At 69.8% G+C, this 52,612-nt stretch carries 47 protein-coding genes, 2 tRNA genes and 1 riboswitch; of the genes, 10 read left to right on the forward strand and 39 right to left on the reverse strand.

Going from position 1 to position 52,612, the window contains the following annotated elements; genetic code table 11:
• Window positions 1-486: 486 nt before the first annotated feature.
• Window positions 487-1,464, reverse strand: a complete 978-nt coding sequence (holA, locus tag WBA97_RS32605; protein WP_424234820.1) for a DNA polymerase III subunit delta — start codon at window positions 1,462-1,464, stop codon at window positions 487-489.
• A gap of 147 nt (window positions 1,465-1,611) precedes the next feature.
• Window positions 1,612-1,742: riboswitch (SAM riboswitch) on the forward strand.
• Window positions 1,743-1,752: 10 nt separating this feature from the next.
• On the opposite strand from holA, the gene thrC reads away from it, so the two are divergent.
• Window positions 1,753-3,012, forward strand: coding sequence for a threonine synthase (thrC, locus tag WBA97_RS32610; protein WP_424234821.1), 1,260 nt, complete (start codon window positions 1,753-1,755; stop codon window positions 3,010-3,012).
• Between the two features lie 161 nt (window positions 3,013-3,173).
• On the opposite strand, the gene WBA97_RS32615 is transcribed toward thrC, so the two are convergent.
• The 7 genes from WBA97_RS32615 to nadD form a co-directional block, all read right to left on the reverse strand.
• Window positions 3,174-5,591 (reverse strand): ComEC/Rec2 family competence protein, encoded by a 2,418-nt coding sequence (locus WBA97_RS32615; protein WP_424234822.1) that lies wholly within the window; start codon window positions 5,589-5,591, stop codon window positions 3,174-3,176.
• Window positions 5,588-6,406 (reverse strand): ComEA family DNA-binding protein, encoded by an 819-nt coding sequence (locus WBA97_RS32620; RefSeq protein WP_424234823.1) that lies wholly within the window; start codon window positions 6,404-6,406, stop codon window positions 5,588-5,590. Before WBA97_RS32620 ends, WBA97_RS32615 begins: the two co-directional genes overlap by 4 nt.
• A gap of 141 nt (window positions 6,407-6,547) precedes the next feature.
• Window positions 6,548-7,405, reverse strand: coding sequence for a DegV family protein (locus WBA97_RS32625; protein ID WP_424234824.1), 858 nt, complete (start codon window positions 7,403-7,405; stop codon window positions 6,548-6,550).
• Window positions 7,406-7,442: 37 nt separating this feature from the next.
• Entirely contained in the window at window positions 7,443-8,162 is a 720-nt protein-coding gene (octT, locus tag WBA97_RS32630) for a diglucosylglycerate octanoyltransferase (protein ID WP_424234825.1), read from the reverse strand.
• 7 nt (window positions 8,163-8,169) lie between these two features.
• On the reverse strand, window positions 8,170-8,784 hold the full coding sequence (locus WBA97_RS32635; RefSeq protein WP_424234826.1) for a histidine phosphatase family protein: 615 nt from the start codon (window positions 8,782-8,784) through the stop codon (window positions 8,170-8,172).
• Window positions 8,781-9,182, reverse strand: a complete 402-nt coding sequence (rsfS, locus tag WBA97_RS32640) for a ribosome silencing factor (RefSeq protein WP_424234827.1) — start codon at window positions 9,180-9,182, stop codon at window positions 8,781-8,783. The genes WBA97_RS32635 and rsfS overlap by 4 nt, the downstream gene beginning before the upstream one ends.
• Window positions 9,183-9,259: 77 nt before the next feature.
• On the reverse strand, window positions 9,260-9,850 hold the full coding sequence (gene nadD / locus WBA97_RS32645) for a nicotinate-nucleotide adenylyltransferase (RefSeq protein WP_424234828.1): 591 nt from the start codon (window positions 9,848-9,850) through the stop codon (window positions 9,260-9,262).
• A gap of 124 nt (window positions 9,851-9,974) precedes the next feature.
• Here nadD and WBA97_RS32650 point away from each other — a divergent pair, with 124 nt between their 5' ends.
• Window positions 9,975-12,077, forward strand: coding sequence for a RecQ family ATP-dependent DNA helicase (locus WBA97_RS32650; protein WP_424234829.1), 2,103 nt, complete (start codon window positions 9,975-9,977; stop codon window positions 12,075-12,077).
• A gap of 283 nt (window positions 12,078-12,360) precedes the next feature.
• Here WBA97_RS32650 and proB read toward each other — a convergent pair whose 3' ends face one another.
• From proB to WBA97_RS32680, 6 genes are all read right to left on the reverse strand, one after another.
• On the reverse strand, window positions 12,361-13,473 hold the full coding sequence (proB, locus tag WBA97_RS32655; protein WP_424234864.1) for a glutamate 5-kinase: 1,113 nt from the start codon (window positions 13,471-13,473) through the stop codon (window positions 12,361-12,363).
• Between the two features lie 8 nt (window positions 13,474-13,481).
• Window positions 13,482-14,975 carry a GTPase ObgE gene (gene obgE, locus WBA97_RS32660; protein WP_424234830.1) on the reverse strand — a complete coding sequence of 498 codons (1,494 nt, stop codon included), beginning with the start codon at window positions 14,973-14,975 and terminating at the stop codon, window positions 13,482-13,484.
• 86 nt (window positions 14,976-15,061) lie between these two features.
• Window positions 15,062-15,319, reverse strand: coding sequence for a 50S ribosomal protein L27 (gene rpmA, locus WBA97_RS32665; protein ID WP_424234831.1), 258 nt, complete (start codon window positions 15,317-15,319; stop codon window positions 15,062-15,064).
• 12 nt (window positions 15,320-15,331) lie between these two features.
• Complete coding sequence (rplU, locus tag WBA97_RS32670) at window positions 15,332-15,643, reverse strand: 50S ribosomal protein L21 (protein ID WP_424234832.1); 312 nt, start codon at window positions 15,641-15,643, stop codon at window positions 15,332-15,334.
• A 156-nt stretch (window positions 15,644-15,799) separates the two neighbouring features.
• Entirely contained in the window at window positions 15,800-19,027 is a 3,228-nt protein-coding gene (locus WBA97_RS32675) for a translation initiation factor IF-2 N-terminal domain-containing protein (protein ID WP_424234833.1), read from the reverse strand.
• Window positions 19,028-19,249: 222 nt separating this feature from the next.
• Window positions 19,250-19,999: a TIGR03936 family radical SAM-associated protein gene (locus WBA97_RS32680; RefSeq protein ID WP_424234865.1), complete on the reverse strand. Its 750-nt coding sequence runs from the start codon at window positions 19,997-19,999 to the stop codon at window positions 19,250-19,252.
• A gap of 217 nt (window positions 20,000-20,216) precedes the next feature.
• On the opposite strand from WBA97_RS32680, the gene WBA97_RS32685 reads away from it, so the two are divergent.
• Window positions 20,217-21,719: a S8 family peptidase gene (locus WBA97_RS32685; RefSeq protein WP_424234834.1), complete on the forward strand. Its 1,503-nt coding sequence runs from the start codon at window positions 20,217-20,219 to the stop codon at window positions 21,717-21,719.
• Window positions 21,720-21,732: 13 nt separating this feature from the next.
• Here the strand turns inward: WBA97_RS32685 and WBA97_RS32690 are convergent, their stop codons facing one another.
• The gene (locus tag WBA97_RS32690) at window positions 21,733-23,655 is read right to left on the reverse strand and encodes a TIGR03960 family B12-binding radical SAM protein (protein ID WP_424234835.1); all 1,923 of its coding nucleotides are present in this window, start codon (window positions 23,653-23,655) and stop codon (window positions 21,733-21,735) included.
• A gap of 115 nt (window positions 23,656-23,770) precedes the next feature.
• Window positions 23,771-23,911: a hypothetical protein gene (locus WBA97_RS32695; protein WP_424234836.1), complete on the reverse strand. Its 141-nt coding sequence runs from the start codon at window positions 23,909-23,911 to the stop codon at window positions 23,771-23,773.
• A gap of 195 nt (window positions 23,912-24,106) precedes the next feature.
• Between WBA97_RS32695 and WBA97_RS32700 the strand changes: the two genes are divergently transcribed.
• The 3 genes from WBA97_RS32700 (at window position 24,107) to WBA97_RS32710 (ending at window position 28,542) form a co-directional block, all read left to right on the forward strand.
• Complete coding sequence (locus WBA97_RS32700) at window positions 24,107-24,829, forward strand: hypothetical protein (RefSeq protein ID WP_424234837.1); 723 nt, start codon at window positions 24,107-24,109, stop codon at window positions 24,827-24,829.
• A gap of 189 nt (window positions 24,830-25,018) precedes the next feature.
• The gene (locus WBA97_RS32705; RefSeq protein ID WP_424234838.1) at window positions 25,019-26,977 is read left to right on the forward strand and encodes a hypothetical protein; all 1,959 of its coding nucleotides are present in this window, start codon (window positions 25,019-25,021) and stop codon (window positions 26,975-26,977) included.
• 14 nt (window positions 26,978-26,991) lie between these two features.
• The gene (locus WBA97_RS32710) at window positions 26,992-28,542 is read left to right on the forward strand and encodes a hypothetical protein (RefSeq protein WP_424234839.1); all 1,551 of its coding nucleotides are present in this window, start codon (window positions 26,992-26,994) and stop codon (window positions 28,540-28,542) included.
• 160 nt (window positions 28,543-28,702) lie between these two features.
• Here the strand turns inward: WBA97_RS32710 and ndk are convergent, their stop codons facing one another.
• The 4 genes from ndk to WBA97_RS32730 all read right to left on the reverse strand — a co-directional run bounded on the left by ndk (window position 28,703) and on the right by WBA97_RS32730 (window position 33,528).
• Entirely contained in the window at window positions 28,703-29,110 is a 408-nt protein-coding gene (ndk, locus tag WBA97_RS32715) for a nucleoside-diphosphate kinase (protein ID WP_424234840.1), read from the reverse strand.
• Window positions 29,111-29,172: 62 nt separating this feature from the next.
• Window positions 29,173-29,556 carry a DUF4233 domain-containing protein gene (locus WBA97_RS32720; RefSeq protein WP_424234841.1) on the reverse strand — a complete coding sequence of 128 codons (384 nt, stop codon included), beginning with the start codon at window positions 29,554-29,556 and terminating at the stop codon, window positions 29,173-29,175.
• Window positions 29,553-30,908 (reverse strand): bifunctional tetrahydrofolate synthase/dihydrofolate synthase, encoded by a 1,356-nt coding sequence (gene folC, locus WBA97_RS32725; protein ID WP_424234842.1) that lies wholly within the window; start codon window positions 30,906-30,908, stop codon window positions 29,553-29,555. The genes WBA97_RS32720 and folC overlap by 4 nt, the downstream gene beginning before the upstream one ends.
• Window positions 30,901-33,528 (reverse strand): valine--tRNA ligase, encoded by a 2,628-nt coding sequence (locus WBA97_RS32730; RefSeq protein ID WP_424234843.1) that lies wholly within the window; start codon window positions 33,526-33,528, stop codon window positions 30,901-30,903. The genes folC and WBA97_RS32730 overlap by 8 nt, the downstream gene beginning before the upstream one ends.
• Before the next feature lie 142 nt (window positions 33,529-33,670).
• Between WBA97_RS32730 and WBA97_RS32735 the strand changes: the two genes are divergently transcribed.
• Together WBA97_RS32735 and WBA97_RS32740 are read left to right on the forward strand one after the other, a co-directional pair.
• Window positions 33,671-34,636 (forward strand): hypothetical protein, encoded by a 966-nt coding sequence (locus tag WBA97_RS32735; protein WP_424234844.1) that lies wholly within the window; start codon window positions 33,671-33,673, stop codon window positions 34,634-34,636.
• A gap of 114 nt (window positions 34,637-34,750) precedes the next feature.
• Entirely contained in the window at window positions 34,751-35,014 is a 264-nt protein-coding gene (locus WBA97_RS32740; protein ID WP_424234845.1) for a mycoredoxin, read from the forward strand.
• On the opposite strand, the gene WBA97_RS32745 is transcribed toward WBA97_RS32740, so the two are convergent.
• From WBA97_RS32745 to WBA97_RS32755, 3 genes are all read right to left on the reverse strand, one after another.
• Window positions 34,980-36,536: a phytoene desaturase family protein gene (locus tag WBA97_RS32745; protein WP_424234846.1), complete on the reverse strand. Its 1,557-nt coding sequence runs from the start codon at window positions 36,534-36,536 to the stop codon at window positions 34,980-34,982. The genes WBA97_RS32740 and WBA97_RS32745 overlap by 35 nt on opposite strands.
• A 9-nt stretch (window positions 36,537-36,545) precedes the next feature.
• Window positions 36,546-36,719: a hypothetical protein gene (locus WBA97_RS32750; protein WP_424234847.1), complete on the reverse strand. Its 174-nt coding sequence runs from the start codon at window positions 36,717-36,719 to the stop codon at window positions 36,546-36,548.
• Between the two features lie 67 nt (window positions 36,720-36,786).
• Window positions 36,787-37,359 carry an ArsR/SmtB family transcription factor gene (locus tag WBA97_RS32755; protein ID WP_424234848.1) on the reverse strand — a complete coding sequence of 191 codons (573 nt, stop codon included), beginning with the start codon at window positions 37,357-37,359 and terminating at the stop codon, window positions 36,787-36,789.
• Window positions 37,360-37,443: 84 nt separating this feature from the next.
• On the opposite strand from WBA97_RS32755, the gene fdhD reads away from it, so the two are divergent.
• Complete coding sequence (gene fdhD, locus WBA97_RS32760) at window positions 37,444-38,271, forward strand: formate dehydrogenase accessory sulfurtransferase FdhD (RefSeq protein ID WP_424234849.1); 828 nt, start codon at window positions 37,444-37,446, stop codon at window positions 38,269-38,271.
• Here fdhD and WBA97_RS32765 read toward each other — a convergent pair.
• From WBA97_RS32765 to WBA97_RS32790, 6 genes are all read right to left on the reverse strand, one after another.
• Window positions 38,258-38,848, reverse strand: a complete 591-nt coding sequence (locus WBA97_RS32765) for an RBBP9/YdeN family alpha/beta hydrolase (protein WP_424234850.1) — start codon at window positions 38,846-38,848, stop codon at window positions 38,258-38,260. The genes fdhD and WBA97_RS32765 overlap by 14 nt on opposite strands.
• A gap of 74 nt (window positions 38,849-38,922) precedes the next feature.
• Window positions 38,923-40,224, reverse strand: coding sequence for an ATP-dependent Clp protease ATP-binding subunit ClpX (clpX, locus tag WBA97_RS32770; protein WP_424234851.1), 1,302 nt, complete (start codon window positions 40,222-40,224; stop codon window positions 38,923-38,925).
• Between the two features lie 237 nt (window positions 40,225-40,461).
• Complete coding sequence (locus WBA97_RS32775; protein WP_424234852.1) at window positions 40,462-41,094, reverse strand: ATP-dependent Clp protease proteolytic subunit; 633 nt, start codon at window positions 41,092-41,094, stop codon at window positions 40,462-40,464.
• A gap of 30 nt (window positions 41,095-41,124) precedes the next feature.
• Window positions 41,125-41,745: an ATP-dependent Clp protease proteolytic subunit gene (locus tag WBA97_RS32780; RefSeq protein WP_424234853.1), complete on the reverse strand. Its 621-nt coding sequence runs from the start codon at window positions 41,743-41,745 to the stop codon at window positions 41,125-41,127.
• Between the two features lie 110 nt (window positions 41,746-41,855).
• The gene (gene tig / locus WBA97_RS32785; RefSeq protein ID WP_424234854.1) at window positions 41,856-43,244 is read right to left on the reverse strand and encodes a trigger factor; all 1,389 of its coding nucleotides are present in this window, start codon (window positions 43,242-43,244) and stop codon (window positions 41,856-41,858) included.
• A 128-nt stretch (window positions 43,245-43,372) separates the two neighbouring features.
• Window positions 43,373-43,446: transfer RNA gene (locus WBA97_RS32790), tRNA-Pro, on the reverse strand.
• A gap of 81 nt (window positions 43,447-43,527) precedes the next feature.
• Between WBA97_RS32790 and WBA97_RS32795 the strand changes: the two genes are divergently transcribed.
• Window positions 43,528-43,601: transfer RNA gene (locus tag WBA97_RS32795), tRNA-Gly, on the forward strand.
• 116 nt (window positions 43,602-43,717) lie between these two features.
• Here the strand turns inward: WBA97_RS32795 and WBA97_RS32800 are convergent.
• The 10 genes from WBA97_RS32800 to WBA97_RS32845 all read right to left on the reverse strand — a co-directional run.
• Window positions 43,718-44,800 carry a tyrosine-type recombinase/integrase gene (locus WBA97_RS32800; RefSeq protein ID WP_424234866.1) on the reverse strand — a complete coding sequence of 361 codons (1,083 nt, stop codon included), beginning with the start codon at window positions 44,798-44,800 and terminating at the stop codon, window positions 43,718-43,720.
• A 158-nt stretch (window positions 44,801-44,958) separates the two neighbouring features.
• Entirely contained in the window at window positions 44,959-45,165 is a 207-nt protein-coding gene (locus WBA97_RS32805) for a helix-turn-helix domain-containing protein (RefSeq protein ID WP_424234855.1), read from the reverse strand.
• Window positions 45,153-46,313, reverse strand: coding sequence for a DUF3631 domain-containing protein (locus WBA97_RS32810; protein WP_424234856.1), 1,161 nt, complete (start codon window positions 46,311-46,313; stop codon window positions 45,153-45,155). Before WBA97_RS32810 ends, WBA97_RS32805 begins: the two co-directional genes overlap by 13 nt.
• Entirely contained in the window at window positions 46,310-46,528 is a 219-nt protein-coding gene (locus WBA97_RS32815; protein ID WP_424234857.1) for a hypothetical protein, read from the reverse strand. Before WBA97_RS32815 ends, WBA97_RS32810 begins: the two co-directional genes overlap by 4 nt.
• Window positions 46,525-47,457, reverse strand: a complete 933-nt coding sequence (locus WBA97_RS32820; RefSeq protein ID WP_424234858.1) for a hypothetical protein — start codon at window positions 47,455-47,457, stop codon at window positions 46,525-46,527. Before WBA97_RS32820 ends, WBA97_RS32815 begins: the two co-directional genes overlap by 4 nt.
• Complete coding sequence (locus WBA97_RS32825; protein ID WP_424234859.1) at window positions 47,454-48,401, reverse strand: bifunctional DNA primase/polymerase; 948 nt, start codon at window positions 48,399-48,401, stop codon at window positions 47,454-47,456. Before WBA97_RS32825 ends, WBA97_RS32820 begins: the two co-directional genes overlap by 4 nt.
• 20 nt (window positions 48,402-48,421) lie before the next feature.
• Entirely contained in the window at window positions 48,422-48,682 is a 261-nt protein-coding gene (locus WBA97_RS32830; protein ID WP_424234860.1) for a hypothetical protein, read from the reverse strand.
• A 188-nt stretch (window positions 48,683-48,870) separates the two neighbouring features.
• A complete protein-coding gene (locus tag WBA97_RS32835; RefSeq protein ID WP_424234861.1) occupies window positions 48,871-51,147 on the reverse strand; it encodes a hypothetical protein in 2,277 nt (758 codons plus the stop codon).
• Window positions 51,147-52,160, reverse strand: coding sequence for a hypothetical protein (locus WBA97_RS32840; RefSeq protein ID WP_424234862.1), 1,014 nt, complete (start codon window positions 52,158-52,160; stop codon window positions 51,147-51,149). The genes WBA97_RS32835 and WBA97_RS32840 overlap by 1 nt, the downstream gene beginning before the upstream one ends.
• A partial coding sequence (locus WBA97_RS32845) for an NUDIX domain-containing protein (RefSeq protein ID WP_424234863.1) occupies window positions 52,157-52,612 on the reverse strand: 456 nt, incomplete at its 5' end. The genes WBA97_RS32840 and WBA97_RS32845, both read right to left, overlap by 4 nt.

The following is a 52,612-nucleotide window of genomic DNA, read 5'->3' on the forward strand; positions in this document are numbered from 1 at the left end:
GGCACAGCCGGCGCGCCCTCGTCATGTCCGCGCACTTGTCCACAGCCACCCCAGTTATCCACAGTCAAGATCGACAACGCAGAAATGTCACCCCGACCCGGTAGACTGGCAAGGCGGGACGCCCCCGGGAACGGGTGGGGGTTGCGTACCGGCCGATTTGCGGCTGACCTGCATAAATGGGTGGCCACCGACCTGTGTTGACTCGCCGCACCGCGCAGCAGCGACACACGGATCCAGCCGACCTCAAGTCGGCGACGCATCTCCGTCAGCTGGGACCGAGCCCGGCGACGCACCTCCCGAGACCATCGCGGTGCCGTGCCTCCGTCGGCCGGGCCAACTCGGTGACACGCAGCCCGGTACAAACCCGGCGACGCGCCTCCAGCCAAGCACAAGCCCCGCGACGTGCCTCCCGTCAGCGGAGGCCAAGCCCCGCGACACGCCTCCGTCGGTTGAACAACCCAGCGGCACGCCTCCCGCCAGGCCGGGTCACGCCCGGCGGCGCGCCTCCGCCAGTTTCAGCACCGCACGCTCCAGCGCGTAGCCCGCGTCCACCGCGACACCCTTCACGTCCGCGTTGACGTCGGCCACCACCTGCATCGCCATCACCAGGCCCGCCGGGTGCCAGCCGCGCGACTGGGCCAGCGCCTTGCGTACCTTCCACGCGGGCATGCCCAGCTCACTCGACAGCCGGAACGGGTCGGCGCGGCCGGCTCCGGACACCTTCGCGACCGTGCGCACCGCGTCCGCCAGCGCGTCGGCCACGAGTACGTGTGGCACACCCAGCTGCATCGCCCAGCGCAGCATCTCCAGCGCGCCGGTCACGTCGCCGGTGACGGCCTTCTCCGCCACCGCGAAGCCGGTCACGTCCGCGCGCCCTCGGTGGTAGCGGCGGATCGCCTCGACGGTGACCTGGCCGTTGGTGTCCGCGACCAGCTGTGCGGCCGCGGCGGCCAGCTCCCTCAGGTCGGAGCCGACGGACTCGATCAGCTCGCGGACAGCTTCCATGTCCGTCTTGCCGCCCGCCTGGCGGATCTCGTTGCGGACGAACGACTCGCGGTCACCCGGTTTGGTGAGTTTCGGGCACTCGACGACCTCCGCCTTCACGGATCGCATCGCGGCGATCAGGTCCTTGCCCGGCTTGCGGCCGCCGCCGTTGTGCAGCACGACCACCTGCACGCTGTCCGCGGGCTCCTTCACGTAGGCGGCGATGGCCGCGGCGATGTCCTTGCCCGCCTCCTGCGCACCCTCCAGCACGATCACCCGGCGCTCGGCGAACAGCGACGGGCTGACAAGCTCCGCGAGCTCCGGCCCGGTCAGGTCGGTCACCTTCATCCGGGTCGTCTCGGCCGTCGGGTCGGCGAGCCGCGCCGCTTCCACCGCGGCCTGGACGGCCCGTTCGACCAGCAGTTCCTCGTCGCCGAGCACTAGCTGCAGTGCGGGCGGGGTCACAGCGGGCGCCTTCACCCCGCCATCCTCGCATCACCTGCCGTGGCCGGGTCGGCTGGCACGCCGCCGCCTTCGAGGCGTGCTGAAGCCGCTCTCGAATGATGGACCTCACATTGGCCGAGTCGCGGGGTCGTGCCGTAACGTGTTCGGCATACAACTGAATACCGCTCATCCAGAGGGGCAGAGGGATCGGCCCGAAGAAGCCCCGGCAACCGGCGTCAGCCACGTCTATCGCATCCGCGATTAAGGCGACGACCACGGTGCCAATTCCGACCCGCACGCGGGACAGATGAGGAGATACCTCCGATGACGATTACCGCCGACGCAGGCACAACCACGCTCGACCTCGGGCCCGCACGCGCCCTGACCTGTCGGGAATGTGGCCACCAGATCCCCCTCGCCCCGGAATTCGCGTGTGGCGAGTGTTTCGGCCCGCTCGAGGTCTCCTACGAGTTCGGTGACATCACCCGGGCGGAGATCGAGGCGGGTCCCAGGTCCATCTGGCGCTACCGCAGGCTGTTGCCCGTGCCGTCCGATGTGGACGCATACCCCAACACCGAGCCCGGCCTCACCCGGCTCGTGAAGGCCGACCGGCTCGCGGCCGCTCTCGGCGTGAAGTCCCTGTGGGTCAAGGACGACACCGGCAACCCGACGCACTCGTTCAAGGACCGGGTGGTCGGCGTCGCACTCGCCGCCGCACGGCAGCTCGGCTTCCGGGTGCTCGCGTGCCCGTCCACCGGCAACCTCGCGAACGCGGTCGCGGCGGCCGCGGCCCGCGCGGGCTGGGAGTCGGTGGTGCTCATCCCGTCGTCCCTCGAACGGGCGAAGATTCTGACCACCGCCGTGTACGACGGCGCGCTGATCGCCGTCGACGGCAACTACGACGACGTGAACCGCCTCGCCACCGAACTGGCCGCGGAGCACGAGGACTGGGCGTTCGTGAACGTCAACGTCCGGCCGTACTACGCGGAGGGTTCGAAGACCCTCGGCTTCGAGGTTGCCGAGCAGCTGGGCTGGCGCCTGCCCGACCAGGTGGTCGTACCGGTCGCGTCCGGTTCCCAGCTCACCAAGGTGGACAAGGGTTTCCGCGAGCTGACCGACCTCGGTCTCGTCGACGACAAGCCCTACCGTGTGTTCGGTGCGCAGGCCACGGGCTGCTCCCCGGTCGCCGCCGCCTACAAGGCGGGCCACGACGTCGTGACGCCGGTGAAGCCGGACACCATCGCCCGTTCCCTCGCGATCGGCGCGCCCGCGGACGGCCCGTACGTGCTGGACGTCGTCCGCCGCACCGGCGGTGCGGTCGAGAGCGTGACCGACGAAGAGGTCGTCGAGGGCATCCGCCTGCTGGCCAGGACCGAGGGCATCTTCGCGGAGACCGCCGGCGGCGTCACCGTTGCCACGGCCAAGAAGCTCATCGAGAACGGCCAGCTCGACCCGGACGCCGAGACGGTCCTCCTCATCACCGGCGACGGCCTCAAGACCCTGGACGCCGTGCAGGACAAGGTGGGCCCCCGGGCGACTGTGCCACCGTCCGCCGACGCGGTCCGCCAAGCACTGGCCAACTGACCACCGGCCCTTGCCGTGCTCTGATTCGCACACCGGTCAGAGCACGGCGAGCAGGTTCCGCAGAAACCCAGGTGCACCAACACACCGAGTACCACGCTCATCGTGGCGTCACGACCTCATCCGGGGCCACCATCGGCGAGACGCGACCGAGCCATGGGCCCTCACGGAGACCCACCCGTTCTCCCCGGCGGAGCCCGCGACGCACCACGGGTCACCGCCTGTGGCCCGGTGTCCGTCGCCACGATCGCGGTGTCCCCGCTCGTGTCGGTCCGCAGCGCCAGCACGCCGAGCCGGTCGAGCAGCCGCATCGTGAACGGGCTGGGATGCCCGTAGCGGTTGCCCGCCCCGACACTCACCAGCGCGATCCGCGCCCGCGTCGCCCTGAACAGCTCCGGAGCCGTGTACCGCGAACCGTGGTGCGGCACCTTGATCACCTCCGCGGACAGGTCCACCCGCGCGTCCAGCAACCGTGCCTGTGCGGACAGCTCCACGTCCCCGCTCAGCAACACCCGGCCCGCAGGCGTGGTCGCCCGCAACACCAAGGACGCGTCGTTGATCTCCGTGCCATCCGACTCCGTCGCCGGCATCACCTCGTCCTCGTCCGGCGCCAGCACCTCGATCACCAAACCCGGCCAGTTCAACCGTTGCCCGGCGGTCATCCGCACCATCGGCACCCCGGCGTTCTCCGCCTTCCTTCGCACCTCCTCCCAAGCCCACCGCGGCTCCCGTGCCCGGCTGACGCCCACCGCCCCCACTGCCCGGTCGGACAGGACCGCATCCAATCCGCCGATGTGATCCGCGTGCAGGTGGCTCAGCACCACCAACGGCACCCGTGACACGTCCAGCCGGTCCAGGCACCCGGCGAGCGGGGCCGCGTCCGGCCCGACGTCGACCACGACCGCGCGTCCGGCTTCGCCGGTCGCGAGCACCAACGCGTCACCCTGACCGACGTCGCACGCCACGACGGCCCACCTGTCCGGCGGCCACCCCGGCGCGATCACCCGCAGTGGCACCACTACCACCAGCAGACCGACCATCAGCAGACCGACGATCACCCGCAACCGCCGCCTGCGCAACGCCACCACCAGCAACGCCACACACCCGGCGAGCAGCGCCCCGCCCAGCCAGCCTTCAGGCCATGCGATCACCGCGCCCGGCACCCCGGCAGCGTGGTGAGCGACGAGGATCAACCAGTCCACCTCCGGTCCGGCCACGCGAACCAGCACCTCGGCGAGCCACGGCGCCATCGGCGCGACCACCGCCGCCAGCACCCCGAGCACCGTCGCGGGCGCGACCACCGGCGCCGCGAGCAGGTTCGCGACGATCGCGACGAGACTGACCTCACCGGCGAAGCCCGCCACCACCGGGGCCGTGACGAGGTGTGCGGCCGCGGGTACCGCCAACGCCTCAGCAAGCCCTCGTGGCACTCCCCGTCCCGCGAGCCTGTCCGCCCACCTCGGCGCGATCAGCACCAGTCCACCGGTCGCGAGCACCGACAGCGCGAACCCGATGCTCACCGCCATGGCCGGGTGCCAGAGCACCAACCCGATCACGGCGACAGCCAGCGCCGGCAACGCCGCTCGCTGCCGCCCCACCGCGAGGGCCAGCAGTCCGACCGCGCCCATCACGCCGGCCCGCAGCACGCTCGGTTCCGGTCCCGCCAGCACCACGAACCCGACCAGAGCGAGCGTGGCCCCGGCCGCCGCGGTCCTCGGCCCGCACCGCAGAGTCCGCAGGAGCAACAGCACCGCCAGGCAGACGATCGCCAGGTTGCTGCCGCTGACAGCGAGCAGGTGCGCGAGCCCTGCCGCCTGGAAGTCATCCTTCAGCTGCGGCTGCACGTTGTCGGTGTCACCGACAACCAGCGCGGGCAACAGGCCACGTGGCTCCGCGTCCAGCACACCGGCCGCGTGCCGAAGTCCGGCCCGCAGGGTCTGCGCGACCCGCTGCCACACCGGGGCCCTACTCACCGCCTCCGGCGGCCCTCGGACCCGCAGCACAGCCGCGGTCAGCTCGCCCGGCTGAGCCGGCGCCAGCGCCGCGGTCGCGGTCACCTGCTGTCCCGGGAGCAAGGCGCGCCATCGCTCGGCAGGCGCGATCACCACGACCGCACCCGAGGACCGCACAGGACGACCGGCGACCACTGCGCTCACCACCCGAGCCGGCACCACCACGGTCCACACGCCGCTCTGCTGCCCACCGAACCCGGGCGAGATCACCAGCTTGGGCCGTTCGGTGACCTCGACCCGGACCACCGCCGACGCACCGGCACTCGCCGGCACCCGGAGCGGATCCTCCGCAGCGTCCCGCAGCCGCGATGTGCCGGCCAACCCCACCAACAGACCGCACACGAGCAACGACCACGCCATGCCAAGACGCCACCACCGGGCGACCGCCGACCGTCCTCGGGAACGGACCACCACCACGACGCCCACCACGACCCCGGCGAGCCCGCCCGCGGCCGACCACCACCAGCCGAGCAGCAGTCCCACCATCGTCGCGAGCCACACCACAAGCGCCGCGGGCACCAACCGCCAGTCCTGCCTGCCCCCGACCTCGAGCCCCAGGCCGCTGCTCATCTCGCCACGACCAGGTCCTGGAGCTTCGCGAAACGGCTGGGCCCGATGCCGTCGATCTCCCGTAGCTGGTCGACGCTGTCGAACCTGCTGTGCTCGGTGCGCCAGTCGACGATGCTCTGCGCGGTCACCGGACCGACCCCCGGCAACGTGTCGAGTTCCGTCAACGTCGCCGTGTTCAGGTCGACCTTGCCGGGTTCACCCGGTGCCGTCGCTCCCGCTACCGGTTCGGCGCCCGGCGGCGCAGGCACTCCGACATAGATCTGTTCCCCGTCAGCGAGCTTGCGGGCGAGGTTGAGCGGGCCGAGGTCCGTCCCCGGCACTGGCCCGGCCGACTCCCGCAATGCGTCGGCGACGCGAGCCCCTTCCGGCAACGTGACCAGCCCTGGTCGCACGACCCGGCCAACCACGCTCACGACGATGGACGTCTCAGCGGGCGGCACAGACTCGCTCGCCGCCGCCATCGGCAGCACGGGCGGCACCTCGTGCTCGGTGCCACCCGACGACACCGCGAACCCGACGGCGACCATGACCGCGAGCACGAGGCCGCCGACCACCGCGACGGCCAGCTTCCGCCGACCACCACCGGCCCGCTCCGGTGCCCACTCCGCCACCCACCTGCCCGCCGGGCCGCGGCGCCACCACGGCACAGGCGAGGGCGGGTCGGGCGGATCCGCCGAGACGTCCTCCCATTCCTGGTCGGGCGGGAGGTCAGCGGTCTCCTCCCTCGGTTCCGCGCGTGCCTGGCCCATCAAGCTGGCGAGACGGTCCCGGGTCTCGTCGGTTCTCCGTTCGCGCCGTGCAGTTGTTTCGATCACGGGTTCGACGATATGCGGGAACGAGCGGACGGCCGGGTCGGTGGGCGCTCGCTGTGGACAAGTAGGTGGGCTGTGGACAACTGCCGGTGGCGGGCAGGTCTCGAGCGCGGAATTGTCGGTGTGGTGTGGGACGGTGGCGGGTTACCAGTCGGCCGGGCACACCACGACAGCGAGCATGCCCGGACCGGTGTGCGCACCGATCGCCGCGCCCAGTTCTGACACGAGGCAACCGGACGACGGGGCGACCCGCTCGTCCAACCGGGTCGCCAGCTCCACCGCCCGATCATGGGCCGAGAGGTGGTGCACGGCGAGCTCGACGCTGTCCGCCCCGGTCGCGACGCTGGCCTGTTCCGCCAGGTCGACCAGACGGGAGACCGCCCGGTTCGTGGTGCGCACCTTCTCCAGCGGCACGATGTGGCCGTCCTTCATGTGCAGCACCGGCTTGACCGCGAGCGCCGTGCCGAAGAACGCGGCAGCGGACCCGATCCGGCCACCTCTGCGCAGGTACTCGAGGGTCTCGACCATGAAGAACGTCGTGGTCCGCGCGGCCGCCGACACGGCTGCCTCCTCGACCGACTCCCCCGCGCCACCGGCGGCCGCCACCGTCGCCGCACGCAGCACCGCGAAACCGAGTCCCATGACCGTCGTCCGCGAGTCGACGACCCGCACCCGATCGACGCCGACCTCCTGCGCCGCCAACCGCGCCGACTCCCAGGTCCCGGACAACTCACGGGAGAGGTGCACCGACACGATGCCCTCGACGCCCTCGTCGAGCAGGCGTCGATAGGTCCGCGCGAACTCGTCCGGGTTGGGCCGCGACGTCGTCACCGTTCGCCTGCCGGTCAGCGCGGTCGCCACCTCGACGGGGCCGATGTCCACACCGTCCAGCCCGGACCGGTCGTCGATCAGGACGTGCAGCGGCACGACGTGCACCGCATGCCGGTTGGCGAAGCCATCCGGCAGGTACGCACTCGAATCGGTGACCACGGCAACCGGCACGGACGGAGAGCCTACGTGGTCAGTGGCGAAATGAGCGTTATCGCGGCCGGTCGAGCAACGCACCGGCCTCGTCAGCCAGGGCCTTGCCCACCAGCTCGTGTGCCTCCCAGCCCCAATGGATGCCGTCCGGGTTGCCCCGCCCGCCCAGCACGTGGTCCCCGACCAGCGAAGCCAGGTCCAGCAACGGCACTCCGGCCTGGTCACCCCAGGCCCGGACAGCGGCGGTCCCACCGGGCCGGCCCGTGTGGACGAACCCGTACGAGCCCGCCCGGTGCACGGGCGGCAGGACCCCGATGGCCGGCAGGTCGGGCCGCAACGCGCGGATTGACCCGAGGACCCGGTCCAGGTAGCGCACGGTCAGCGCGGGCGGCAGCGCGACGGGACGACCCCGCAGCGTCCTGGCCAGCCAGGGCTGCGCGGCGAGGTACCGCTCCCGCACCCAGCGACGCAGCGGGTCGGGCCGCAGGTAGCGCAGCCCTTCACGAAGGTAGGTGGGCAACGGCGAGGGCAGGGTGTCCATGCTGCCGACGGCCAGCACGAGAAGGTCGGCCTTCGGCAGCTGCGCCCACACCCTCGGGTCACCGGCAAGGGCCCAGTACGCGTCCCTGGCGGTCCAGCCGAACCCCGCGAACAGCTCGGCCTGCCCGCCCAGCGCGGTGGCGGCGCGGTTCGGCCACAACCGCTCGTCATCGACGGGATGGGGGCCGTCCGGTCCGTGGAAGCTCAGTGAGTCCCCGAACACCAACAGGGTCGTCAACGGTGTCTCAGCCGGTGATGCCGGCGTTGTACGCGAGCAGGCGCCACGCCAGACCGCTGGTCGCCCGCCGCGCGAGCACCACCCAGTGACAGTTCCCGATGCCGCCCAGCTTTGCCCAGGTGGTGACCGGAAGCTCCAGGAGATAGCCGGTCAGCGCGGTGATCAACCCGCCGTGCGCGCACAGGACCGCGGTGTCCTCAGTGGACTCGTCGAGGTCGGCGACCACCTCGGCGGCACGCGTGGCGACCTCGACCCGCGCCTCGCCACCCGGTGGCGTCCACGTCGGGTCGGTCTGCCAGATCTGCCGCGATCCCGGCCATTGCTCATCCACCTCGAGGCCGGTCATGCCCTGCCACAGCCCGAGGTGCGTCTCGCGCAACCGCTTGTCGAACCGCAGCGGCACACCGGTGGTCTCGGTGAAGATGGTCGCGGTGTCGGTGGCCCGCTTCAGGTCGGACGCCACGACGACGTCCGGCGAGAACCTGGCCAGCGCGGGTACCGCGAACCTGGCCTGGTTGCGCCCCACGTCCGTGAGCACCGAGTCCAGCTGGCCCTGCATCCGGCTGGTGGCGTTGTAGTCGGTCTCGCCATGCCGCCACAGGACGAGCCGGCGGAGAGTCACGTCGTCCCGCCCTCAGCGCCGTTCGACTCGACGGGCACGCCGTCCGGGTCGAACTCGATGCGGGGGCAGTCCTTCCACAGCCGCTCCAGGCCGTAGAAGGCGCGCTCGTCGGCGTGCTGGACGTGCACCACAACATCGACGAAGTCGAGCAGCACCCAGCGGCCCTCGCGCGCACCCTCGCGGCGCACCGGCTTGGTGCCCGCGGCGCGCATCTTCTCCTCGACGTTGTCGACGATGGCACCGACCAGCCGCTCGTTCGGCGCGGAGGCGATCACGAAGCAGTCCGTGATGACCAGCTGGTCCGACACGTCGAGCACGATCACGTCGCTGGCCTTCTTGTCGGCTGCCGCATTGGCGGCGACCAGCGCCAACTCTCGTGCGTCGTGCGTTGCGGCCACGTCACTCCTCGTTCGTACGTACTGCTGAAAGCTGCTGCTCAACCATGAGAGAGTACCCGTGCACGCGACCGCTCGGGTTACGCCTCCCGGTAGAGATCGGTCTTGCTGATGTACTGCACGACCCCGTCCGGTACGAGATACCAGACCGGGAGGCCGGACGCGACCCGTTCACGGCACGCTGTCGAGGATATCGCCATCGCGGGCACATCGATGAGACTCACCGAGCCCGCGGGCAGGTGCGTGCTGTCGAGCCGGTATCCGGGCCTGGTCACGCCGACGAAATGGGCAAGAGAGAACAGCTCTTCCGCCTGCCGCCAGGACAGGATCTGCTCGAGCGCGTCCGCGCCGGTGATGAAGAACAGCTCCGCGTCCGGGTGGATCTCGTGCAGGTCGCGGAGCGTGTCGATCGTGTAGGTGGTGCCGCCGCGCTCGATGTCCACCCTGCTCACGGAGAAGTGCGGGTTGGAGGCGGTGGCGATCACCGTCATGAGGTAGCGGTCCTCGGCGGCGCTGACCTTGCGATTGGTCTTCTGCCACGGCTGCCCCGTCGGCACGAAGATCACCTCGTCGAGGTTGAAGCTGGCCTGGACCTCGCTCGCGGCGACCAGATGCCCGTGGTGCACGGGATCGAAGGTGCCGCCCATGATCCCGATCCGACGACCTGTCATAGCTGGTCAGCGTACGTGCAGAGGCTCTTGCCGGGATGTGTCTCCCACCACTTGTCCGAGCGAAAGTCCCATTCGCTCGGCCTTCTCCTGGCACCGCTCCGTCCGATGCGCCATCGTGGGTGCTGTGGACGAGCAAGCACTTCGCAACTCAGCAGAGAACCGGCTCCGAGCCCTCGCGGGCGACGGCGCAAGGCTGCGCGACGACCAGTGGACAGCCATCAAGGCACTGGTCGTCGACCGCAGGCGGGCGCTCGTCGTGCAACGAACCGGGTGGGGCAAGTCGGCCGTGTACTTCCTCGCCACCGCACTGTTAAGGGAGCTGGGCAACGGTCCGACGGTGATCGTCTCGCCGCTGCTCGCCCTGATGCGCAACCAGATCGACGCGGCGGCACGGGCGGGCGTGCATGCGGCGACCATCAACTCGGCGAACCTCGACCAGTGGCAGGACGTCCAGGCCGACGTCCTCGCTGGCCGCACCGATGTGCTGCTGGTCAGCCCGGAGCGGTTGAACAACCCGGACTTCCGGGAAACCGTGCTGCCGGAGCTGACCGCGTCGGCGGGCATGCTGGTGGTCGACGAGGCGCACTGCATCTCCGACTGGGGACACGACTTCCGGCCGGACTACCGCAGGTTGCGCACGTTGCTGACCGAACTGCCTGCCGGCGTGCCGGTGCTGGCCACGACGGCGACCGCCAACGACCGGGTGGTCCGCGACGTGGCCGACCAGCTCGACCTGGGCAGGCAGGACACGCTGGTGCTGCGTGGCGAACTGGACCGTGCCAGCCTGCATCTCGGCGTGTTGGACCTGCCGACGCCGCAGGCGAGGATGGCATGGCTCGCGGAGCACCTCGGCGAACTGCCGGGATCGGGCATCATCTATGCGCTGACCGTCGCGTCGGCGCACGAGGTGGCGTCGTTCCTGCGGGACAACGGGTTCCAGGTCGCCGCCTACACGGGCAGGACCGATCCCGCCGAGCGGGAACAGATCGAGCAGGATCTGCTGGCCAACAGGGTCAAAGCCGTGGCGGCGACTTCGGCTCTGGGCATGGGTTTCGACAAACCGGACCTGGGTTTCGTGATCCACCTCGGCTCACCGGCGTCGCCGATCGCGTACTACCAGCAGATCGGCCGAGCGGGCCGTGGCGTCGAGCAGGCGGAGGTGCTGCTCCTGCCCGGCATCGAGGACCGGGCGATCTGGAAGTACTTCGCGTCGCTGGCGTTTCCGCCGGAACCCGCCGTACGGCAGGTCGTTGACGCACTGTCCTCGGCCGACCGACCACTGTCCACAGTGGCACTCGAGCCACAGTGCGACCTGTCCCGGTCGCGGCTCGAGATGGTGCTGAAGGTGCTGGACGTCGACGGTGCGGTGCAGAGGGTCAAGGGCGGCTGGATCGCCACGGGCGACGAATGGCAGTACGACGCGGAGCGCTACCGCGGCATCGCCGAGGCGAGGCGGGCCGAGCAGCAGACGATGCTCGACTACCAGTCGACGGACAAGTGCCGCATGGAGTACCTGTTGCGGCAGCTGGATGATCCGCATGCCGCGCCGTGCGGCCGGTGCGACAACTGTGCCGGCCCCAGGTGGAGCTCCGAGGTGTCGTTGGACCGGGTCCAGGAGGCCGGCGAACGTTTACGCCGGCCCGGCGTGGAGGTCGATCCGCGTCGTCAATGGCCAAGCGGTATGGCCAAGCTGGACGTGCCGCTGTCCGGTCGAATCGGCGCCGAGGTGGTCACCGCTCCTGGTAGGGCGCTGGGTCGGCTGACGGACGTCGGGTGGGGCAATCGTTTGCGTGAGTTGTTCTCGCCGACAGCCGAGGACGGCCCGGTGCCGGACGACATGGTCAACGCATGCGTGCAGGTGCTCGCGTCCTGGGACTGGGCGGAACGCCCGGTGGGCGTGGTGACGATCGGGTCGCAGAGCCGGCCGAGGCTGGTGGCCAGCCTCGGCGAACGACTCGCGACGATCGGGCGGCTGACGTTCCTTGGCGAGATCGGCTCGGAGCCTTCCGGCGAGCACCGGGCCAACAGCGCCTTACGTCTGGCGCAGGTGTGGCGGAAGCTGACTGTCGACTCGCACCTGACGGAGCGGCTGTTCACGGTGAACGGGCCCGTGCTGCTGGTCGATGATCGTCTCGATACGGGTTGGACGATGACGGTCGCGGTCAAGCTGCTGCGGGAGGCAGGCGCGCCGGCTGTCCTGCCGTTCGTGTTGGCGACCACCACCTGACACATCGCCGCTGTCACGTGGCTCGCTCATTGAGAACTACACAGTGAGATACGACGTTTGCACACCAGCAGCGCGCCGGCGGAGCATGGTTCGGTCGGGTAGCCCAGGCGCCGGGCTACCCGACCGGATCACGCGGGCCGAGTGCGGCGGCGATCAGGTTGTGTGCCAACAGTTGTGCGTCCCTGAGCGCGTCCAGGCGCACGGATACCGGTGACCCGTTCGAGCGGGTGTTCGTCGCGCCGTGATCAGGCACGCCGTTGGTCGACTGCGGCTGGATGTCCGGTCAGTGGCGGAGCGGGACCAGGTCGTCCGCGTGGACGACCTCGCGGCGGTGCTCGGGTGCGAGGTCCTGGCTCGAGTGGCCCATCAGCATGGGCAGTTCGGAGGCGTCGAAGGCAACGACGCCCCTGGCGACGACTTCGCCCCGCAGGTTGGTCAACTCCACCACGTCGCCCGCCTCGAACTCGCCGGTCACCGAGGTGATGCCCGCGGCCAGCAGCGAGCGGCGGCGGTCCACGACCGCTTTGACCGCACCGTCGTCCAACTGGAGCTTCCCGTGGGTGTCGGCGGCGTAGGCAAGCCAGAAGCGGCGCGGGGTGAGGCGGCGGCCGCCGCCGGTCGCGAAGGCGGTGCCGACGTCAGCGGGGCCGAGGGCTCTGGCGGCGTCGGAGGCGGCGGCGAGCAGCACCGGGACGCCCGCTGCCGACGCGAGCCGGGCCGACGCGAGCTTCGTGGTCATGCCGCCAGTGCCGACCTCCGACCCCGGGTCGTCGGCGTGCACGTGTGCCACGTCGGAGTGGTCCAGCACCTCCGCGATGCGCTTCGCGCCCGCGCGGCGCGGGTTGCCGTCGTAGAGGGCGTCGATGTCGGAGAGGAGGAGCAGTGCGTCCGCGCCGACGAGGTAGGCGACGAGCGCGGCGAGGCGATCGTTGTCGCCGAAGCGGATCTCCTCGGTGGCGACGGTGTCGTTCTCGTTGACGACCGGGACCACGCCCAGCGCCAGCAGGCGGGACAGGGTGCGCTGGGCGTTGCGGTAGTGCGAGCGCCGGACGACGTCGTCCGACGTGAGCAGCACCTGGCCGACGCGGAGGCCGTGGCGGGCGAAGGACGACACGTAGGCGTGGCCGAGAACCAGTTGGCCGACACTGGCGGCGGCCTGCTGGGTGGCCAGGTCGCGGGGGCGGCGGCTGATGCCGAGCGGGGCCAGACCGGAGGCGATGGCGCCGGAGGACACCAGCACCACCTGGCTGCCAGCGGTACGGCGGGCAGCCAGGGCGTCGACGAGTGCGTCGAGACGGGCCGGGTCCAAGCCGCCCTCCGCGGCCGTGAGGGAGGACGAGCCGACCTTCACCACGATCCGTCGGGCGGCCGCCACCTGCGATCTGGTCGCGGACAGCGCTCCGGTCACGACAACTCGTCGTCTTCCTGCTCGTCGGGCTCGTTGCCGGTCAGCCCTTGTTCGGTCGGCCCTTGTCCGGTCGGCACGCGTCGGGCGATCTTGGCGGCCTTGCGTTCGGTCGCGCCGATCCGGTCCGTGCGCTCGAGGCGGGGGTCGCTGCCGCGGTTGTGCAGAACCATGTCGATACCGGCCGGGGTGGAGGGCTCCCAGTCGAAGGTCACGCCGCCGATGGTGACCGGACAGCCCGGCCTGGCGCCGCGCTGCGCCAGCACCTGCTCGACGCCGAGCCGGGCGAGCCGGTCGGCGAGGTAGCCGACCGCCTCGTCGTTGTCGAACGAGGTCTGGCGGACCCACCGCTCTGGGCGCTCGCCCCGGACGATGAACCCGCCCTCCTGCTCCTCGTCGTCGACCACCGTGAAGCCCGCATCGTCGACGGCGGGCGGGCGCAGCACGATGCGGCTCGCCTCGAGCGACGGGCGGCTGGCGCGGTCCTCCTCGACGATCTTGGCGAGCGTGTAGGTCAGGTCGCGCAGACCTTCGTGGCTTGCGGTCGACACCGCGAAGACCGGGAGGCCGCGGGCCTCGAAGTCGAGGCGGACCATCTCCGCGAGTTCACGGGCGTCCGGCACGTCGATCTTGTTGAGCACCACGACGCGGGGGCGCTCGGCGAGGCTGCCGCCGAGGCCGGGCGTGTAGCGGGCCAGCTCCTCCTCGATGGCGTCCACGTCGGACACCGGGTCGCGGCCGGACTCGTAGGTCGCGCAGTCGACGACGTGCACGAGCACGGAGCAGCGTTCGATGTGGCGGAGGAAGTCGAGGCCGAGCCCCTTGCCCTGGCTGGCGCCGGGGATGAGACCAGGCACGTCGGCGACCGTGAACGTGGCGGACCCCGCGGTGACGACGCCCAGGTTGGGCACGAGCGTCGTGAACGGGTATTCGGCGATCTTCGGGCGGGCCGAGGACAGCACGGAGATCAGGGACGACTTGCCCGCCGACGGGAAGCCGACGAGACCGACGTCGGCGACGGAACGCAGCTCGAGCACGACATCCGCCACCTCGCCGGGTTCACCGAGCAGGGCGAACCCGGGAGCCCTGCGGGCCTTGGAGGCGAGGGCCGCGTTGCCGAGACCGCCACGGCCGCCACGGGCGGCGACGTAACGGGTGCCGGAGCCGATGAGGTCGGCGAGCACCTCACCGTCCTCGGTGAGCACGACGGTGCCGTCCGGCACCTTCAGCTCGAGTGACTCGCCGGTCGCGCCGTCACGGTTGCTGCCCTGCCCCTGCTTGCCGTTGGTGGCGTGGGAGTGCGGGCGGAAGTGGAAGTCGAGAAGCGTGTGCACTCCGGAGTCGACGACGAGCACGATGTCGCCGCCGTTGCCGCCGTTGCCGCCGTCCGGGCCGCCAAGAGGCTTGAACTTCTCGCGGTGCACCGAGGCGCAGCCGTTGCCGCCATCACCCGCGGCGGCGTGGATGACCACGCGATCAACGAATCGGGACACTGCGAAACCTTCCTTGAACGCACAAAGAGGGGCGGGCCGCAAACTCGCCGGCCCGCCCCCCGTGGGGTCTTGCTTCGATCGCGGGCTCAGCCCTCGACCGGGACGATGTTCACGGTCTTGCGACCGCGCTTCTCGCCAAACTGGACCGCGCCAGCGGCCAAGGCGAACAGCGTGTCGTCCTTGCCTCGGCCGACGTTGACGCCCGGGTGGAACTTGGTGCCCCGCTGGCGGATCAAGATCTCGCCTGCGTTGACTTCCTGGCCGCCATACCGCTTGACGCCAAGTCGCTGGGCGTTGGAGTCGCGTCCGTTGCGGGAGCTGGACGCACCCTTCTTGTGTGCCATGCTGTTCAGCTCCTACTTGGTCTTGATGCCGGTGACCTCGACACGGGTCAGCTTCTGCCGGTGCCCCTGCCGCTTGTGGTAGCCGGTCTTGTTCTTGAACTTGTGGATGCGGATCTTCGGGCCCTTGGTCTGGGCCACGACGACACCGTTGACGGAGACCTTCGCCAGGGCGTCGGCGTCCGTGGTGACCTGGTCCCCGTCGACGACGAGCAGTGCGGGGAACGTGAGCTCGGCGCCCGGCTCACCGTCGAGCTTCTCGACCTCGACGATGTCGCCGACGGCGACCTTGTACTGCTTGCCGCCGGTCTTGACGATCGCGTACATCGGACGCAACTCTCCTGCTACTCGACTGCTTCGGAAAACCTTGGGGCTACGCGGCGACCGGGCGATATGACACCGGGCTCGCGCACGAGTCGGCCCACCTTCACGGCGGGCCGACCTACAGACTACGTGCCCGCCGTGAAGGCGGCCAAACCGGGGTCAGCCATCGCGTCGCACCGCGACCGGGGGGCCGGCCGGACGGGACGCCGCACGGCGCGGCTGCCTGCGCGGCGGGGTGGACGGTGCGGGCACCGTCGGTTCCACCTCCGGCTCCACACGATCGACCGAGCCGTTGCTCCGCCCGTACGGACGCTCGCCTGACTCGGACGACCCCGTGTCCGCCTGGGCGGCATTGAGGCCGTCAGCGGCCGGCTCGGCGCGATCCTCGGTGGTCTCGGCGGGCTGGGTCGGGCCCGAGTCGGCACCGGTGACGGCGGACTCCGGCTGGGTAGGTTCGGCGGACTCGCGCGTCGCCTGCTCGTCTGCCACCGGACCGCCGGGCTCGCCACCGCTGGTCACGGCCTCGCCGTCCGGGGTATCGGCGGCTTCCGTCGCTTCCGAGGTCGCGGGCGTGGGCTCCGTGGCGCCCGGCTCGCTCCCGGCTGCCGGCGCTGGGCCGGTGTGGACGCCGTTGGTCTCGGCGCGGCTCGCCGCCGCGTCGGCGCTCTTGACGCGGTTCGCGGCGCGTGCCTCCGCCCTGCTGCTGCGGCTGCGATGACGGCTACGGTGCGGAGTCTCGTCCGTCTGGGCTTCGGGCTGAGGCTCCGGCTGGGCCGCCGGTTCTGCGGACTCGGGCTCGGCGCTCTCGGACTCGTTCACCGTGGCCTTGGTGGCCTTGGCGATGTCGCGGACGGCCTCCTTCGCCGCCTGAGCAGCGGCTTCCTTGGCGGCGTCCTTGTTCTGAGCCTTGTCCTTGTCCTTGTCCTGGGCCTTGTCCTTGCCCTCGTCACCACGACCGCGCGAGCGCCGGGTGCTGCCCCGGGACGGCTCGGCGTGCGTGTGACCGTTCCCGCCACCCGGCTTGCTGATCGGCTCGGTCGAGACCAGGACACCGCGGCCCTTGCAGTACTCACAGGTGGTGCCGAACGCCTCGAGCAGGCCCGTGCCGACCCGCTTGCGGGTCATCTGCACGAGACCAAGGGACGTGACCTCGGCGACCTGGTGGCGGGTGCGGTCGCGGCCGAGGCACTCCGTCAGCCTGCGGAGGACCAGGTCGCGGTTGGACTCCAGGACCATGTCGATGAAGTCGATGACGATGATGCCGCCGATGTCGCGCAACCGGAGCTGGCGGACGATCTCCTCGGCCGACTCCAGGTTGTTCCTGGTCACCGTCTCCTCGAGGTTGCCGCCGGAGCCGGTGAACTTGCCGGTGTTGACGTCGATGACGGTCATCGCCTCGGTGCGGTCGATGACCAGGTAGCCGCCGGACGGCAGCCAGACCTTGCGGTCCAGGGCCTTGAGCAGCTGCTCTTCGATGCGGTACTCGGCGAAGACGTCGGCGTTGCTTGCGTGCTTGCGGACGCGGTCGGCGAGCTCCGGCGCGACGTGGCGGACGTAGGCGTCGACGGTCTCCCAGGCGGCGCCGCCCTGGACCACGAGCGCGGAGAAGTCCTCGGTGAACAGGTCGCGGACGACCTTGACCAGCAGGTCCGGCTCCTCGTAGACGAGCGACGGGGAGCCGACCTTGCGGACGCCGTTGGTGCCCTCGGTCCTGTCCTTGATGACCTGCCACTGGGCCTGGAGGCGGCGGACGTCGCGCGCCAGCTCCTCCTCGCTGATGCCCTCGGACGCGGTGCGGATGATCACGCCGGCGTCCTCGGGGACGACGCGCTTGAGCACGTCCTTGAGACGGCGGCGCTCGTTCTCCGGCAGCTTGCGGGAGATGCCGGTGGCGCCACCGCCCGGCACGTACACGAGGAAGCGGCCGGGGAGGCTGATCTGGGTGGTCAGGCGGGCGCCCTTGTGACCGACCGGGTCCTTGGTGACCTGGACGAGCACGCTGTCACCCGTCGACAGGGCCTGCTCGATCTTGCGGGCCTTGCCCTCGAGACCGGCGGCGTCCCAGTCGACCTCGCCCGCGTAGAGCACGGCGTTGCGGCCGCGGCCGATGTCGACGAAGGCGGCCTCCATCGACGGCAGAACGTTCTGGACCCGGCCCAGGTAGACGTTGCCGACCAGGGAACCGGTGCCCGACGAGGTGACGAAGTGCTCGACGAGCACACCGTCCTCGAGCACACCGATCTGGATCCGGTCGCCGCGCTCGCGCACGACCATGGCCCGGTCGACGGCCTCACGGCGGGCAAGGAACTCGGCCTCGGACAGGATCGGGGCACGGCGACGGCCTGCCTCGCGGCCGTCGCGACGACGCTGGCGCTTGGCCTCCAGACGGGTCGAGCCGCGGACGCTGCGCACCTCGTCGCGCCCGTCGGACTCACCCTTGTCCTTGTCATCGCGGGCCTCGCGGACGTGGACGACCGTGTTCGGCGGGTCGTCCTCGGTTGGGTTGCCGCTCTCGTCGTCGGCGCCACCGCGACGCCTGCGCCTGCGGCGCCGCCTGCGGGTGGCCGCGTCCTCGCCGTCCTGCTCCTGGTCGTCGGAGTCGTCGGCCTCTGGCTCTTCCTTGGCCTTGCGCTTGGCAGGCCTGTCCGCCTTGTCGGCCTTCTCCTGCTTGGCAGCGGGCTTCGGCTCGTCCTCGGCTGCCTCGTCGGCAGCGGCGTCGTCCTGGCCACCCTTGCCACGGCCACGGCCACGGCGACCGCGGCGGCGACGGGGCCGGTCGTCCTCGTTGTCCTCGTTGTCCTCGGCGTTCGGGTCCTCGGTCTCGTCGGACTCGTCCTCGACCGGTTCCGGTTCGTCCTTGGGCTTGGCCGCGGGCCTGACGGCCTGGCGGGCAGGCGCGGCGGGCGGCTCGGGCGGGAGGAACAGCGGCGACGCCGACGCGAACACCGGGGTGGGCGGCGTGGCCCTGGTCGTCTGCGATGACTCGGTGACCGGTGCGGGCTCGCTGAAGCCCGGCGTGCCCGCGATCCGGGGCGCGCTCTGCTGGGTGCCGCCGGCCGGGGGCGCCTGCGCGGGTGCCCCGGCAGGCACCTCTGTCCTGGTGGCGGCCTGCGCGGACGCGGCTGCCTCGGCATCGGCCGCATCTGCCCCGGTCACGCCGAGCGACTCGGCTACCCGGAGCGCCAGCTCCCGGTCGATGCTCGACTGCACGCTGCGGCCGTCGACACCGAGTGCGGTGACGGCGGCGAGCACCTCCCGGCTGCTGCGGCCCAGCAACTTGGCAAGCGCGTGCACGCGGATCCTGGCGGGCAGGTCCGCGAGTGCGGCGGCGATGGGTGTGGTGGTGTCCCCGCCGGTGTTTCCGGCAGGGGTCGACATATCCGTCATGTAGCTCCTTCGCCCCCGGGCGCGTCCATCAGCGCAGGCGCAACGAGCACCAGCACTCTCGGACGCGGCCACACAGGGGCCTCGTTGTCCTCGCCTCACCGTGCTCCTCCGGTGAAGCGTGTTGTCTTTCCGCCGCTGGGCGGCGGGAATCCTCGCCTCTCGCCATGTACACCGGGCCAGGCCGGTGCGCACGGCAGGTCAGTCACAACGTCGCGTCGAGCGTCACCCGCACGCCGAAGCCCGCGCGGCCCGATCTAGGGCCAACGGGTCGGACAGACCTCCGCTGTCGTCGAGCCGCCCCTGGGCCATCCGGGTCGCCTTCGCGGGCACCGGCGGTTCCAGAGCGGCGGCGACGCGGAGCGCGCTCAGCACGTCGTCCGGTCGAACGGCAGGTGTCAGCTGCCGGACAACCACGATGAGTATCCCACACGGCTCGGGTTGTGTGGTTGAAGGAGACACGACCGGGTCATCTTCAACCCATCCGGTGACGATCGCGGAGCGTGCGTCAATCGTGCGCATCCCGTGCTTGGTCAGGCGTTCGACCTCGACGACCTCCGCTGCGAGCACCCGCTCCCACGCCGCCGAGAGCGTGTCGGACGACACGCCGGGCAGCTCGATCCGCCACCGGCTCGCCTCCATGCGGTCCGCGAGCGCCTCACCACCGGCGCCGACCGCCACCCCGACCGCCTCCAGCAGGTCGAGCCCCGGCGGCATCGCCGCGTCCAGCATCCGGACCAGCTCGTCCGGTTCGAGCACCTCGACCAGCTGTATCTCGACGTATTCCGCCTCGCTCGCCACCCCGGTCGGCGACGCACCGATCCAGGAGATCTTCGGGTGCGGGTTGAAGCCCTGGGAGTACGCCATCGGCACTCGCGCCCGGCGCAGCGCACGCTCGAACGCGCGGGCCACGTCCCGGTGTGAGGTGAACCTCAGAGGACCGCGCTTGGCGTACCGAAGCCGCAGCTTCTGCACCGCCGAGGCGGAAGGGTTCGGGCGGTCGTCGCGGGTCAGCGTTACTCCTTCTGGTGGTATCCGGTCGGTCCGGTGGTGTTCCCTTGCGGATGCTGGCACCGTACCCCCAGATCCAATTCCGGCCGCGAGCTTGTCTATGGAGCAATAGTCTGGCTACCGTCCGGACATTGGAGTGCCGGCTCCCAGAACCGGCCGCCCCAACTTATGGAGGTCATCCGTGCCTCTGCTGCGCCGTCTACCGGCGGCAGCGGTCAGTGCCGCGGTGTTCGCGACATCCCTGGTGACACCCGGTGTGACCGCGAGCGCCCAGGCCGTGGACCCACCACGCGACGCCTGCTCGACGGGCAGCGCCGAGCTTCGGTACGTGGTCCTGCTCGACCCCGGCACCACGCAGCCCGACGCCGAGAACCAGATTACGGCGGCATGCGGCGCGCTCGCCGTCTACTACCCCCAGATCGCCGTCGGGGTGGCCAGGTCGGTCGACAGCGCGTTCACGGAGCGCATGGGCACCCACCGCGCGTTCAGCGCGGAAGGAGCGCTGGCGGCCCAGCAAGGACCCCGCAAGGACGAGACAGCCGCGGCGGCCACCGCGGCCACCCTCCCGGTCGAAGTGGACAAAAAGGACCGAACCGGCGAGCAGTGGGACATGACGATGATCGGGGCGGACGGGGCGCGCCGGATCAACCCGGGCAGCAAGGACGTCGTGGTCGGTGTCCTCGACTCCGGGGTCGACCCGACCCACCCTGACCTGTCCTCGGCGCTGGACCGCACGAAGTCGGCGGGCTGCCTGACCGGCAAGCCCGACCAGGCACCTGCCGCGTGGGAGCCGACGGCGTCGCCGCACGGGACACACGTGGCGGGCACGATCGCGGCGGCCGACGACGGGCACGGCACCGTGGGGGTGGCGCCCGGCGTGCGGATCGCGTCGGTGAAAGTGGTCGACGACCAGGGCTACATCCTTCCCGAGTACGCGGTGTGCGGGCTGATGTGGGCCTCCGCGAACAAGATGAAGGTGACCAACAACAGCTACTTCGTCGACCCGTGGCTGATGACGTGCGACCGGGACAGTGAGCACGTCGTCTACGAGTCGGTCCGGCGCGCGGTGGAATACGCCACCCAGCACGGCGTGCTGACCGTCGCGGCGGCCACGAACGAGGGCGCCGACCTGGCAGGCCCGAGTGGGCGGACGGCCGAGAACCCCGCGGCCTCCGGCACGTCGAAGGGTCAGGCGAAGCGGCGCACGCTGGACGGCAGCTGCAAGGTGCTGCCCGCCGGGCTGCGTGGTGTGGTGGCCGTGTCCGCGGTGGGCCGCAACGAGCTGAAGGCCAGCTACAGCTCCTACGGTCTCGGCGTCGTCGACGTGACCGCGCCCGGCGGCGAGACGAAGCCGAAGGCCTACGACCCCTCGGGTGCCAAGCAGGAGGGGAACGACTGCGTGCTGTCCACGGTGCCGGGCGGCTACGACCGGTTCTGCGGCACGTCGATGGCCACCCCGCACGTCGCAGGCGTCGCCGCGCTCATCGCATCGAAGCATCCGGACGCGACACCGCAGACGATCACGAAGATCCTGACCGAGCAAGCGGAGCCGCTGCCGTGCCCGGCCGACTACGACCTGCACGACACCGGGGCGCAGGACGCCTATTGCACGGGTTACAACCCGTACAACGGTTTCTACGGCCACGGCCTGGTCGACGCGTTGGCCGCCGTCACCGGGAACTGACTACGGGAACCGGCTACACGGGGTTCAGCGGCAGCAGCTTCCTGCCGGTGGGACCGATCTCGATGTCGGTGCCCATCGCCGGGCAGACACCGCAGTCGAAGCACGGCGTCCAGCGACAGTCGTCGAGCTCCTGCTCGGACAACGCGTCCTGCCAGTCGTCCCACAGCCAGCCCTTGTCGAGGCCCGAGTCGAGGTGGTCCCACGGCAGGACCTCGTCGTCGACGCGCTCGCGCGTGGTGAACCAGTTGAGGCTCACGCCGAGCGGCTCCAGTTCGGCCGCGGCGGCGGAGGTCCAGCGCTCGTAGGAGAAGTGCTCGCTCCAGCCATCGAAGCGGCCGCCCTCACGCCACACCCGCTCGATGACGCGGCCCACGCGGCGGTCCCCCCGGGACAGCAGTCCTTCGATGAGGCTCGGTTTGCCGTCGTGGTAGCGCATGCCGATGTTGCGGCCGAGACCGCGGTCGGAGTTGACGGCCTCCCGCAGCTTCCGCAGGCGGTTGTCCACCGTCTCCGGGTCGCACTGCGCGGCCCACTGGAACGGCGTGTGGGGCTTGGGGACGAACCCGCCGATGGAGATGGTGCAGCGGATGTCCTTGCGGCCACTGGCTTTGCGGCCCGCGCGGATGACCTCCTGGGCCATGGCGGCGATCTGCAGCACGTCGTCATCGGTCTCGGTCGGCAGGCCGCACATGAAGTACAGCTTCACCTGCCGCCATCCGTTGGCGTACGCGGCGCTGACCGTCCTGATCAGGTCGGCCTCGGACACGGTCTTGTTGATGACGCGGCGAATCCGCTCGCTGCCACCCTCCGGCGCGAAGGTCAACCCGGAGCGGCGGCCGTTGCGGGACAGCTCGTTCGCGAGGTCGATGTTGAACGCGTCGACGCGGGTCGACGGCAGCGAAAGGCCGGTGTTGGTGCCTTCGTACCGGTCCGCGAGGCCCTTGGTGATCTCGGCGATCTCCGAATGGTCCGCACTGGACAGCGAGAGGAGACCGACCTCCTCGAACCCGCTCGACTCCAGTCCCTTGTGGACCATCGCGCCGATGCCCTCGATGGACCGCTCGCGCACGGGACGGGTGATCATGCCGGCCTGGCAGAACCGGCAGCCACGGGTGCAACCGCGGAAGATCTCGACGCTCATCCGCTCGTGCACGCTCTCGGCGAGCGGAACCAGCGGCTGCTTCGGGTAGGGCCACGCGTCGAGGTCCATGGTGGTGCGCTTGGCGACCGTCGCGGGCACGCGGTCCCGGTTGGGCGTGATCGGGTTCAGCGCACCGGCGTCGTCGAACGTGACGTCGTAGAACCTGGGCACGTACACGCCGCCGGTCTCGGCGAGCCTGGTCAGCAGCTCGTCGCGGCCGCCGGGGCAGCCTTCCTGCTTCCAGGTCCGGACGATGCCGGTGATCTCAAGGACGGCTTCCTCGCCGTCGCCGAGCACGGCCGCGTCGATGAAGTCGGAGATCGGCTCGGGGTTGAACGCGGCATGACCGCCCGCGATCACGACGGGATGCTCGTCGGTGCGGTCCTTGGCGTGCAACGGGATGCCTGCCAGATCGAGCGCGGTCAGCAGGTTGGTGTAGCCGAGCTCGGTCGAGAAGCTGACACCGATCAGGTCGAAGGCGCCGAGCGGGCGGTGGGAGTCCGCGGTGAACTGTGGGACGCCGTGCTCGCGCATGAGCGCCTCGAGGTCCGGCCACACCGCGTAGGTGCGCTCGGCGAGCACGTCGGCGAGCTCGTTGAGCACCTCGTACAGGATCATGACGCCCTGGTTGGGCAGTCCCACCTCGTACGCGTCCGGGTACATCAGCGCCCACCGGACCGTGGTGGCGTCCCAGTCCTTGACGGTGGAGTTCAGCTCCCCACCGACGTACTGGACCGGTTTGGACACCCTGGGCAGCAACGGCTCCAGACGGGGAAAGACCGACTCAACGCTCATAGTGGCCCAAGGGTAACCCGCGCCCGCGATGACGCAGGGCGGCGGCTCACCCCGGTACCGGCCGACCCGGCCCTGATTTCGCTACGCGACGTGTCGGCGCGTGTCCCCACAGTGATCACGAGGGCCTGCTGACCGGCTCGTCCCCTGGTCCCGCCAGTGCGCCGAACCCGGCACCCATGACGAACAGGGAGAACAGCGGATCGCGGAATCCGGAGGCGCCCGCGAGCCAACCCGACCCCGGCATCATCACCGCCAATCGGGGGATCGTGAAGGACCATCCGGCTGTCGAACCGCCACGGTCCGTGGTTGAAGCTTCACTCGTTCGCGGGCTGCTCTCGAACAGCCCGGCAGGCGACACTTTTGATGATTCGCTTGCCTTGGAGGAAAACCGCCGGTGGCCCTGCGCGCACGTCCCTCACGTCACGACATGACGGCGATCCATTTTCTATCCGTGGCAGCGAATCTGATGGACGCGTTCCTGCAGGCAGAGCCGGTCGGCGACCGCCAGTCGCAGCGCCTCGGCCACATCAGCTTCCCCACCGCGCTGGACTGGCTGCGCACCGACGACGTGATCCGGCTGGCGCCGACGTGGTCCGGTGAGGCGGCCCGCCGCCGCGCGTTCTTCAGCCGGTGGGCCACACGCGGGGACTTCCTCGCGGACGCCGTGGTGTACGCGCTACTTCGGGAGCAGCCGGGGATCCCGGCGCAGCGGCACAACCCGGACACCTCGATCTCCCAGTACATCGCCGACGTCACCGACGACCTGCTGGCGAACCTCGTGCAGCACCCGAGGAGCTACCTCGTGCTGCACCTCGCCCCGCTGCTGCCCCGCCACCCGCACCTCGCGGCGGCGTTCGCACCGGGCTCGCGGGCGGCGACGCTGGCGTGGGCCGACATCTACCGCAGGCTCGCGGACGGGCTGGACCTCGTGATGCGTCCTGAGTGGACATTCAAGCGACTGTCGTCGGTGCTCCAGGCCATGCTGGACGGTTTCGTGCTCCGGCACCGGGTACGGCCACAACAGCATCCGCGCCAGGGCTGGCAGGACGCGAACATGCTCGCGGACGCGGTGATCGCGCTGCTGCTCGGTGCCACGGACTGGGACCTGACCGGACTGTCCGGCAGGGCCGCGCTGGACGGACTGGCCGCCCCGCGGCAGGTACGTCGCATCTGATTCCCGAATCTCGTCCGGCAGCAGGAAATCCGCGGCCGGTACCAACAGCTCGAGGTCGTTGATCAGCGAGCGGACGACGCCGTGCCGCCGCCCACCGGATTTGGTCTATTCAGGCGAATGCCGTGGAATTGGCTCCGCTGCCCGATGGGCTGGACTAAGATATCGGGTCGAACTGGGGGAGGTATCCGCGTGCCGCTCGCCGATGACCGCGTCTACGGGCTGAAGGGCATAATCAGTCTCGTCCGTCATTTCATGGCGCGAATCGAACGCGACGGCGCCCTGTACAGCGACGACCTGCCGGTCATCGTCATCGAAGGATTCCGCGGCAGCGGAAAGTCCGCCGTTCTGTCCAAACTGGACGGAATGTTGGACCAGGTCCCGCACGCACGGCTGGACCTGGAGACGAACCGGCACGCGTCTGTGCCGGAAGTTCTCTCCGCGATCGCGTTCGATCTCAGCAGGAAGTACCCGAAGTACGCACTGCGGTTTCCCCGGTTCATCATCGGTCAGCTGGTGATGCGGCTGGACCTGGATCTGACCGACCATTCCGTGGCCTGCCGGGCCGTCGAAAACGCATGGGAACGGTACCGGAATCTCGACACGGTCCGCGAGGTGCTGGCGGACACGGCGGGCAGCGTGCTGGCCAGCATGGGGACCAGCGTCGGGTTGCCGATCGAGCCACCAGGCAGCCTGGTGCGATACGCCGTCACCTGGTTGACGAAGCGGGCCCCCGCCAAGCACGTGACCCTCGGCGACTACTGCAACTGGTACGGCCACCGCGACCTCGGGTTGCGCAAGGACCCCATCGATGTCCTGGTGGATCTCAACCGCTGGGCGACCGACCCCGGCGACGACTACAGCAGGCAGCGCATCGACGAGCTCCTCTGGTCGGCGTTCCTCGCCGACCTGCGCGCCGAGTTCGACGTCGGCAGGCGGGCCGGCGAACGGTCGCTCAACTGCGTGGTGCTGCTCGACAACGCGGACAGCCCGCTCGGCCGCCGGTTCCTCACCCAGCTGGTCCACGCCCGCCGGGAGCGGGTCGTCGGCGAGCCGGGCGGCGCCGATCCGCTGACCGTCGTGACCACCAGCCGCGGCGCGCTGCTGGCCGAGGTGCCCGACGCGGACCAGGTGCAGGTCGCGCCGGAGGAACTGCGCACCGGCCCGGCGCGCCCGGACTGGTCCCGCTACTGGTGGGTCGGCTACCGGCTGCCGGACCTGACCGAGGACGAGGTCGGCCGGGCGATCGCCGACATGGGGCTGCTGCTGGGCAAACATCAGCGCATGACCCGAATCGTGTACGACCTCACCGGCGGGCACCCGGCCTCGACCAGCCTGGTACTCGAGGCCATCGCGATGGACGCGCCCAGCAAGTGGGTCGAGCCGGAGGCGATCCTCGCGCGCACCGAGCGCCGCGGCCAGCAGGTGCCGACCGTGGCCGCGCGGATGCTCGACCGCCTGCTCGAAGGCACGTCCGAGGCGGCGCTGCAGGCCCTGGTGACCTGTGCGCCCGCGCGGCGGCGGGAACAGGCGCTCGCGCTGGCGGGCCAGGAGCACCTGCTCGGCCACGGCCTGGCCGCCTACGAGGAGACCATCGACCCGCTGCTATGGCCCGCCGAGGAGTCGGCAGGCCTGATGGTGCTGCGGCGGCTGCTCACCCGCAGGCTCGCCGAGCGGACCGGCACCGACGGACCGGTCTGGTCGGAGGTACACGCGCGGCTGCGCCACATCTGCCGGGCCGAGGACGACGAGGCAGGCGACCTGTACCACGCTCTCGCCGACGACGAGGTCGCCTTCGTGGCCACCCGCCTGCACCAGCGGCTCACCGAGCTGACGTGTCCCGACTGGCACCGGCTCGTCACCTCGGTCGCCGGTGCGCCGCGCAGGCACCGGACCGGCGGCGCCCCCGTCGACGAGGTACGCGCGCTGGTGGCGGCCGCTGATGTCGCGCCAGAGCTCGTGCCCGTCGCCCGCCTGCTCGCGGCACTGCACGTCACCACCGACCCGTTCACCGACAGCCGCAGGGGCGACGTGCACCTGCAGATCGCCGACGACTGGGCCAACGTCGGGCGGCTCCGGCCGTCGGGACCGCACGCGAGGTTCCTGGAGGCCGCACGCCACCACCGCCGCGAAGCCGAGTGGTGGGACTGAGGGGAGGACACCGGGTGAACGAGAGTGACACGATCGTCCCGCCGGAGACAGCGATGGTGCGCAAGCGCCGCAGGCGCATGCGCATGGCGCTGGCCACCGTGGCGGTCGTGCTGGCCACCGCGGCGGTCTGGGGCGCGGTCACGGTGTTGCACACCTGCGGATCGCTCGGCTCCGGCATCCAGGACATCGACGGGGACTGTGTCGGCGTCACCGACGGGACCTACACCTTCCACCCGGAACTGGCCGACGTCCAGGCGCGGATCGCGGCCGAGAACGCCAGGGTCCGCGGCGACTCGCGTGGCTACGTGTCGGTGGCACTGCTCGACCCGCTGACCCCGACCGCCGACGGCGCGCTGCCACCGTCAGCGGTCCGCAACCGGCTCGAAGGCGCGTACACGGCGCTGCGCCGGGTCAACCAAGACGCTGTGGCGGGAAACAAGGACCCGCAGATCCAGCTGCTGCTCGCCAACCAGGGCAGCAGCGACGACCAGTGGCAGCACGTGCTCACCCAGCTGCGGGAACTCAGCGAGGAGGAGCACCCGCTGCTGGGAGTCGTCGGGCTGGGGGTGAGCACCGCACGCACCAGGGACCAGGCGGCCGACCTCTCCGAACTGGGCATCCCGATGGTCGCCGCGGTGCTCACCGCCGACGACTTCGAGTACGACCACGTCCCCGGCCTGATCAAGACCTCGCCAAGCAACCGGCACTACGTCGCGGCGCTGGACAACTACCTCGACAGCTCGCCGCTGGACTCGGCGATCATGGTCCGCGACTCGAACTCCGATCTGGGCATCGACCTCTACACCAAGACCCTCGAGGAGCAGTTCGCCGGCCAGATGGGCGACCACATCAAGTTCGAGACCCAGCAGTTCACCGGCATCTCCGGCGCTGGTGACCTGCCGCCGAGCCTGTTCGACAACGTGCAGGCCAACATCTGCGCGGCGGCGGACGACGAGGGCGTCGCCATCCTGTACGCCGGCCGGGAGGTCGACCTCGGCGGCCTGCTCGAGGCGCTCGAGAACCGCTCCTGTTCCCGCACCCCACTGACCGTGCTCACCGCGGGCCTGGAACTCGGCGAGGTGCTCAAGGACATCGACCTGCGGGCGGCGAAGCTCACGATCCTCAACGCCGCGACCGTCGACCCGGCGGGCTGGGACCGTGCCGAGGACGGGACGCCGGAGCACTACGCCGAGTTCCACGAGGCGTACGTGGAGCACTTCTCGCCGCGGGATCTGCGGGACGGCGGGGCGATCATGATGCACGACGCGCTGGTGGCCGCCGCCAGGGCGATCCGCCTCGCCGCACCGGAAGGCTCGGCGTCCCGGCTGACCCCGAAGATCGTGCAGACGCAGCTGCTGAACATCAACACCAGTTACGAGGTGCAGGGCGCCAGCGGCACGCTGCAGTTCAGCAAGCTGCCGTCCGGCGGCACCGGCATCCCCAAGGGCAAGCCGATCCCGGTGATCCAGTACCCGCACCCGACGGACGAACGGCTCCCGTCCCAGCGGGTCGGTCAGCTGTGCGTCATCGCGACCGGCCCCGGCCCGCTGAAGTGCGGGTCATGACGAACGGCCGACCCGCTTCGAGAACCGGTCCAGCTCCGCCGCCAGCGCCTTCACCTTCTCGCGGCCCGCACGTCCGGTCAGCGCGCTCACAGTAGCGCCCACCTGCGACGACACGGGAGAAGCGCGGGGCCCGGCCGCCAGGCCGGGCCCCGCCACGGACTCAGACGCCCGGGAACCAGAGGTCGATCTCACGCTTCGCGGACTCCGGGGAGTCGGAACCGTGGACGATGTTGTACTGGACCTCGAGGGCGTGGTCGCCACGGATGCTGCCGTTCGCGGCCTGCACCGGGTTCGTGGCGCCCGCCAGCTGGCGGAACGCGGCGATGGCGTTGTCGCCCTCGACGACCAGTGCCACGACCGGGCCGGACGTGATGAACTCCAGCAGCGACTCGAAGAACGGCTTGCTGGCGTGCTCGGCGTAGTGCTGCTCGGCGACGCTCCGCTCGACGTTGCGCAGCTCCAGCGCGGCCAGCGTCAGGCCCTTGCGCTCGATGCGGGAGATGACCTCACCGACCAGGCCACGGCTGACGCCGTCCGGCTTGACCAGGACCAGGGTGCGCTCGCTCACGACTGTGGGTACTCCTTCATGGGGGAAGTTACTGCGCGCGAAAGCCTAGCTGGCGGGTTTCCCTACTCCGACGGGGTCGCCTGCTGGCTCGGCAGACGCCCCTCCGCCATGCGCTTGGCCACGTCGTGACGCATCCACAGCAGCACCGCCCACACCAGGCCGAACACCAGGCCCAGCACGCCGAGGGCGACGACCGCGAACCAGCACGCGATCATCACGACCTGGAGCCCCGCGGCAACCCACCTACCCCACGGGCGGCGCAGGAACGCGCAGGTCAACAGCAGTGCCAGCGCCAGAGCGCCGACCAGCACGCCCTGCCACGTCCCGATGCCGTCGCCCAGCTTCGCCACCACCGGCAGCGCCAGCAGGACGACGATCACCTCGAGCACGAGCGTCGCCGACATGACGCCGACGAAGGACCGCATGGGGTCGACGGGCTTGGTCACACCGGCTCCTTGCCGAACAACGCCCGCGCCTCGCCCGCGGTGACCACCGAGCCCGTCACCACGACACCAACACCGGACAGCGGCTCCTCCGCGTCGGCCTCCGCGAGGGCGAGGGCGGCGTCGATCGCGTCGTCGAGCCGTGGCCGCACGTCGACGCGGTCCGGGCCGAAGATCTCCGTCGCGATGTCGCCGAGCTCCTCCGCGGGCATCGTGCGCTGGGACGAGTTGTTCGTCACCACCAGTTCGTCGAACACCGGCTCCAGCGCGGACAGGATCCCGCGCACGTCCTTGTCCTGCATCACGCCGACGACCCCGACGAGGTTGCGGAAGCCGAAGTCCGCGTCGAGTGCCTCCGCGAGTGCTCGCGCGCCGTGCGGGTTGTGCGCGGCGTCGACGAAGACGCTCGGCGCGGAACGGACCCGCTCCAGCCTGCCGGGCACGACCACGGACGCGAAGCCCTCGCGGATCGCCTCCTGGTCGAGCATCCGCTGCGCGCCGGCACCGAAGAACGCCTCCACCGCGGCGAGCGCGAGCGCCGCGTTCTCCGCCTGGTGCGGGCCGTGCAACGGAAGGAATATGTCGTCGTAGGCGCCGCCGAGGCCCTGCAGCTTCAGCAACTGCCCGCCGACGGCCACGTCCCTGCGCAGCACGCCGAACTCGAGGCCCGCCCTGGCCACCGTCGCGTCCACCTCGACGGCGCGGCGCAGCAGCACCTCCGCCACCTCGGGCTTCTGCTCGGCGAGCAGCGCGATCGAGCCTTCCTTGATGATCCCCGCCTTCTCGGCGGCGATGCCCGTGATCTCCTCACCGAGGAACTCGACGTGGTCGATCTCGATCGGCGTCACGACGGCGATCTTGGCGTCCGCGACGTTGGTGGCGTCCCAGGTGCCGCCGAGGCCGACCTCCAGCACCGCCGCCTCGACGGGCGCGTCGGCGAACGCCGCGAACGCCATGCCGGTGAGCACCTCGAACTTGCTCATCGGCACGTCGGAGCCGCGGTCGATCATCCCGAGGTACGGCTCGATGTCCCGGTACACCTCGACGTACCGGTCCGGCGAGATCGGCTCGCCGTCGACGGCGATCCGCTCCGTCACCAGCTGCAGGTGCGGGCTGGTGTACCGGCCCGTCCGCAGCCCGATGCGCGTGAGCAGCGCGTCGATCATGCGGGTGACCGACGTCTTCCCGTTGGTACCGGCGACATGCAGGATCGGGTACGACTTGTGCGGGTCGCCGAGCATGTCGACGAGCAGCCGGATCCGCGCCAGCGTCGGCTCGATCTTCGTTTCGGGCCAACGGGTGTTGAGCTCGGACTCGACCTGCCGCAGATCATCCAGTGTGGACTCGTCAGCCACCGAAGGACTCCAGTCGCGCCGTGATCCTGGCGATGTCGGCGACCGCCACCTCACGGCGACCCTTGATCTTCGCGACCACGTCGGCGGGCGCCTTGTCGGTGAAGTTCGGGTTGTTCAGCTTCGCGTCACAGCCCTTCAGCTCCTTCTCCGCGACGGTGCGGTCCTTCTCCAGCCGCTTGCGCTCGGCCACGAGGTCGACCGTGCCGGACAGGTCAAGCTCGACGTGGACGTTGCCGTCCGGCAGCGACACCTCGATCGACGCGCTCGGCGTGAACGTCTCATCCGGCGCCTCCAGGCGCGCCAGCGACGAGACCGCCGCCACGAGCGAGGAGAGCCCGGCGTCCTCGACCCCGACCAGCCGGGCCTTCACCCGCTGGCCGGGCTTGACCCCCTGGTCGGACCGGAACCGCCGGACCTCCGTGACGAGCTTCTGCACACCAGCGATCCGCCGGGCGGAGTCGGCATCCGCCGCGCCGCCGGCCGGCCGGGGCCACTCCGCGACGACCAGCGACTCACCGCCGGTCAGCGTGGTCCACAGGCGCTCGGTGACGAACGGGATCAGCGGATGCAGCAGCCGCAGCACGACGTCGAAGACGTGTCCGAGCACCGTCCGTGTCGCGTCCGCCCGCGCGCCGCCCTCCCCGATCTGGACCTTCGCGATCTCCAGGTACCAGTCGCATAGCTCGTCCCACGTGAAGTGGTACAGCGCGTCGGAGAGCTTCGCGAACTGGTAGCCGTCGAACAGGCCGTCCACCTCGGACACGACGGCGTCGGTGAGGTCGAGGATCCAGCGGTCGGCGTCGGTGAGCCCGGCACGCGGCGGCACCTCGGTGGCCACGGTCGCGCCGTTCATCAACGCGAACCTGGTGGCGTTCCACAGCTTGTTGCCGAAGTTGCGGGAACCGGCGGCCCACTCCTCGGCCAGCGCCATGTCGCTGCCCGGGTTCGCGCCACGCGCCAGGGTGAACCGGACCGCGTCGGCGCCGAAGCGGTCGAGCCACTCGAGCGGGTCGATGACGTTGCCACGCGACTTGGACATCTTCTTGCCGGACGCGTCGCGGATGAGCCCGTGCAGGTACACGTTGTCGAACGGCTGCCTGCCGTCCATCGCGTACAGACCGAACATCATCATCCGCACGACCCAGAAGAACAGGATGTCGTAGCCGGTGACGAGGACGCTGTTCGGATAGAACTTCTCCAGGTGTGCGGTCTTCTCCGGCCAGCCGAGCGTGGAGAACGGCCACAGCGCGGACGAGAACCACGTGTCGAGCACGTCGGGGTCCTGCGTCCACTCGTCACCCGATGGCGGCTCCTCGTCGGGGCCGACGCATTCGACCTTGCCATTCGGGCCGTACCAGACCGGGATCCGGTGGCCCCACCACAGCTGGCGCGAGATGCACCAGTCGTGCATGTTGTCGACCCAGTCGAAGTACCGCTTGGCGAGCTCCGGCGGGTGGATGGTGGTGCGGCTGTCGCGGACCGCGTCACCCGCCTCGCGGGCGAGCGGCTCGACCTTGACGAACCACTGCAGCGACAGCCTCGGCTCGACCACGGTGTCGCAGCGCGAGCAGTGACCGACCGAGTGCGGGTACGGGCGCTTCTCCGCGACGATGCGGCCCTGCTCGCGCAGCGCGGCGACGATCGCGGGCCGCGCCTCGAACCGGTCCAGCCCCTCGAACGGCCCGTGGGCGGTGATGTTCGCCCGCTCGTCCATGATCGTGATGTTGGGCAGGTCGTGGCGGCGGCCGATCTCGAAGTCGTTCGGGTCGTGCGCGGGGGTGACCTTGACCGCACCGGTGCCGAACTCGGGGTCGACGTGCTCGTCGGCGACGATCGGGATCAGCCTGCCGGTCAGCGGCAGCTCCACCTCGGTGCCGACCAGGTGGGAGTACCGCTCGTCGTCCGGATGGACGGCCACCGCGGTGTCACCGAGCATCGTCTCGGCCCGCGTGGTGGCCACCACGATCGCGTTGTCGCCGTCCCCGTAGCGGATGGAGACGAGCTCGCCCTCGTCGTCGGCGTACTCGACCTCGATGTCCGACAGCGCGGTCAGGCAGCGCGGGCACCAGTTGATGATCCGCTCCGCCCGGTAGATCAGGCCGTCCTCGTAGAGTCGCTTGAAGATCGTCTGGACCGCCTTGGACAGTCCCTCGTCCATGGTGAACCGGTCCCGCGACCAGTCGACGCCGTCACCGAGGCGTCGCATCTGGCCGAGGATCCGGCCGCCGTACTCGGCCTTCCACTCCCAGACCTTCTCGACGAACCCCTCCCGGCCCAGGTCGTGGCGGGTCTTGCCCTCCCGGGACAGCTCCCGTTCGACGACGTTCTGGGTGGCGATGCCAGCGTGGTCCATGCCGGGCTGCCACAACGTCGCGTACCCCTGCATGCGGCGGCGCCTGGTCAGCGCGTCCATCAGGGTGTGGTCGAGGGCATGGCCCATGTGGAGGCTGCCGGTCACGTTCGGCGGCGGCAGCACGATACAGAACGGTGGCGCGTCTCCGTCCGGCTCCGGGGAGAAGTACCCGGCGTCCACCCACCGCTCGTACAGCTCCGCCTCTACCGTGGCCGGCTCCCACGCCGGCGGGAGGTCTGTGGGCTGCTGCGATGCGGTGTCAGTCACGCCCAAAAGTCTACGAACCGCGACCGGACGGCTGCATTCGAGTTCCGCAGCCCACACGTTGTTAACGCGCGGGTCGATCCGATCGATGAGCTGAGCACCGGAAGGTTCGTGTTTTGCCTGGTTGGCTCAGGGTAGGGGAGCAGTGAAGTCTCGGCAGCACGCCCAGGAAGAGCCGGCCCCCGAGGCCGGCTGGGCGGTGAGTGTCTCGCGTGCGGCCAGCGAGGACGTGCGGGAACTGTTGCGCGCGGATCAGCGGCGACGTCGTGGGCGCTGGTTCGCGGGCGGCCTCGTGGTGCTCGCGGTCGGTGCGGTGGTGACACTCCTGATCCGGAGCAGCCTCTTCGCGCCGGTGACCGGGGACCCCGTGGCCACCGTCCCCGCACCCGTGCGGTCGACCGCGCAGTTCGACCTGGCGAACCCGTTCGACTCGACTCCCGCGGCGGACTGGGCGAACGGTGTGGCAGGCATCACGACACCCCCTGCGGAGGCCGTCGGTGGGTTCAGCGCCGTGCAGGTGGCGGAGGCCACCGGGCTCGCGCGTGACGCGCTGGCCGCGAGCCGGATCGACCCCCGACTGCTGACCGAGCACGACCCGGCCGGCTACCTGGGGCTGCTCGCGCCGGACGCGCGGCGGCAGCTCGAGCCGCTGTTCGCCGAGGGGAACGAGCCCGACGTGCAGTCGCTCGTGAGCATGGTGGCGCCCGGGAGCGAGTTGCTGCCCGCCGAGCCGAAGGTGTCCGGGTCGATGTCCGTGCGGACCGGCGACCCCGATGAGCTGGTGGTGCACACCAACTACGTGTTCGCGTACGCGTTCCGGCCGAATGGCCCGATGAAGCTCATGGACGCGATGACCGTGATCGTCGTCGTGCGGGCGGACGTGGACTACGTGCTGCGCAGCGGCGACCGGTGGACACAGGACAGCCGCGGCCTGTGGTTCGGCGCCGCGTCCGGCTTCGGCTACTCGATCGGGTGCGATGCGTACCGGAAGGGCTTCCTCGCCCCGGTCGCCGCGGAACCCTCGGTGACCGCCAGGTCCGGCGACCGTGAGCCGGGCGCGTTCTTCGACCCCTCCGCTCCACTGCCCGCCGCAGGCGGGTGCCGCGGCTAGGGCCTGTCCATGGACCTTTGCGCGAGGGTCCGGGGAGGCCGGGGCAACCGGGCATGTTTCGGAGCCGTCGCGCGTTGTGCCCGGGGAGACGATGCCTTCCCGACAGGAGTGGTGATGAGCGAGGCCCCCTCGAAGTTGACGATGTACTCGACCACCTGGTGCGGCTACTGCCGGCGCCTCAAGTCGCAGATGGAGCGCGACGGCATCGAGTACGCGGAGGTCGACATCGAGAACACCCCGGGCGCGGCCGAGTTCGTGATGCGCGTCAACGGCGGCAACCAGACGGTCCCGACGGTTCACTTCCCCAACGGCAAGGCACTGACGAACCCCACGTTGGCGCAGGTCAAGGCCGAGCTGGTCCGCCTCCCCGGAAGCTGAGAACCGCGTGGGCCGCGTTGTGGCCGCCGATGCCGCTGACCCCGCCTGCCCGGCGGGCACCGCTGCCGCACAGGAACAGGTTCGGCACGTCGGTCTCGACACCCCAGCCGCCGCCGTCGTCACTGAAGGGCCATGCCAGGTCGCCATGGAAGATGTGGCCGCCGGGCATGGCCAGCTCGTCCTCCAGATCGAGCGGGGTCTTGGCCTCGATGCATGGGCGGCCGTCCTCGTCGGTGGCCACGCAGTCCTCGATCGGTTCTGCCAGGTGGCGGTTCAGGCCGGCCAGGTACCTGGCGCACAGGTCGGCTCGTCTGCCCGCGTTGTCGGCCGCGAAAAGGGCAGCCGGAGCGTGCAGGCCGAACAGGGTCAGCGTGTGCAGTGGACCGTCCACAATGGAGTCGTCGGTCAGCGTGTGGCAGTACATCTCGCCCGGCAGCGGGTCCGGTACCGCACCGGAAACGCTCGCCGCATAAGCGTTTTCGAGCTCCAGATAGGACTCATCGAGATGTAGCGTGCCCGCGAACGCCTGCCTCGGGTCGACGCCGGTGCGCAGCCGGGGCAGGCGGGACAGCATCATGTTGATCTTCAGCTGGGAGCCCTCCGGCTGCGCGGCGGCACGGCCCCGCAACCGGTCCAGCACCGCGGGCGCCACCCCGGACAGCACGTACGACGCGGCCACGGTGCGCTCGGTCCCGTCCGCGACATAGGACACCTCGGCCACGGCACCATCCACGTCCACCCGGGACACGTCCGCGGACGTCCGCAGCACGGCGCCCGCCTCCCGCGCGACTCTGGCCAGCTCGCCGGTCACCGAACCCATGCCGCCGACCGGCACGCGCCACTCGCCGGTGCCGTCACCGATCAGGTGATACAGGAAGCACCGGTTGCCGAGCAGCGACGGCGACCGCAGCGACGTGTGGGTACCGATCAACGCGTCGGTGGCGACCACGCCGCGCACCACGTCGTCGGCGAACGTGTCCTCGATGGCCGTGCCGATCGGCTGCTCGAACACCTGCTCCCACAACTTCTCCCCGGCCGCGCCGGTCACGAGCGACCGGAACGCGGCACGCGAGGGGACCGGTTCGAGCATGGTGGACGCGACGGCCTGGGCCACTGCGGAGAGCGACGAGTACCACGACATCCATCGGGCGAACTCGTCGTCCGAACCGGTGAGCTCCCGGAACGACGCGGCGGTCGCCTCCCCCGGGTCGCGTTCGACCAGCAGCCCGGTCGGGCGACCGTCCCGCTCGACCGGCGTGTACGACGACACGGCACGTGACCGCAAGGCGATCCGCAGTCCGAGGTCACGGACGATCGCGCTGGGCAGGAGGCTCACCAGGTACGAATATCTGGACAACCGCGCGCCGACACCGGGGAACGGGGTCGCGCTGACGGCCGCGCCGCCGACGCGACCGAGCCGTTCGAGCACGAGCACTGACTTTCCGGCACGGGCCAGGTAAGCGGCGGCGACCAGTCCGTTGTGGCCACCACCGACCACCACCACGTCGTAGCGTTCGGTCACCCGATCACGCTACCGGGCTACACCCAGTCTGCGGGCCCGAACCACCCGCCGTGCCGACCGGGACACGGGCTTCGGCTCGTCGCGGGACTCGCGGACCAGCCTGGCGGCGACGGCCTCCTCGGCCTCCCTCTCGAGGTCGGCGTGACGAGCGGCGATGAGCGCCTGTGCGGTGAAGACATCCATGACGATCTCCGTTTCCGGGGCAGGTCGAAGAGAGCCGTCGTCGCACGACGGCTGGATCAGGGGGTTCTCAGTTCTTTTCTGGCGCGACCGTGACGGACAGGAAGAGGTTCACCGGGCGGGCGCCCTCGGGTCGCAGTTCGGGCTTGACGCGCCGGTCCTGGTACTTGTTCATGAGCCCACGCACGACGTCGTGCACCTCCTGGACCTCCGCGACGGTCAGGTAGTCGTTGGAGTTGTCGACACCGAGGACCTCGCGCCACTCCGCCGGTTCGAGGTGGGAGGTCAGGTGCCGTTCCTTGATCTGCGTCAGCGCGTGATCCAGGAACGCACCCGAGGCGGCCTGCGCGGCGCGTGCACCGTCGGCGTCCAGGCCGATGTCACTGATCGTCTGGTGCTGTTCGACCAGCCGCCACGGCTTCTCCCGGCCCTGCCCACCCTCGGCCTGCTCCACGTACTTGTACTTGGCGAGCAGGTTGAGGTGGTACGAGCAGTTGGCGACGCTCTCCCCGGTCTCCTGGGCGCACTGGGTCGCGGTGGCCGTGTACTCGCGACCGATGATCTCCAGCAGCTTCCACCGCACGGGGTGGGCGAGCGCGCGGAGCGCCTTGGGATCGGTGATGTTGACACGTTCGTCGGCCATGCTTAACAAGGTATCTTGCTAAGCACTTCTTTAGCAAGAACTCTTTCTAAAGACTTCTTGCCATGGCGAGTGTAGGCTGTATACATGGGACGAGTGACCGTGCGGCGCCCGATTTTGCACGTCTCCGAGAAGGGCATCAGGCGACGTCAGGACGCGCTGGCGGCCGAGGAGCCGCTGGAGCTGCGGGTTGGCGGCAAGGCCCTCGCGGTGACCATGCGTACCCCCGGCCACGACGTGGAGCTGGCCCACGGCTTCCTGCTGACCGAGGGTGTGATCGGTGCGGCCGAGGACATCAGCACCGCCCGCTACTGCGACGGCGTCGACGACCAGGGCCGCAACACCTACAACGTGCTGGACGTGGCGCTGGCGCCGGGGGTCGAGCCGCCCGACACCGGGGTGGAGCGCAACTTCTACACGACATCGTCATGCGGCGTGTGCGGCAAGGCCGCGCTGGACGCGGTGAAGCTGAAGACCCGCTTCTCCCCCGCCGGTGACGCCTGCCGGGTGACACCGGAGACGCTGGCGACCTTTCCCGGCCAGTTGCGCGAGCAGCAGCGGGTGTTCGAGTCGACCGGCGGGCTGCACGCGGCTGGCATCTTCACGACCGACGGCGACCTGCTCGTGGTGCGCGAGGACGTGGGCAGGCACAACGCGGTCGACAAGGCGACGGGCTGGGCCGTGCTGAACGACCGGATCCCGCTGGGCGGCACGGTGCTGATGGTGTCGGGCAGGGCGAGCTTCGAGCTGGTGCAGAAGGCCGCGATGGCGGGTGTCCCGGTCCTGGCCGCGGTGTCGGCGCCCTCGTCGCTGGCGGCCGAGCTGGCGGACGAACAGGGCATCACGCTGGTCGGCTTCCTGCGCGGCACCAGCATGAACGTCTACACCCACCCCGAGCGCATCACTGGTTCGTGACCATCCGGGTGTGCCGGTCGGCGACCCAGTCCCGCACGGCGGGCCACGGCCCGTAGCCTGCACGCCCGTCCAGGTGCGCACCACCGGGAATGATGTCGAGGTCGACCTTCAACGCGGACGCCATGTCGACGGCCTCGTCGACCGAGCACGCGACGTCATCGTCCCCCACCACCAGCTGCGTCCACCCGGCCGCGAACCGCACCCCTGCTGGGTCGAGCGGCGCAGGCGTGAACCCGTGCACGTCGGGGTGGCGCCACCGCGGCCCTGGCGGTGACACCAGCAGCGCACGGTCGAACCGCAACGGGTGGTGGTCGTTGTCGATCAGCTGGGCGGCGTGGTGCAGCCACAGGGTCGCGCCGCAGGAGTGGGCGAGCACGATCCGCTCGTCGTCGGCGGGTACGGCCTCGAGGTGGTGCCGCAACTCGGCGAGCCAGAGATCCAGCCGAGGCCGGTCCGGCTCGGACAACTGCGGCACCTCGACCACGCACCCGGTCTCGGCGAGTTCGTGGGCGAGCCAGCTCTGCCAGTGCGGGGGCGCGGCGCCCATGGGCCCGTGGAGCAGCAGAACGTACGGCATGCCGTCATCCTCGCATCGTCAGGGCAGACCATGCCCGATCGGCACAACCTCCCCTGGCCCCGACCAGGGACGAATCAGGCAGACTTCTCGCGGCGCTCACGCCGCGAAGGCTGCCGGGCGACGATCGTCGGGTTCACGTTCTCGCGGACCGTCTGCTCGGTGATGACCACCTTGGCGACGTCAGACCGCGAGGGAATGTCGTACATGACGGTCTGAAGCACCTCCTCCATGATGGCCCGGAGCCCACGAGCGCCGGTCCCCCGGAGGATTGCCTGGTCGGCGATGGCCTCGAGCGCGGCGTCGGTGAACTCCAGCTCGACGCCGTCCATCTCGAACAGCTTCTGGTACTGCTTGACCAGCGCGTTCCTCGGCGCGGTGAGGATCTGGACCAGCGAGGTCTTGTCGAGGTTGGTGACGGAGGCGACGACCGGCAGACGCCCGATGAACTCGGGGATCAGGCCGAACTTGATCAGGTCTTCCGGCATGGTGTCGGAGAAGAAGTCGGCGTTGTCGAAATCGGCCTTCGACCGGATCTCGGCGCCGAAGCCAAGGCCACGCTTGCCGACCCGGTCCTGGACGATCTTCTCGAGCCCCGCGAACGCACCAGCCACGATGAACAACACGTTCGTGGTGTCGATCTGGATGAACTCCTGGTGCGGGTGCTTGCGACCACCCTGCGGCGGCACCGAGGCGGTGGTGCCCTCCAGGATCTTCAGCAGCGCCTGCTGCACGCCCTCACCGGAGACATCCCTGGTGATGGACGGGTTCTCCGACTTGCGGGCGATCTTGTCGACCTCGTCGATGTAGATGATGCCGGTCTCGGCACGCTTCACGTCGTAGTCGGCGGCCTGGATCAGCTTCAGGAGGATGTTCTCGACGTCCTCGCCGACATAGCCTGCCTCGGTCAGCGCGGTCGCGTCGGCGATGGCGAACGGCACGTTCAGCAGCTTCGCGAGCGTCTGCGCCAGGTACGTCTTGCCGCAGCCCGTCGGGCCGAGCAGCAGGATGTTGGACTTGGTGAGCTCGACGGTCTCTTCGCGGGCCTCGCGGCCCTCCCGGGTCTCCGGCCGGGCGCGGTCACCGGCCTGGATGCGCTTGTAGTGGTTGTAGACGGCCACGGCCAGCGTGCGCTTGGCGTCGTCCTGGCCGATCACGTACTGGTCGAGGAACTCGTCGATCTCGGCGGGCTTGGGCAGTTCATCGAGCTTGACGTCGCCGGCCTCGGCCAGCTCTTCCTCAATGATCTCGTTGCAGAGGTCGATGCACTCGTCACAGATGTACACGCCGGGGCCGGCGATGAGTTTCTTCACCTGCTTTTGACTCTTTCCACAGAAAGAGCACTTCAGCAGGTCTCCGCCGTCGCCGATACGCGCCATGACCGCTGACCTCTGTCCCCTCCGACGTACCCCGGGGAGCACGCCTGGATCTCTGGCCTTGTACGGGCCCTCGAGTGAGAGTGTCGCGCACTCCACTCCAGGCCCGGTCGTGCCTGTTGCCTTCGACGGTACCTGCCAACCCCCACTCAATGGGAGAACCTGACCGCCGAGTTGTCGGATTCGGCCGATCAGGTGGCCCCGGGGGAAAATACGGTCCGGAGCCACCTGTCAGCAGAATCAGGGCCGGTTCGCCGACAACTTCCGATAGGCGAGAACCTCGTCGACGATGCCGTAGTCCTTGGCCTCGTCGGCGGTCAGGATCTTGTCCCGCTCGATGTCCTTGCGGATCTGGTCGGCATCCCGATTGGTGTGCCTGGACAGCGTCGACTCCATCAGGCGCCGGACACGCTGGATCTCGTTGGCCTGGATCTCCAGGTCGGAGACCTGCCCGTAGACACCCTCCATGGCCGGCTGGTGGATCAGCACGCGGGCGTTGGGCAGCGCGAACCGCTTGCCCGGGGTGCCCGCGGACAGCAGTACCGCCGCCGCCGACGCCGCCTGGCCGAGGCAGAACGTCTGGATGTCCGGCCGCGCGAACTGCATGGTGTCGTAGATCGCCATCAGCGACGTGAACGAGCCACCGGGCGAGTTGATGTACATGGTGATGTCGCGGTCGGGGTCGACCGACTCCAGGTACAGCAGCTGCGCCATCACGTCGTTGGCCGACGCGTCGTCGATCTGCACGCCGACGAAGATGATCCGCTCTTCGAACAGCTTGTTGTACGGGTTGGACTCCTTGACCCCGTAGCTCGTGCGCTCGACGAACGACGGCAGCACGTACCGGGACTGTGGAGAGTATGGATTGCTCACGGTTTCGTTCTCCTCAGGTCTCGACCCGCGTCAGCTGCCGCTGCCGTTGGGGGTCTGCTGGCTCGCGCGGTTGACCACCTGGTCGATGAAGCCGTACTCGAGGGCTTCCTTGGCGGTGAACCAGCGGTCGCGGTCGGCGTCCTGGGTGACCTGCTCGACGGTCTGCCCGGTCTGCTCGGCGGTCAGCTCCGCCATCTCACGCTTCCACTTGTTGAGCACCTCGGCCCGGATCGCGATGTCGGAGGCCGTGCCGCCGACACCACCGGAGGGCTGGTGCATCATGATCCGCGCGTGCGGCAGGGCGTAGCGCTTGCCGGGCTGGCCTGCGCTGAGGAGGAACTGCCCCATGGAGGCCGCCATGCCCATCGCCCACGTCTGGACGTCCGGCTCGATGAGCATCATCGTGTCGTAGATCGCCATGCCCGCCGAGACGGAACCGCCCGGCGAGTTGATGTAGAAGACGATGTCCTTCTCGGCGTCCTCAGCGGCGAGCAGCAGCAGCTGCGCCGTGATCCGGTTCGCGATCTCGTCGTCGACCTCGGAACCGAGGAACACGATGCGCTCACGGAGCAGTCGCTCATACACCGAGTCGTTCAGGGTGAGCCCTGCGGTGCCCGACCGCATGTCGGGCGTCTGCCGTGGATGCGTCACGTCTGCCTGCCTTCTCCGCTCTGGTTGCGAGGTTGATCTGGTGTCACGTCCGACATTAACGAAGCCGGGCGGTATCGAATGCCCGACACCGCCCGAGTTCGCTCAGAGCGTCACTTGCTCTCGGCATCCTCTACCGGCGCATCAGCGGCGGCCTCGGCCGACTCGACCGGCGCCGCCTCGCGAGGACCGAACAGCTCCTCGAGGTCGACGGCGTTGCCGCTCGCGTCGGTCACCGTCGCCAGGCGCACGACCGAGGCCAGCGCCTTGCCGCGGCGCACGTCCGCGAAGATCGCGCCGAGCTGGCCGGACTGCTGCGCACGCTGCACGTACTCGTCCGGGCTGACGCCGAACCGCTGCGCCTGGTAGATGATCCGCTCGGTCAGCTCGTTGTCGTCGACGTTCACGTTCTCGGCGTCGGCGATCGAGTCAAGGACCAGCTGGGTCCTGACGGCCTTCTCGGCCTCTTCCTGCACGTCGTTGTTGAACTCGTCCAGGGTGCGGCCCTGAGAGGTGAGGAACTCCTCGAACTTGGCCTCGTCGTGGTCGAACGTGTGGACCGCGTCGTGCTTGCGGGCCTCGACCTCGGACTCCACGACCTTCTCCGGCAGCGGCACCTCGGTGACCTCGAGCAGCGCCTCGAGGACCTTGTCGCGAGCCTGGACGCCCTGCTGCATCTTCTTGACGCGGGTCAGGCGCTCACGCAGGTCGGCCTTCAGCTCGTCGATCGTGTCGAACTCGGAAGCCAGCTGGGCGAACTCGTCGTCCGGCTCTGGCAGCTCACGGACCTTGACCGTGTTCACGGTCACGGTGACCTCGGCGTCGCGCCCGGCGAACTCGCCGGCCACCAGCTTCGTCGTGAACGTCCTCGACTCGCCAGCGGCCGCGCCGATGATGGCCTCGTCGATGCCCTCGATCATCTCGCCGGAGCCGACCTCGTAGGACAGGCCGCTGGTCTTGGCCTCCTCGACCTCCTGGCCGTCCACGGTCGCGGCGAGGTCGATGGAGACGAAGTCGCCGTTCTCCGCGGCACGCTCGACGCCCGCCAGCGTGCCGAAGCGGGCACGCAGCTCGTCGAGCTGCTCGCCGACCTCGTCGTCGGTCAGCTCCAGGTCGTCCACCGTGACCGACAGCTCACCGAACGCCGGGATCGTGATGTCCGGGCGGATGTCGACCTCGGCCGTGAACGCGATGTGGTCGCCGTCCTCCAGCTTCGTGACCTCGATGTTGGGCTGGCCCAGCGTCCGGACCTCGCCCTCGGTGATCGCCTCCATGTACTTGGCCGGAATGGCCTCGTTGACGACCTCGTCGAGGATCGGCGCACGGCCGATCCGCGACTCGATGACCCGGGCGGGTGCCTTGCCGGGACGGAAGCCGGGGATGCGGACCTGCGAAGCGAGCTTCTTGTACGCGCGGTCGAAGTTCGGCTTGAGCTCGTCGAACGGCACCTCGACGTTGATCCGGACCCGCGTCGGGCTCAGGTGCTCGACGGTGCTCTTCAACGTGATCTCTCCTGGGTAGCTGGGTTGACCGGTTTGGGCTCTCGCGAGTGTATGGAACCCACGGCCAGGCGAGGTGGGCGGGTGCCGACCTGCTGGTCTTCGAACATCTGCAGGCCGGCCCGTCAGGGTCGGGATGACAGGATTTGAACCTGCGACCCTTCGCTCCCAAAGCGAATGCGCTACCAAGCTGCGCCACATCCCGGCGGTCCCTCACCAGGGACACCCGCCACAGCTTAACGTGGCACGCTAGGCTGTCCTCGCACCGCCACCGGTTGCGGTGCACGCGGGTGTAGCTCAATGGCAGAGCCCCAGCCTTCCAAGCTGGTCATGCGGGTTCGATTCCCGTCACCCGCTCCACACCCGAAAGCCCCAGGTCACGCCTGCATTTCTGCGTGACCTGGGGCTTTCGGGTTGAGCCCGTAGAGGGTTGTCATGCCAGATTCGTGCCAGATGGGCCGAGACTGGGCTATGTCCTACTGCTCATCGTGACCAGTTGGACGCTTGTCGTCCGCCTCCTGTGCGGCCTCGCGCGCAGTGCGGATCAGGGCGTCCAGGGCCGCAGCGATCTCGTGGTCCCGCTTGCTCGTGGCGTGCTGGTAGATCAGCGCCGCGCGGGTGCTGGCGTGCCCGATCCGCGACATGATCTCTTTGAGGGTGGCCCCGGTCTGCGCCGTGAGCGTCGCGCCTGCGTGCCGGAGGTCGTGCAAGTGCAACTCGGGGTTGGCCCCTGCCGCCTTGACTGCCGCCTTCCAGACGCCGTTGAAGTTGTTCCGCCGTGGTGTGGCCCCCATCGGCCCCCGGAACAACCGGCCGTCCGGTCCGGGGTCGGTGAACCCGCTCGCGGCGAGGTGCTGTCGCAGGTCCGGCAGGATCGCAGCGGGCAGCGCCACCGAACGGCGTCCGGCGTCGGACTTGGGTCCCTTGACCTTCTGCTCTCCGGTGTCGAGCTGTGCGATGGCGCGGTCCACCCGGAGGGTCGGCGTGCCATCGTCGATCAGCTCACCAGGGGCAGCCCCCTCGGCGATCTCCTCCGACGTCGGCTTCCGTCGCTTCGGCAAGTTCAGGTCACTGCGACGCAACCCCACGAGTTCACCGAACCGCAGTTGCGCGAACGCCGCCAGGAGAACGAGCAACCGATAGCGCGGCTGGATGTTCTCAGCGATCGCGAACACCTCCTCCATCGTGGCGGTTGGCCGTTCTGGCGCTGATTCCTGACCAGCCCCCTTGATGCGGCACGGATTCTTGCGGATCACCTCGTCATCCACGGCGGTGTTGAGAACGGTGCGCAGGAACCGGTAGCACTTCGCCACTGTCGACGCGCCCGTCCCGGCATCCAGCAGATCCTTACGCCACGTTCGAATACGCGGAGCGGCGAGTTCGACAAGCATCTTTCCCCCGAGGTGGGGAGAAATGTGGTTGTGCAAGTAGCCGTTGTACAGCTCTCGGGTCCTATCCCCCAGGTCCCGCTCGCTGATCCACTTCTCCGCGTATTCCTTGAGACTGATTTTCCCGGCATCCGGGTCAATCCAGTCACCGCGCCGCAGGTCGGCTTCCATGTCCACCAAGTACTCATTGGCAGCCGTCTGGGTTGGGAACGTTTCCGGTGCCGACCTCAACATTCCATCCGGCCCCGGGTACCGCGCCTGAAAACGACCAGAGGGCAACTTGCGGACGCTGCCAAACCTGCGCTTGCGACCCTTGTTGTTACCGCCCATCAGGCAACCCGCCTTCCCCGCACCGGAACCGTCTGCGCAGCGATGAACGCAGCCAACACACTCTCGGCAATGCGCACGTGCCTGCCGATGTGCACGAACTCGATTCGCCGTTCCTCGATAAGACGCCGTGGGAAACGCTCAGACGTTCCCAATATCGCGGCCACTTGCTTGACTGACAGAAGACTGTCCTCGATCAGTGCTCCCATGAGTCCCCCTCGTTGTCGCTGTTCTGGTCGTCGGAGAGGTATCGGCTCCATGCGTCGGCGAGTCCTTCTTGGTTCTTGGTGGGTTGGGTGACGTATCCCTTGGTGATTTGGCCGCCGATTCGGATAGGGCCGGGGGCGACGCGGTAGAGGGCCAGTTCCCGCGCCAGTCGTCGCGCGTCGATGGGACGCCCGGGGCCGTTGATGTCGCCCCAGGGGGCTTCGTCGAGGTCGGCGAGTGCGGCGAGGATGTCGACGGTGGCGAGTCGGTCGGTGTTGCGGTCGGTGAAGATGGTGCGGAGGTCGGCGAGGAGCCGGACGCCGGTGGTGACGGGGACCTGCTCGGCTTCCTGCACGAAGTGGGCGCACGCTTTCCGTGCGGTGGTCGGCCAGTGGCCCCCGGCCGCGTCTGCGATGGCGAGAAGCGGTTCCCAGATTTCGCGGGACCGGTTGGCGACACCGGGCGGCATCGTCGGCTCTGCCTCGCCGACCGATTCGGCGACGCTGCCGATCCACTCGGAGAGCCCGTCGCGGAGGGGTTCTGCGTCGCGCTGGACGACGCGCTCCCGGAACTCTTCGGCCTTCTCGGTGCGCTTCTTGCGTCGCATGTGGATGGTGATGGCGCGGGTGGTGATGGTGGGCGGCATGCCTCCCGCAAGTCCGACCAGCGCCACCGGCGAATAGACGGGGAACCGCTGGACGCTGTGGCTGTCGCCGACACAGCGGGCGACGGAAGCGGTGCGCTTGTATCCGGCGTTGAGCATGGCGCGGAGGTCTTCGTTGGTGCCGCCGTTGCTGGTGAAGATGGCGTCCACTTCGTCCCACAGCAGCGATATAGGGCCGTTGTTGGCGACCATGCGGAACACGGCCGGTGTGGACGCGTTGAGCACCATCTCCGGCTTGGCGACCAGGTACTGACCGACCTCGATGACCAGCGTCTTGCCGCTGCCCGGTTCGGCGCTGGAGATGACCAGGCGGGGGGTGACGTAGAAGTGTTCTGCGGCGTGGGTGTGGGCGTACCAGAGCGCGAGCATGGGGGCGCAGTGCTCGTTGGGGAACACGATGAACCGGGACACGAAGCCGGTAATGGCGTCGAGCAGCGCGGCCCCGGTCAGGTGCTGTGGTTCGACGATGCGAAGCGGGGTGCTCATGCCGTCCTCCGGGAGTGGGTGAGGAAGTCGCGGAACTTCGGTGCGGGGTGGGACTCGCGGTAGAGCGCCAGCTCGGTCGGGTAGCCGCCGGTGGCCTGCTCGGCCGCTTCGCGCCAGCTCTCCGTGAGTGACCGGTAGGTGTGCACCAGCTCGGCGTGTTCACGTGAGCAGGGGTGCGGTCGGCAGGGGCTCAGGGCACGCGGGATGGTGGTCATGCTGGTGTCCTTTCCTGGCGGCGTTCGCGGTAGGCGGCTTGGCGGCAGGCTTGGGAGCAGTAGCGGGGCCATCTGCCGGTGGTCGGCCGGGGCGGCAAGGGGATGCCGCAGCGGCAGTGCCGGTGACGACTTACGGGTTCGTGCCGGCGGCTTTCGTCACCGTCCTGTGTGGTCGTGCTGACGGAAGCCACCAGGTCGCTTCCGTCACGCGGCGGCGACGACGGAAGACCCGCGGCCGGTGACGGAAGCCCCGCGGCAGCAAGGTTTCGTGGCCGGTGGGTGAGCACCTGCAACCCGAGCCAGAAGGTGTAGGCGGGTGGGATGGCTTGGGTGAGTGCGGGCCAGGGCATCCAGTCGATGCCCATCGCGGCGCGGGCCTGCTCGGTGCTGTGCCGTGACGGTTCCCCATCGACGTCGACGGGGTTTCGTCGCGAGCCGCGTTGGCCGTAGGAGCCGTAGACGGGCACGGCTGGTTCGGGCCGGTCGTGCCAGCACGGCGTGCCGTGCAACGGCAGGTTGGACTCGAACAGCCGGTGGCGCCGTACCCCGAGCCGCAGCGTCTCCCCGCACACCGTCACCGGGTCGTGCAGGGGTGCGCCGGGCACGTTCTCGATGACGTAGGCCCACGGCCCACCCGGCGTGGCGACGGCTTCGATGAGCCGTTGCCGGATCGGGTCGACGAGGTCGGGGTGCAGGTGCCGCCGATCTTCCGGGGTGGCGACGCTGTAGCGCGGGCACGGCGGCGATGCGGCGATCACCTCGAACCCGGACAGGTCCACGGTCAACGCGTCCGCACAGATGAACTCGAACGGGTAGTCCGGCTGGGGCTCGATGTCCACACCGGTCACGTCGAACCCGGCCGCGTGGAAGCCAGCGGACGCGCCCCCGGCCTTGCAGCACAGGTCCAGCAAGCGGGGTCGCCGGTTCATGCCGCCACCCGCCTCGGACGTGCCGCGCCCCCACGCATCCCAGACGTGATGGTCAGGTGGGCTTGGCGCTCGCTGTAGGCACCGGCCGCGATGTGCCCGGCAGCGGCAGCGATGAGGGTGGCGCGCACGTCCTGTTCGGACAGTGCTCCTCCGGCGACGAGCTGCCCGAGCGCGTAGGCCGCGTGGTACAGCGCCCAGTTCCGTTCCGACGTGGCGGACGTGACGCGTTCGGTCTCTCCGTCCAGAGCGGCCTGAAGGAACGCGGCACGGCGGCCGTGGAGGCGCGCAACCGGCTTGGCCGGTGCTTTAGGTGGCGGCAGTGGCGTCAGGCGCTCACAGAGCCACTCAGGCAACAACAGTGGAGCGGCGTCGTTGACGATCTCGTAAGTCCGTCCGTCCACAACGGACCCCGGAGCGACGACGTGCCCACCCCACGCGCGGGTGTCCACCTTCCACCCCAACCCACGGCCCCGGTCACCACCGGTGTTGCGGAGCTGAACCCCTTGCGGGGCCACGAAATACAGGTGCGTGCCGCCGCTCGGGGTGCGGACGGTGAAGGTGTCCCACGGCACCGGGTGCCCGGCCTGCTCGCAGACCGCGACGAACACATCCAACCCCTCGTTGACACCGGGCAGGTTCCACGCGTCCGGGCGCGGCTTGTCGTCGGGCTTGGGCACGTCGAGGTCGACGACGAGGAGTCCGGAGGGGCCGGTGGCGACGGCGACGTTCCACCGCTTGGTGCGCCAGGTGGTCAGGTCCCGGTCGGTGAGCGTGGCGACCGCACGCTGTTCGGGTGTGCGGTGCCCGTCGCGGCAGTCCCCGGTCCGGGGGCACCGTGCCTCGCCGTGGATCGCGGGTTCCTTGCTGCCCGCCCGGAGCGGGAACACATGCCACCCGCGTCCGGTCGCGGTGACCGCGACGGCGGCCAGGTCGATTCCAGTCATGACGGCTTCTCCTCTCGGTTTCAGCGGCGGCGTGCGGCGCGGATGTGGTTGAGGAAGCGGCGTCCGGCGCGTAGGCGGGTGCCGGTGCTCTGGCAGTGGCGGCACCGGAGGTAGTGGCGTTCGCTGGTGTGGCGGCAGCGGGTGAAGGGGAAGAGCCAGCAGGTGGTGAGGTAGCCAGCGGCGATGACCACCAGGACCAGGACGGCGACGCTGATCAGCCCGGCGAGACTGTGACTGTGGGTAGCGGCGTCTGGGGTGGCGGTAGCGGGGTGGATAGACATGGGTGTCCCTTGGGAGGCTGTTTTTGGGCAGGAGGTGCCAGGGCCGCTACTCGCTACCTGCGGAAATAGGGCCTGGTGAGTGTGGTTGTGGCGGGTAGCGGGGTGGGGTAGCGGTGCCGCTACCGGTAGCGCGGGTGCCGCTACCCCACCGGTCCGTCAGGACCCTCCGCCACGGTTACGCTGTGTCGCTACCTGGTGGTGGTGTCGCGTCGGGCGCGGGCGGCCTGGATGTCGTCGAGCTTGGCTCCCTTGAGGACGGAGCCGTCCCACTTGACGTTCCCGCTCGTGACTCCGAGCGCGCGGAGCTGTGCGCTGATCGCGTCGCCGGTCAGGTCTCCGTAGTGCTCCGGCGCGGACTCCAGCATCCGTCCGGCGAGGATCGACCAGGGCAGCGCACGGGACGTGCCGAACACGGCGGCTGCGTCGGCGAGCACGTCCCGCACCTCACGCGCGATGTCCTCGCCCACGGCCTGCCCGGTCAGGGTGCCGACCCGCTCGCGGTGCGCGCGGGCGGCGACCAGGATCTTCTCGGCATCGGGGTGGTCGGCCAGGAAGGTCCGCACGGTGGGGGTGTGGTCGGACTGGCCGTAGAGCAGGCCAACGCCGAGGTACTCCTTGCCCACGGGCAGCGCGGACGCGTCGAACCCCTCGGCGTAGGCGTCCCCACCCAACACCGCCTCGCTGACCAGTCGGTTTCCGCACTTCAGGGCGAACCGCACGGCGTGGTTGTCGCGGTACCGGTTGAACAACCGGCCCACGTCACCCGCGCCCACACCGGACGGCTTCTGCGAGCTGGACAGGATGACCACCCCGGCCGACGGGCCGACAGCTTGGATCCGGGCCAGTTTGGCCGCGATGTCCTTGTTGACCGCCTGGTCCTCGGTCTCGAAGTACATCTGAAACTCCTCCATGACCAGCAACAGCACCCGCAGGTCGGGGTAGCGCGGGTCGCGGGCCAGTTCCTCGGTCAGCTTCCCTTCCGGGCACACGGAAACCGGCAGGGTCCCGAGGATCTGATTCACGCGGTCGATGTGGGCGAGGATCTCGTCCAGCACGGCGACCAGGTTGCCGACCGGGTCGTCATCAATGGGGTTGGGGTGGGTGCCGATCACGAACCGGTGCGCCACGAGACGGAACTTCAGCCAGTCCGGCGAGTTCTTCCCGTCGACCACGATCAGCTTGACGTACGGGTCCAGCGCGGCGTGGAGCGCGAGCAGACGCGCGGAGAACGTCTTTCCCTTACGTGGCTGGGCACCCACGAGCACCGACACCCACATCAGCGCCAGCTCGACCAGGTTGCCGCGCTCGTCCAGCCCGAACCGCACCGGCCGCCAGATGCTGCGCGGTTTGCAGTCCACCAGGTCCGTCGTGCCCGCGCGCACGGCGAGCGGGTCACGGTCGGTCACGAACAGCGTGTGCCGACGGCTGGATGTCTTGTCGGGGGTGAGGAACACCTGGTTCACGTGCACGTCCAACCCGGACGCGATCTTCTCCCGAACGTTCATGACATCCGACCAGCCCTTGCCGTACGGGAGATCGATGACCACCTGCGACCCGATGTTCTTCGCGTCCCGCGACATCGGGGACCCGAACTGCACGTGCTGCTCGGGCTTGTTCGGGTCACCCAGCTTCGCGGCGTAGTAGGCACGGAGCACGATGTCCGCGTTCAGCTTCCGGAACCTCGGGGCGACCACGGCGGTGCCGATCAGGCTGTGCCCGGCCGGGCGGCCGTGGTGCGCGAACGCACCCACCACACCAGCACCCGCCAGCATCAGCAGCCCCGTGGGCAGCAGCGACACGGCGACCGGTCCCCCGATCCCCAACGCCAGCGCTTCCAGTCCCATGACCACACCGCGCCAGGCGCGGGTGGCCTTGACCTGCCGGTGCACCCGCTCCCACTCCATCAACTGGTTGGTGCGGGCGGCGTGCTGCTCCATCGCATACGACCCCGGCACCCACCACCACGACAGCTGCTTGCCCGCCACCCGCAGGAAGCCGCGCACCGCGTAGTAGGCGGCTTTCACCAGGTACACCGGAGTACGGACAGCGTGGTACCCGGCGACGTGCGCCGCCCTACCACCCGCACGCTGTGCCGTGGCCTTGAAGTTCGCCGGACGCAGGTGCGGCGGGATGATCGGCCGCCGCGTCCCCTCCGCCACCGCCACCGGCACGACCGGGGTGCCGTCGACCGGCACCGGGTTCGTGGCCGGACGGGACTCGTCCAGCTCGATCTCGTAGGCCGTGGCCGTGGCCCGTTCACGAACAGGGGCCGTCTCGTTCACGGGGGTGTTCGGGTCCGCGTTCACGGCCCCGTTCACCGACCCGTTCACGGCCCCGTTCGCGGGACCGTTCGCGGGACCGTTCGCGGGACCGTTCGCGGACGGCAGCACCGTCCCGTTCACGAACCCGTTCACCGCACCGTTCGTGCCGCCGTTCGGCGTGCCGTTCGTCTCGGTCGTGGTCATCACGCAGCCTCCCTCTGCTCGATGGCGGTCTCGGTGCCAGAGCCGGTCTCGGCACTCGTGTCCGGCGTGTTTGTCGTGTCGGCGGCGTGCTTGTCACCGACCGGCGTCGCGGTGATGCGCGGCGTGGACAGTTCGGCGTTGAGCAAGTTGGACACCACCTGCGAGGTGCCCCGGCTGATGTCCGGCACGACCTCCCGCACCCACGCAGGGGTCACCACGATCCCCGGCCGATGCGCCTCCCGCGCCTGCGCCAGGTACTCCTCACGCGTCGTCCGGCGCGGCTTGCCGGTCGACTTCCGGGCCGTCTTGCGCGGCCGGGACGGCGGACGCTCACCAGACGGAGTTGCGTCACCCGAGGCCGCGGGCATTGCGTCACCAGCCTGCGACGACGGAAGCCCCGCAGTCGGTGACGTTTCCCCCTCGACGACCTGACCATGCCGGCGGTTTCCGTCACCCGCCGCGCGCAGCACCGCCTCAGTGAGCCGGTCCCGCAGGATCGGTCCGGTCTCAGCGGCGAGGTAGACCATGACCGGTGGCACCGAGTGCAGCACGATCCCCGCCACGTCCAGGTGTTGCCAGGAGTGCCAGGTGTTCATCACGTAGGTGGCGAGGAACGCGAACAGTTTGGTGCGTGCCACCCACGGCCCCAACCCCTCCGTGCGCATCCGCACCTGGTAGCGGGCCGTGACCTGCTCGGCGCGGAGCACCGCGACCAGCACCAGCGACACCATCGGGTCCAACAGCCACGCCGCGCACCACGGCAGCGACCCCACGACCGCACCGGCTGCGGCGAAGGTCTGGACGTTGACCATGGTGAACGCCAGGCCCAACAGCAGACCGGTCCACATCAGGCCGTCGACCTGCGCACGCACCTTCTCCGTGCGCAACGCGATCACGTCCGGGTGCGTGGACAGTTCCCGAATCCGCGACGCCTCGGCGGCGTCCTGCGCCAGCTTGTCCGCGCTCGACAGCGGCCGGTGCCGCGCGTCCTGCGGCAATGCTGCGGCGGTCATCGGGACACCGCCACAAGTGCGTCACGCACGATGGTGTTGTGGTCGAACGCCAACGAGTCCGCGCGCAGGTCAACGACCGGCACCCACGACGCGTCGACCGCGTCGTCATCGGCCGTCGGCGCGACCAGGCGCGGCAGGTACCCGGCGTAGGCCACCGAGATCACCCGGCCACGCGGGTCCCGCTCCGGTGCGTCGTACACACCGACCTGCACCATCCGGTCCGGGGCGGTCAGGCCGGTCTCCTCGGTCAGCTCCCGGCGCGCCGCCTGCTCGAACGTCTCCCCGGGGTCGACGTGCCCGCCCGGCAGCGCCCAGCACCCGGCGTACGGGTCCCAGACGCGTTCGATCAGCAGCACGTGCAGGGCGCCGTGCTGGTCGTGGGCGAACAGGACCACGTCCGCCGCGAGCGTGAACGAGGGAATCGGGTTTTCCGGGGCTACCATCGTGTTCTC

Source organism: Actinophytocola sp., assembly GCF_049647105.1.
Classification (GTDB): domain Bacteria; phylum Actinomycetota; class Actinomycetes; order Mycobacteriales; family Pseudonocardiaceae; genus Actinophytocola.

Bases quoted from the DNA above. Each gene is read 5' to 3' on its own strand.
- thrC (WP_424234821.1), top strand. From the start codon at position 1,753: ATGACGATTACCGCCGACGCAGGCACAACCACGCTCGACCTCGGGCCC.
- WBA97_RS32615 (WP_424234822.1), bottom strand. From the start codon at position 5,591: ATGAGCAGCGGCCTGGGGCTCGAGGTCGGGGGCAGGCAGGACTGGCGG.
- nadD (WP_424234828.1), bottom strand. From the start codon at position 9,850: ATGACAGGTCGTCGGATCGGGATCATGGGCGGCACCTTCGATCCCGTG.
- rpmA (WP_424234831.1), bottom strand. From the start codon at position 15,319: ATGGCACACAAGAAGGGTGCGTCCAGCTCCCGCAACGGACGCGACTCC.
- rplU (WP_424234832.1), bottom strand. From the start codon at position 15,643: ATGTACGCGATCGTCAAGACCGGCGGCAAGCAGTACAAGGTCGCCGTC.
- WBA97_RS32675 (WP_424234833.1), bottom strand. From the start codon at position 19,027: ATGACGGATATGTCGACCCCTGCCGGAAACACCGGCGGGGACACCACC.
- WBA97_RS32690 (WP_424234835.1), bottom strand. From the start codon at position 23,655: ATGAGCGTTGAGTCGGTCTTTCCCCGTCTGGAGCCGTTGCTGCCCAGG.
- WBA97_RS32740 (WP_424234845.1), top strand. From the start codon at position 34,751: ATGAGCGAGGCCCCCTCGAAGTTGACGATGTACTCGACCACCTGGTGC.
- WBA97_RS32750 (WP_424234847.1), bottom strand. From the start codon at position 36,719: ATGGATGTCTTCACCGCACAGGCGCTCATCGCCGCTCGTCACGCCGAC.
- WBA97_RS32755 (WP_424234848.1), bottom strand. From the start codon at position 37,359: ATGGCCGACGAACGTGTCAACATCACCGATCCCAAGGCGCTCCGCGCG.
- fdhD (WP_424234849.1), top strand. From the start codon at position 37,444: ATGGGACGAGTGACCGTGCGGCGCCCGATTTTGCACGTCTCCGAGAAG.
- WBA97_RS32765 (WP_424234850.1), bottom strand. From the start codon at position 38,848: ATGCCGTACGTTCTGCTGCTCCACGGGCCCATGGGCGCCGCGCCCCCG.
- clpX (WP_424234851.1), bottom strand. From the start codon at position 40,224: ATGGCGCGTATCGGCGACGGCGGAGACCTGCTGAAGTGCTCTTTCTGT.
- WBA97_RS32800 (WP_424234866.1), bottom strand. From the start codon at position 44,800: ATGGAAGCCGACCTGCGGCGCGGTGACTGGATTGACCCGGATGCCGGG.
- WBA97_RS32805 (WP_424234855.1), bottom strand. From the start codon at position 45,165: ATGGGAGCACTGATCGAGGACAGTCTTCTGTCAGTCAAGCAAGTGGCC.
- WBA97_RS32810 (WP_424234856.1), bottom strand. From the start codon at position 46,313: ATGAGCACCCCGCTTCGCATCGTCGAACCACAGCACCTGACCGGGGCC.
- WBA97_RS32815 (WP_424234857.1), bottom strand. From the start codon at position 46,528: ATGACCACCATCCCGCGTGCCCTGAGCCCCTGCCGACCGCACCCCTGC.
- WBA97_RS32820 (WP_424234858.1), bottom strand. From the start codon at position 47,457: ATGAACCGGCGACCCCGCTTGCTGGACCTGTGCTGCAAGGCCGGGGGC.
- WBA97_RS32825 (WP_424234859.1), bottom strand. From the start codon at position 48,401: ATGACTGGAATCGACCTGGCCGCCGTCGCGGTCACCGCGACCGGACGC.
- WBA97_RS32830 (WP_424234860.1), bottom strand. From the start codon at position 48,682: ATGTCTATCCACCCCGCTACCGCCACCCCAGACGCCGCTACCCACAGT.
- WBA97_RS32835 (WP_424234861.1), bottom strand. From the start codon at position 51,147: ATGACCACGACCGAGACGAACGGCACGCCGAACGGCGGCACGAACGGT.
- WBA97_RS32840 (WP_424234862.1), bottom strand. From the start codon at position 52,160: ATGACCGCCGCAGCATTGCCGCAGGACGCGCGGCACCGGCCGCTGTCG.